Origin of the sequence: Bradyrhizobium sp. cf659, from assembly GCF_900113725.1 — a bacterium.
GTDB lineage: Bacteria > Pseudomonadota > Alphaproteobacteria > Rhizobiales > Xanthobacteraceae > Bradyrhizobium.
This window is the reverse complement of sequence record NZ_FOQJ01000001.1, coordinates 1-54,312: the sequence shown is the minus strand read 5'-3', so window position 1 is coordinate 54,312 and position 54,312 is coordinate 1. Positions and strand designations below refer to the sequence as shown.

Annotated in this window: 61 protein-coding genes and 1 tRNA gene (1 of these 62 only partly in view); 22 read left to right on the top strand and 40 right to left on the bottom strand. The window is 63.0% G+C overall.

Translation table 11 applies throughout. The features are described 5' to 3' along the window. Positions 1-387, bottom strand: partial view of a hypothetical protein gene (locus tag BM118_RS00300; RefSeq protein ID WP_143099391.1) — the 5' portion only. It extends 42 nt beyond the left edge of the window; only the first 387 of its 429 coding nucleotides appear in the window; it begins with the start codon at positions 385-387; its stop codon lies beyond the left edge, outside the window. A 161-nt stretch (positions 388-548) separates the two neighbouring features. Between BM118_RS00300 and BM118_RS00295 the strand changes: the two genes are divergently transcribed. Together BM118_RS00295 and BM118_RS00290 are read left to right on the top strand one after the other, a co-directional pair. Next, entirely contained in the window at positions 549-866 is a 318-nt protein-coding gene (locus BM118_RS00295; protein WP_092180689.1) for a hypothetical protein, read from the top strand. Then, entirely contained in the window at positions 863-1,219 is a 357-nt protein-coding gene (locus BM118_RS00290) for a hypothetical protein (protein WP_092180685.1), read from the top strand. The genes BM118_RS00295 and BM118_RS00290 overlap by 4 nt, the downstream gene beginning before the upstream one ends. Positions 1,220-1,404: 185 nt before the next feature. Here BM118_RS00290 and BM118_RS00285 read toward each other — a convergent pair whose 3' ends face one another. Next, on the bottom strand, positions 1,405-2,769 hold the full coding sequence (locus BM118_RS00285; protein ID WP_143099390.1) for a PIN-like domain-containing protein: 1,365 nt from the start codon (positions 2,767-2,769) through the stop codon (positions 1,405-1,407). A gap of 450 nt (positions 2,770-3,219) precedes the next feature. Between BM118_RS00285 and BM118_RS00280 the strand changes: the two genes are divergently transcribed. The 6 genes from BM118_RS00280 to BM118_RS00255 all read left to right on the top strand — a co-directional run bounded on the left by BM118_RS00280 (position 3,220) and on the right by BM118_RS00255 (position 8,518). Beyond that, the gene (locus tag BM118_RS00280) at positions 3,220-4,062 is read left to right on the top strand and encodes a hypothetical protein (protein WP_143099389.1); all 843 of its coding nucleotides are present in this window, start codon (positions 3,220-3,222) and stop codon (positions 4,060-4,062) included. 262 nt (positions 4,063-4,324) lie between these two features. Next, positions 4,325-4,969 carry a hypothetical protein gene (locus BM118_RS00275; protein ID WP_092180674.1) on the top strand — a complete coding sequence of 215 codons (645 nt, stop codon included), beginning with the start codon at positions 4,325-4,327 and terminating at the stop codon, positions 4,967-4,969. A 23-nt stretch (positions 4,970-4,992) separates the two neighbouring features. Beyond that, the gene (locus BM118_RS00270; protein ID WP_092180671.1) at positions 4,993-5,613 is read left to right on the top strand and encodes an SAM-dependent methyltransferase; all 621 of its coding nucleotides are present in this window, start codon (positions 4,993-4,995) and stop codon (positions 5,611-5,613) included. Positions 5,614-5,699: 86 nt separating this feature from the next. Then, positions 5,700-6,038, top strand: coding sequence for a hypothetical protein (locus BM118_RS00265; protein WP_092180668.1), 339 nt, complete (start codon positions 5,700-5,702; stop codon positions 6,036-6,038). Positions 6,039-6,976: 938 nt separating this feature from the next. Further along, positions 6,977-7,933, top strand: a complete 957-nt coding sequence (locus BM118_RS00260) for a hypothetical protein (protein ID WP_244550023.1) — start codon at positions 6,977-6,979, stop codon at positions 7,931-7,933. A 126-nt stretch (positions 7,934-8,059) separates the two neighbouring features. After that, positions 8,060-8,518 carry an ASCH domain-containing protein gene (locus tag BM118_RS00255; protein WP_143099388.1) on the top strand — a complete coding sequence of 153 codons (459 nt, stop codon included), beginning with the start codon at positions 8,060-8,062 and terminating at the stop codon, positions 8,516-8,518. 33 nt (positions 8,519-8,551) lie between these two features. Here BM118_RS00255 and BM118_RS00250 read toward each other — a convergent pair whose 3' ends face one another. Beyond that, positions 8,552-9,277, bottom strand: a complete 726-nt coding sequence (locus BM118_RS00250; RefSeq protein ID WP_092180665.1) for a hypothetical protein — start codon at positions 9,275-9,277, stop codon at positions 8,552-8,554. A gap of 214 nt (positions 9,278-9,491) precedes the next feature. Here BM118_RS00250 and BM118_RS00245 point away from each other — a divergent pair, with 214 nt between their 5' ends. Beyond that, positions 9,492-9,881 (top strand): hypothetical protein, encoded by a 390-nt coding sequence (locus tag BM118_RS00245; protein WP_092180662.1) that lies wholly within the window; start codon positions 9,492-9,494, stop codon positions 9,879-9,881. Between the two features lie 123 nt (positions 9,882-10,004). Further along, positions 10,005-10,310 carry a hypothetical protein gene (locus BM118_RS00240; RefSeq protein WP_210189026.1) on the top strand — a complete coding sequence of 102 codons (306 nt, stop codon included), beginning with the start codon at positions 10,005-10,007 and terminating at the stop codon, positions 10,308-10,310. 115 nt (positions 10,311-10,425) lie between these two features. On the opposite strand, the gene BM118_RS00235 is transcribed toward BM118_RS00240, so the two are convergent. The 3 genes from BM118_RS00235 to BM118_RS00225 are packed head-to-tail and all read right to left on the bottom strand — an operon-like array spanning position 10,426 to position 11,567. Next, on the bottom strand, positions 10,426-10,896 hold the full coding sequence (locus BM118_RS00235) for a hypothetical protein (RefSeq protein WP_092180657.1): 471 nt from the start codon (positions 10,894-10,896) through the stop codon (positions 10,426-10,428). A gap of 8 nt (positions 10,897-10,904) precedes the next feature. After that, entirely contained in the window at positions 10,905-11,132 is a 228-nt protein-coding gene (locus BM118_RS00230) for a hypothetical protein (RefSeq protein ID WP_092180653.1), read from the bottom strand. Positions 11,133-11,144: 12 nt separating this feature from the next. Beyond that, on the bottom strand, positions 11,145-11,567 hold the full coding sequence (locus tag BM118_RS00225; RefSeq protein WP_143099386.1) for a hypothetical protein: 423 nt from the start codon (positions 11,565-11,567) through the stop codon (positions 11,145-11,147). A 333-nt stretch (positions 11,568-11,900) separates the two neighbouring features. Between BM118_RS00225 and BM118_RS39850 the strand changes: the two genes are divergently transcribed. Further along, positions 11,901-12,359 carry a GIY-YIG nuclease family protein gene (locus BM118_RS39850; protein WP_143099385.1) on the top strand — a complete coding sequence of 153 codons (459 nt, stop codon included), beginning with the start codon at positions 11,901-11,903 and terminating at the stop codon, positions 12,357-12,359. Positions 12,360-12,402: 43 nt separating this feature from the next. On the opposite strand, the gene BM118_RS39845 is transcribed toward BM118_RS39850, so the two are convergent. The 13 genes from BM118_RS39845 to BM118_RS00165 all read right to left on the bottom strand — a co-directional run bounded on the left by BM118_RS39845 (position 12,403) and on the right by BM118_RS00165 (position 23,562). Further along, entirely contained in the window at positions 12,403-12,855 is a 453-nt protein-coding gene (locus BM118_RS39845; protein ID WP_143099384.1) for a hypothetical protein, read from the bottom strand. Positions 12,856-12,914: 59 nt separating this feature from the next. After that, positions 12,915-13,772: a GIY-YIG nuclease family protein gene (locus BM118_RS00220; RefSeq protein ID WP_092180647.1), complete on the bottom strand. Its 858-nt coding sequence runs from the start codon at positions 13,770-13,772 to the stop codon at positions 12,915-12,917. Between the two features lie 38 nt (positions 13,773-13,810). Continuing rightward, positions 13,811-16,651, bottom strand: coding sequence for a class I SAM-dependent DNA methyltransferase (locus BM118_RS00215; protein ID WP_092180644.1), 2,841 nt, complete (start codon positions 16,649-16,651; stop codon positions 13,811-13,813). Positions 16,652-16,935: 284 nt separating this feature from the next. After that, positions 16,936-17,484: a hypothetical protein gene (locus tag BM118_RS00210; protein WP_092180641.1), complete on the bottom strand. Its 549-nt coding sequence runs from the start codon at positions 17,482-17,484 to the stop codon at positions 16,936-16,938. Then, on the bottom strand, positions 17,471-17,833 hold the full coding sequence (locus BM118_RS00205; RefSeq protein ID WP_092180638.1) for an STAS-like domain-containing protein: 363 nt from the start codon (positions 17,831-17,833) through the stop codon (positions 17,471-17,473). Before BM118_RS00205 ends, BM118_RS00210 begins: the two co-directional genes overlap by 14 nt. After that, on the bottom strand, positions 17,833-18,717 hold the full coding sequence (locus BM118_RS00200) for an STAS domain-containing protein (RefSeq protein ID WP_092180635.1): 885 nt from the start codon (positions 18,715-18,717) through the stop codon (positions 17,833-17,835). Before BM118_RS00200 ends, BM118_RS00205 begins: the two co-directional genes overlap by 1 nt. Before the next feature lie 104 nt (positions 18,718-18,821). Further along, positions 18,822-18,899, bottom strand: a tRNA-Pro gene (locus BM118_RS00195). Positions 18,900-19,023: 124 nt separating this feature from the next. Then, positions 19,024-19,605 carry a MerR family transcriptional regulator gene (locus BM118_RS00190; protein ID WP_092180632.1) on the bottom strand — a complete coding sequence of 194 codons (582 nt, stop codon included), beginning with the start codon at positions 19,603-19,605 and terminating at the stop codon, positions 19,024-19,026. A 26-nt stretch (positions 19,606-19,631) separates the two neighbouring features. Further along, positions 19,632-19,973 (bottom strand): integration host factor subunit alpha, encoded by a 342-nt coding sequence (locus BM118_RS00185; protein ID WP_018456841.1) that lies wholly within the window; start codon positions 19,971-19,973, stop codon positions 19,632-19,634. 134 nt (positions 19,974-20,107) lie between these two features. Next, positions 20,108-21,088 (bottom strand): beta-ketoacyl-ACP synthase III, encoded by a 981-nt coding sequence (locus tag BM118_RS00180; RefSeq protein WP_092180629.1) that lies wholly within the window; start codon positions 21,086-21,088, stop codon positions 20,108-20,110. Next, positions 21,085-22,146, bottom strand: a complete 1,062-nt coding sequence (gene plsX, locus BM118_RS00175; RefSeq protein WP_092180626.1) for a phosphate acyltransferase PlsX — start codon at positions 22,144-22,146, stop codon at positions 21,085-21,087. The genes BM118_RS00180 and plsX overlap by 4 nt, the downstream gene beginning before the upstream one ends. Positions 22,147-22,444: 298 nt before the next feature. Next, positions 22,445-23,014, bottom strand: coding sequence for a YceD family protein (locus BM118_RS00170; protein WP_092180624.1), 570 nt, complete (start codon positions 23,012-23,014; stop codon positions 22,445-22,447). After that, complete coding sequence (locus BM118_RS00165) at positions 23,011-23,562, bottom strand: ubiquinol-cytochrome C chaperone family protein (protein ID WP_092180621.1); 552 nt, start codon at positions 23,560-23,562, stop codon at positions 23,011-23,013. Before BM118_RS00165 ends, BM118_RS00170 begins: the two co-directional genes overlap by 4 nt. Positions 23,563-23,660: 98 nt before the next feature. Between BM118_RS00165 and BM118_RS00160 the strand changes: the two genes are divergently transcribed. After that, positions 23,661-24,146, top strand: coding sequence for an outer membrane protein assembly factor BamE (locus BM118_RS00160; RefSeq protein WP_177233895.1), 486 nt, complete (start codon positions 23,661-23,663; stop codon positions 24,144-24,146). A 117-nt stretch (positions 24,147-24,263) separates the two neighbouring features. Then, positions 24,264-25,265 carry a Bug family tripartite tricarboxylate transporter substrate binding protein gene (locus BM118_RS00155; RefSeq protein ID WP_092180618.1) on the top strand — a complete coding sequence of 334 codons (1,002 nt, stop codon included), beginning with the start codon at positions 24,264-24,266 and terminating at the stop codon, positions 25,263-25,265. A 276-nt stretch (positions 25,266-25,541) separates the two neighbouring features. Here the strand turns inward: BM118_RS00155 and BM118_RS00150 are convergent, their stop codons facing one another. From BM118_RS00150 to BM118_RS00095, 12 genes are all read right to left on the bottom strand, one after another. Then, a complete protein-coding gene (locus BM118_RS00150) occupies positions 25,542-27,662 on the bottom strand; it encodes a sodium-translocating pyrophosphatase (protein ID WP_092180616.1) in 2,121 nt (706 codons plus the stop codon). A gap of 280 nt (positions 27,663-27,942) precedes the next feature. Continuing rightward, positions 27,943-28,941: a thiamine-phosphate kinase gene (gene thiL, locus BM118_RS00145; RefSeq protein WP_092180612.1), complete on the bottom strand. Its 999-nt coding sequence runs from the start codon at positions 28,939-28,941 to the stop codon at positions 27,943-27,945. A 223-nt stretch (positions 28,942-29,164) separates the two neighbouring features. Beyond that, positions 29,165-29,662: a transcription antitermination factor NusB gene (gene nusB, locus BM118_RS00140; RefSeq protein ID WP_027548253.1), complete on the bottom strand. Its 498-nt coding sequence runs from the start codon at positions 29,660-29,662 to the stop codon at positions 29,165-29,167. 3 nt (positions 29,663-29,665) lie between these two features. Beyond that, positions 29,666-30,157, bottom strand: coding sequence for a 6,7-dimethyl-8-ribityllumazine synthase (gene ribH, locus BM118_RS00135; RefSeq protein WP_027548254.1), 492 nt, complete (start codon positions 30,155-30,157; stop codon positions 29,666-29,668). 112 nt (positions 30,158-30,269) lie between these two features. Then, positions 30,270-30,878, bottom strand: coding sequence for a riboflavin synthase (locus BM118_RS00130; RefSeq protein ID WP_092180609.1), 609 nt, complete (start codon positions 30,876-30,878; stop codon positions 30,270-30,272). 1 nt (position 30,879) lies between these two features. Then, the gene (gene ribD / locus BM118_RS00125) at positions 30,880-32,028 is read right to left on the bottom strand and encodes a bifunctional diaminohydroxyphosphoribosylaminopyrimidine deaminase/5-amino-6-(5-phosphoribosylamino)uracil reductase RibD (RefSeq protein ID WP_092180606.1); all 1,149 of its coding nucleotides are present in this window, start codon (positions 32,026-32,028) and stop codon (positions 30,880-30,882) included. Continuing rightward, positions 32,025-32,507 carry a transcriptional regulator NrdR gene (nrdR, locus tag BM118_RS00120; protein ID WP_011087793.1) on the bottom strand — a complete coding sequence of 161 codons (483 nt, stop codon included), beginning with the start codon at positions 32,505-32,507 and terminating at the stop codon, positions 32,025-32,027. Before nrdR ends, ribD begins: the two co-directional genes overlap by 4 nt. Positions 32,508-32,522: 15 nt before the next feature. After that, a complete protein-coding gene (gene glyA / locus BM118_RS00115) occupies positions 32,523-33,821 on the bottom strand; it encodes a serine hydroxymethyltransferase (protein ID WP_092180603.1) in 1,299 nt (432 codons plus the stop codon). A gap of 265 nt (positions 33,822-34,086) precedes the next feature. Beyond that, positions 34,087-34,308 carry a hypothetical protein gene (locus tag BM118_RS00110; RefSeq protein WP_091893260.1) on the bottom strand — a complete coding sequence of 74 codons (222 nt, stop codon included), beginning with the start codon at positions 34,306-34,308 and terminating at the stop codon, positions 34,087-34,089. A 37-nt stretch (positions 34,309-34,345) separates the two neighbouring features. Then, positions 34,346-34,582 carry a hypothetical protein gene (locus tag BM118_RS00105; protein ID WP_092180600.1) on the bottom strand — a complete coding sequence of 79 codons (237 nt, stop codon included), beginning with the start codon at positions 34,580-34,582 and terminating at the stop codon, positions 34,346-34,348. 198 nt (positions 34,583-34,780) lie between these two features. Beyond that, the gene (ldtR, locus tag BM118_RS00100; protein ID WP_011087797.1) at positions 34,781-35,299 is read right to left on the bottom strand and encodes a transcriptional regulator LdtR; all 519 of its coding nucleotides are present in this window, start codon (positions 35,297-35,299) and stop codon (positions 34,781-34,783) included. Positions 35,300-35,809: 510 nt separating this feature from the next. Continuing rightward, a complete protein-coding gene (locus BM118_RS00095) occupies positions 35,810-36,313 on the bottom strand; it encodes a DUF6163 family protein (RefSeq protein WP_092180597.1) in 504 nt (167 codons plus the stop codon). Between the two features lie 123 nt (positions 36,314-36,436). Between BM118_RS00095 and hemB the strand changes: the two genes are divergently transcribed. The 3 genes from hemB to BM118_RS00080 all read left to right on the top strand — a co-directional run bounded on the left by hemB (position 36,437) and on the right by BM118_RS00080 (position 39,280). Beyond that, positions 36,437-37,498 (top strand): porphobilinogen synthase, encoded by a 1,062-nt coding sequence (gene hemB / locus BM118_RS00090; RefSeq protein WP_177233894.1) that lies wholly within the window; start codon positions 36,437-36,439, stop codon positions 37,496-37,498. Positions 37,499-37,826: 328 nt separating this feature from the next. Continuing rightward, the gene (locus BM118_RS00085) at positions 37,827-38,384 is read left to right on the top strand and encodes an RDD family protein (RefSeq protein ID WP_177233893.1); all 558 of its coding nucleotides are present in this window, start codon (positions 37,827-37,829) and stop codon (positions 38,382-38,384) included. Positions 38,385-38,503: 119 nt separating this feature from the next. Next, positions 38,504-39,280, top strand: a complete 777-nt coding sequence (locus BM118_RS00080; protein WP_092180594.1) for an arginyltransferase — start codon at positions 38,504-38,506, stop codon at positions 39,278-39,280. Between the two features lie 179 nt (positions 39,281-39,459). Here the strand turns inward: BM118_RS00080 and BM118_RS00075 are convergent, their stop codons facing one another. Continuing rightward, a complete protein-coding gene (locus tag BM118_RS00075) occupies positions 39,460-40,812 on the bottom strand; it encodes an Nramp family divalent metal transporter (RefSeq protein ID WP_092180591.1) in 1,353 nt (450 codons plus the stop codon). Positions 40,813-40,981: 169 nt separating this feature from the next. Here BM118_RS00075 and BM118_RS00070 point away from each other — a divergent pair, with 169 nt between their 5' ends. After that, a complete protein-coding gene (locus BM118_RS00070) occupies positions 40,982-42,226 on the top strand; it encodes an MFS transporter (RefSeq protein WP_092180588.1) in 1,245 nt (414 codons plus the stop codon). 188 nt (positions 42,227-42,414) lie between these two features. On the opposite strand, the gene BM118_RS00065 is transcribed toward BM118_RS00070, so the two are convergent. Further along, on the bottom strand, positions 42,415-43,674 hold the full coding sequence (locus BM118_RS00065) for an adenylate/guanylate cyclase domain-containing protein (protein ID WP_092180586.1): 1,260 nt from the start codon (positions 43,672-43,674) through the stop codon (positions 42,415-42,417). Between the two features lie 177 nt (positions 43,675-43,851). On the opposite strand from BM118_RS00065, the gene BM118_RS00060 reads away from it, so the two are divergent. Both BM118_RS00060 and BM118_RS00055 read left to right on the top strand, forming a co-directional pair. Continuing rightward, the gene (locus tag BM118_RS00060) at positions 43,852-45,009 is read left to right on the top strand and encodes an MFS transporter (RefSeq protein ID WP_092184131.1); all 1,158 of its coding nucleotides are present in this window, start codon (positions 43,852-43,854) and stop codon (positions 45,007-45,009) included. A gap of 31 nt (positions 45,010-45,040) precedes the next feature. Then, a complete protein-coding gene (locus tag BM118_RS00055) occupies positions 45,041-45,232 on the top strand; it encodes a hypothetical protein (protein WP_092180583.1) in 192 nt (63 codons plus the stop codon). Here BM118_RS00055 and BM118_RS00050 read toward each other — a convergent pair. The 3 genes from BM118_RS00050 to dmeF form a co-directional block, all read right to left on the bottom strand. Further along, positions 45,229-46,104, bottom strand: a complete 876-nt coding sequence (locus tag BM118_RS00050; protein WP_092180580.1) for a DMT family transporter — start codon at positions 46,102-46,104, stop codon at positions 45,229-45,231. The two genes, BM118_RS00055 and BM118_RS00050, sit on opposite strands and share 4 nt — an antisense overlap. Before the next feature lie 82 nt (positions 46,105-46,186). Beyond that, a complete protein-coding gene (locus tag BM118_RS00045; protein WP_092180577.1) occupies positions 46,187-47,017 on the bottom strand; it encodes an N-acyl homoserine lactonase family protein in 831 nt (276 codons plus the stop codon). 88 nt (positions 47,018-47,105) lie between these two features. After that, positions 47,106-48,068: a CDF family Co(II)/Ni(II) efflux transporter DmeF gene (gene dmeF, locus BM118_RS00040; protein ID WP_092180574.1), complete on the bottom strand. Its 963-nt coding sequence runs from the start codon at positions 48,066-48,068 to the stop codon at positions 47,106-47,108. Between the two features lie 205 nt (positions 48,069-48,273). Between dmeF and BM118_RS00035 the strand changes: the two genes are divergently transcribed. Further along, the gene (locus BM118_RS00035) at positions 48,274-49,092 is read left to right on the top strand and encodes a chromate resistance protein ChrB domain-containing protein (RefSeq protein ID WP_143099383.1); all 819 of its coding nucleotides are present in this window, start codon (positions 48,274-48,276) and stop codon (positions 49,090-49,092) included. Beyond that, positions 49,092-50,477, top strand: a complete 1,386-nt coding sequence (gene chrA, locus BM118_RS00030) for a chromate efflux transporter (protein ID WP_092180568.1) — start codon at positions 49,092-49,094, stop codon at positions 50,475-50,477. Before BM118_RS00035 ends, chrA begins: the two co-directional genes overlap by 1 nt. A 111-nt stretch (positions 50,478-50,588) precedes the next feature. On the opposite strand, the gene BM118_RS41035 is transcribed toward chrA, so the two are convergent. The 3 genes from BM118_RS41035 to BM118_RS00020 form a co-directional block, all read right to left on the bottom strand. After that, positions 50,589-50,738, bottom strand: a complete 150-nt coding sequence (locus tag BM118_RS41035; RefSeq protein ID WP_177233892.1) for a hypothetical protein — start codon at positions 50,736-50,738, stop codon at positions 50,589-50,591. A 384-nt stretch (positions 50,739-51,122) separates the two neighbouring features. After that, positions 51,123-51,809 carry an L-2-amino-thiazoline-4-carboxylic acid hydrolase gene (locus BM118_RS00025; RefSeq protein ID WP_092180565.1) on the bottom strand — a complete coding sequence of 229 codons (687 nt, stop codon included), beginning with the start codon at positions 51,807-51,809 and terminating at the stop codon, positions 51,123-51,125. A gap of 48 nt (positions 51,810-51,857) precedes the next feature. Beyond that, positions 51,858-52,250, bottom strand: coding sequence for a RidA family protein (locus tag BM118_RS00020; protein ID WP_092180562.1), 393 nt, complete (start codon positions 52,248-52,250; stop codon positions 51,858-51,860). A gap of 128 nt (positions 52,251-52,378) precedes the next feature. Between BM118_RS00020 and BM118_RS00015 the strand changes: the two genes are divergently transcribed. Beyond that, the gene (locus BM118_RS00015) at positions 52,379-53,008 is read left to right on the top strand and encodes a LysR family transcriptional regulator (RefSeq protein ID WP_092180559.1); all 630 of its coding nucleotides are present in this window, start codon (positions 52,379-52,381) and stop codon (positions 53,006-53,008) included. 1,036 nt (positions 53,009-54,044) lie between these two features. Here the strand turns inward: BM118_RS00015 and BM118_RS00005 are convergent. Then, positions 54,045-54,312, bottom strand: a 268-nt coding sequence (locus BM118_RS00005) for a transposase (RefSeq protein ID WP_143099382.1), incomplete at its 5' end; no start/stop codon positions are given.

The following is a 54,312-nucleotide window of genomic DNA, read 5'->3' as shown; positions in this document are numbered from 1 at the left end:
CTGCCGGGCTGCACCGCTTTCGAGATCGTGCGCATGGGCCGGTCGGCTGATCGCCGCCGGCCCTCTAAACAGATCAGCGAGGCCGGCGCGCTCCAGCGCGTCCGGCCGTCGACCTCTCGATATAATGACCGAGGTGATCGTGCATCCCGTCCGCGCCGCCAATCCGCTGCCTACCACCAGAAGCACGACGAGCAAAAAGAGCTGGAAGCGGGCGCGAGCGAGCACGCGCGCGGCACTGACGGGCTGGCTGGGGCGTCCGGTCGCTGGGACGCGGATCAGCGGGCCCGCCATCAGCACCGCTCTAATCAGCGCCCCCGCCCCTCCTGTGCCGCGCTCTGGCGGCTCCAAATCCAGCGCCGCTGTTTCCGACGCCCAGGTCCAGAACATGCACCGGTGAGCGCGCCAGCCGCGCTGCGCCCACGAAAACCGCCCGTTTGCGGTAAGTATCTTTCACCGCGCCGCCGCCATGCGAGCGCGACGGGCGCGGTAAATAAGCGTATCTGGGGTTTCAAAAATCCCAGTTTCGTTTCGCGGTTGGGGAGCCAGTAATGTCAGCGCTTTCCGTCAATTTCGGTACCGCTTCTCGCCCGAACCGACGCTTGCCCAGGCGCATCCTCGCCATTCTCGCTGAGCACGACGGAATGAGCGCTGCGGAGCTGGCTGCTAGCGTCTACGACGCGCGGCTCGTGACGCGTCGAGGCTGGCACCGGACCGCCCCGCCGTCGCGGCTGTGGGCCACCCGACGAGCCCTGCGGCGGCTCGTCAGGAGCGGCCGTGTCACCGTCATTGGCAGCTATCGGCGGCGCAGGCTCTTCGCGCTAACCGATCCCGCGCTCCCACGGCTCGATTTGGAGGCGACGGAATGAGTTTCGAGGCGTCCGACGAGACGCTGATCACCAAACTAGAGGTAGTTCTTGGCCTGCTTCGTGCACGCCAGCAGGCCTCGCCCGGGGAGCTGCATACCTTGGAGCTAAAGGAGGCCGCGCATGTCGCGGGCGTATCCGAAAGCCAAATGCGCAGGCTCTGCCAAGCGCACGTCTTTGGGCTTCACCCAAATGGCTACGGCCGAAAAAAGAAGAGCAACGCAGACCACTGGGAGGTCGTTGCTCTGCCATTCCTGATGAGCGTGCCTATACGCAATCTTGCTCGTTTCCGCGAGGTGATACCACCGAAGGGAAACACCGGCGGCGTTGGCCGAGAAGCGCAAGACCGTGTCTGACGCTCACGTGAAGCTAGGAATTTTGATGGAAACGTTGCGACAGGTAGGAGCATTACCGGTCGTGACCATCAGCGAAGCAGCAGCGCACCTGGTCACGTGAGCTAAGCGAACGATAGCAGAAGAGATTTGCCAGGTTGAGCTCTTCGCGTCTGACCCGAAGCGGACCATGGTCGTGTAGGGCCGTGTTAATACGCCCCTCTTCTCTCGAGCCTTGGCAAGTTACTGAGCTGCAGTTGAAGGTCCGAGATAGCTCTGCGCAATGAACTTTCTTTGCTCCTCAGTGGTTGTGCAGCCCTATTCCATGGCAAAGTTAAGCTGGCATTCAATTCATCTTGCGTGAGTTGAGCAATAGCGCCACGGACCTGGCGTAGCTCTTCCTCCAAAATTTGCAATCGCAGTATCAACTCCGCTTCTTCCGGACTGGTGGCTTCGTTGTCTCCGACAAAGTCGTTACGTTGATAACCAGCTTGAGGGTATTCGAACTTGCCCTGACTGTCGGACACGGTGGTATGCGCCGAGCGCACAAAGGCGTCGAGGCCCGCAGCCTGGATCGCGCTGTTGGCGGTAGCTTCGGCAACCTGGACGTCAGTAACCAGGGTATTTGGAGCGGACATCTCCTTCAACAAGTCATGCAGGCTCGACAGGCGCAGCGACCGTCCGCCGGAAGCATGTCGGTACGCTTCCACAAGTTCGGGTCTTGGGTACACCGCCCGGTTTCCTGAGCGCACAAACCAGTCGGCCTTCTGTTCGCCCGTGACGAAGATGAGATCCTTCCCCGTTGTCTCGCCCAAGTGAAGCAAGGACATCCAGATAAGTACGTCCCCGATGCCCCGATCATCCTTGCTGCTGTCTTTATAGCCAGGCGGTACCTTGTTCCGCAGTCCGTAATCGAGCTCCTCAATAATTTTTTCGGGCGTTTGGCCCGGTCCGATCATTCGTTCCTTTGTGAACAGTTGCGCGTAGAAAGTTGTGACAGGGTCGTTCCCGCGCCAGCTCCTCAGGTGCGCCGATAGCTGGCGTAGCAGTTTCAGGTACTGCTTCGTTGCCACATCTAGGCTCTCGGCAGATGTCACAAGCGCATCGCGCTTAGAGAAGCCGTCTAGGAGCAATGGTGTGACCTTGGCATCCCAATCCGCCATCCGGGAAATCCGGTCATCGATGGCTTGCGCCATCTCCGCGAGCTTACGGTCGCGGTTCTTGATGAACTCCCGTGCCACCCGCTCTGGCAGGAATAGCCTGCCCTCCTGGGCGAACTGGGAATAGACCGTCGCGAGGGCAGAGAGATCACCCGTTCCCAAAGAATAGGGGAGGAGCAGCGCATTGGTGTCCAGCGCTACCAGCACGGCGTTCGACTTCGGGGCAAGCTCCTCCGTCGGCTGAAACACTCGGTGGGCTTCTGGGTAGATTTTCTCCAGGAGGAACAGGTCGGGTCCGGCTGGGGGCTTCGCCTCAGACCTATTGCGATCAGTTACGCCGGCGTTGACTTTCGCCTTTTCTACCTGCGGAGCCTTCGGCTGTGCCGCGCCCGGCGCCACCTCGTTCTCACCCAAACTCGCCTCCGTTCGCTGCTCGTCCGTTGATACGACCTCAGGACAACGCTGACTAGAGGCTTCCGCGATAACGGAACCCGCAGTCTCTTGCGAGACCACGCCGACCCAGAGCAGACGAATTTTGAGTTGGCGTGGTCTCGGCTTGTGCCCCTAATCGGAGCGGCCCTGAAGCCCGTTATTGAACCGGGTTCAGGAGCCTAACGGACGTACCATCTCTGGTGACGATGTTGCGAGTAGAGAGCGGCGCGCATTTCCGCGCGACGACGACCTTGCCGCGAGCATCGCAAATCTGATCACCTCCGTGCCTGAGCGCGATCGAAGCACAGTCCGCCTCGAAGCAATGATCGCAGCTCGCCCGACTGTCATGGCCTCGCAGTCGAGTGCGCCGCCGGGTTGCTTGGGGTATCCGGCGGCGCCGACTTCCCCTTCCTCCAACGCTGGGTGTCCAGGATGCTTGATAACTTGACCGATCGGCGGGCGCTCCTCGAGCGAGCGCGCACCGAGTTGACCGAGAATGAGAACAGCCTCGCTACGCTTGCAGAAGCCAAGGGCGAAGCCAGTAAAACAGGCCGCGAGGCCTTCGCTCGATGGAAGGATGACTTCGACTGGCGGACCATTGAAAAGGATCGCCTGACGGTGCTCATCGAGGAGCTGAGCCGCGAAGTGGCGAACGAGGACGCTGCTGAAGCGAGCGCCAGACTTCGCGAGACTTACAAGCGAAGGCGGGCAGCAAACGGTGAGTTAGCCAACCGGATCGTCAACGAGCTTTCACGGATCAATAGTGAAGTCCTCGCGTTGCTCCGTGAGATAGCGACTGCAGCTATCGAGGACGTCACAATCAATGCAGGCTTGCCAGATGATCTTGAACCGCTGGTCTCAGCTCACTTGCTCGCACGCGCTCATCCAGGACGAGCACGTGAGGAGTTGAGCTCCAAACGCCTCAGTTTGTGGGTACGGTCCGACAACGGTGCGGTTGTCGGCGATCCGGATGCGGTCGAAGATATCGGCAATGGGCGCGGGGTCATCAGGCGCATGGCGCCGCTTCCAAACATCCGGTGTCACAAAGCCTCATTCGAGCAGATTTCCTTCCATCCTGCCGAGGCTCCGATACGTCCCATCGCGCTTTGGAAAATGCGATTAGCAGATGCCAAGGGTCCGGGCTTCATCTTCGATGGAAGCGAGCTCACTCATCCAAGCCAAGTCCTGGCGGCGCTCGATTGTGCTGCTCAGAGCGACAAACCACGTGATCGACCGATCGAGACGGAAATCCGGCCTGTTAGGGCTGAGAGCTGAGTAGACGTGTGCGGCACGACCGAGGCTCGTCGTCGGCGCAGGACAACGCTGGCGTCTTTGACGAGATTACCGATAAGCTTCAGGGTATAGTATAGAGGACAACACGAAGGCGCTCGACAGCACCAACGCCAAGTCCACGGGCCGACGAGCGGTTAGCATACAGCCTCAGGATGGCGCGTTAACCATTTCTTTATGTGTTGGCGGCGGCCGGCGGCGCAAAATGCAAGATTGCAGGACCTTTTCAGAACCTGCGATCTTTTCCATGAGCTATCTTGACCGGGTTAAGCCCATAGTCGATCAGACGATCTCAACGCTAGCGTCTGCCAACTTCGAGACCGATCCGATTGCCGGTGAAAAATATTCGCGGCAGACCAGCATCATCAGCTCAGCTTACAAGCGCCACGGCACGATCCTTGAGCGTGCGATGCTCGAAAGCCTTCGTGAAAGCAACCGGCACAAAGTCTGGAGGGAAGATGCCTTTCGCGTCTCTCATGCAGCAGACCAGCTTATAGGTCACCATGCGGACTTGGCGCTGTTGCCGTACGGTGAGAGCATGCGCACCTTACAGATTGACATGATGGTTTTCGATAGTGCTGATCAGACCCTTAGGGCTTACGAGGTCAAACGCGGTTTCGGGAAGTTCGACGCCGGTAAAATCCGCTCGATCAGACGGGATCTATTGGTCACGCAGATGCTGCTTAAGAGCTACGGCGAACTTACAGGATGTAAGGCTGAGAAGGCGGAAACCAGGATTATTTTCTACTACGGCCGGCGCTCGATCCCGAAGCCGTATTCCTTGGTCGGGCCAGAGCTTAACGATCACTTCGGCTTTCCGGTGTACGATCTCGTCGAAGAAGCCAATGCCTATTTCAAGCAGGAGCTGTATGCTCTCCTAGATCGAATCTAGCCGAGGGCACGGGGGACGAGTGGATGCAGAACCGATCGCACGCCGTCATGGCGCAGCGTACCGAGGCGGCGGACAGCCCCGACGACTTTCCGACGCCTCCATGGGCCACGCGCGGCTTTATGGAGCACGTCCTGGCCGAGTTCGGTCCGTTCAAGAACCGGAGCTGCCTTGAGCCCGCGTGCGGCGCCGGACACATGGCCAAGGTTTTGAACGAATACTTCGGCGAGGTGCGCGCTTCCGACGCTTACAAGTACGGCTATGGGTCAGTCAGGAACTATCTCGACGTTCCCTATGAGGCGAACGCCGTCGATTGGGTGATCACCAATCCGCCCTTCCGGTTGGCCGAGGACTTCGTACAACGTTCACTCACTGTCGCCAGACAGGGTGTCGCCGTCCTAGTTCGCACCGTCTTCATTGAGAGCGTTGGGCGCTATCGCAATTTGTTTGAGAAAACGCCGCCGGCGATCTGTGCTCAATACACAGAGCGTGTTCCGATGGTGAAAGGGCGGCTGGACCGGAAGGCATCCACTGCGACGGGCTACGCCTGGCTGGTGTGGAAGAAATCCGGAGCTCGATCGACACAATTGACGTGGATACCGCCTTGCCGGAAGGCTTTCGAGCTGGACAGCGATTACCCGAGGTAGGCGGCCGGGCCGCTTCCCCTAACATCTGAGCTTGTCGGCGAGGTTGACACCGCGCCTCCAATCAGGCTTTGGCTCTGCCCACGGGCATGGGCGCACATCGAGACGATATCCTCGCAGAATACTATCTTCGAGCGGCCGGCGTCGCCGCGGGCCTGATCGGCGCCGAGGATACCGCGCGTTTGAGCCTCGATCCGGAACGCGTCGTCTATTCCTGCCCGCGCGGCTCCAACTTCGTGCTCGCCTACCGTCTCCAGATATGGAAGCAGGAGCACGATCACGTCGCCGCGCCCAGCCAGGCGGCGCTGGGTGTCCAGCTCGAGCAGCTCGCCGACCAGGGCGGCGTCGGCATCACACCCCATTCTATCGCGATCGGCCGCGCTCCCGCGCGGCGGTCGCGGAAATTAATGCTCGGCTGGCAGCTATGAAGCTTAAGGGCCAGCTGCGGGAGCTGAACCAATCGTTCAAAGCCGCGCGGGCGATCGACCCCTCGCTCCGGTATGCAGATTTCTTTCAGGCAAAGAAAGCAGCACTCCTTGAGGCACTAGCGCGGAAGTAAAGCCTGAGCAGCGTATGGGCGGGACACCGTTCCTCATTCTCCAGCTCACGATACCGCGCCGCAACATTCAAATCGGTTGCTCTTAAGATGTAAAGTTGATGTTCTTCCCGCGGGCTGTGGGAGGTGCGACGGCAATATGGCTGACGTTGGAGAATGGCTCGATGTTCCAGACCGCATCAGCCGGTCTGGCTTCGTCTTCTTGCAAAATTGGATGCCTGAGCTATCCACAGACCAAGCTTTGAGCGAGCATAGAGCGCTTAGATTTGAGGCAGCTTCACGTATTCACACCATCCAGCCCAGCGCCGAGGGTACCCCCAATACCTACAGCGGACGATATGGTCTTGCGGCCTTCCCGGCCCACACTGACCTAGCGCATTGGCCTGAGCCGCCCCGATATCTCTGGTTACGCTGCCTTAGAGGCTACGACGAGGTTCCTACTATTCTCTTCGATGGTAATCGTCTCATAGAGCAATGCGGCGCAAACTTGTTGTCACGATCGCTGGTCCGTGCGCGCCGGCCATTAGCAGGTCGCCTTCATTTGATGCCCCTCTATCTCCCCTCACGTAACTCCGCGCCTGCGCGCCTTCGATGGGATGAAACTTATATCGTTCCCGCGTCCGACGTCGGGGTCGAGGGCTTTACGAAAATGAAGGCCGTGATCCGCGAGCAGAGAGAAATCCTTTGTCCGCTATCAGCGCCAGGCGACACGCTCATCATCGACAATTGGCGGATGCTTCACGCGAGATCAGTTGTGCCGCGGCATTGTGGCGATCGGCTGATCGAACGTGCATACCTGAGGAGTCTACATTGAAAGACGAACCCAAAGAGGCTCCGCTTGCCTCAGACATTTGGTCGCCAAACCAGTTGCTGGCTAAGGCGCAGAGATATGCCGAAACGATGCTTAAGGCGGATCGGAATGACTGGCATTTCGCGCTCTGGTCAAGCCTGGTGCTTGAGTATCTCCTCCGGGGAGCCCTAGCCGACTATAGCCCTGCATTTTTGGCAGACAAAGCTGACTGGAATAACCTCGCGAGTGCGCTTGGGTACCAACCAAAAGTGAAGAAGTTCACTCCGAAATCGATCCCGACTAGCGAGGTGATCACCCGCCTGAGCGCCCTCGATGGGAGCTTCGATGGCGAGCTCGCTGGCTTCTGCAAGGCGCATACTTCGCTGAGAAATGCGGAGCTGCACTCTGGCGAGGTCGCATTCGATGGTCAGAGCCACGCGCCTTGGCTCGCACGCTTTTACAAGACAGCAAAGGTCCTGCTGGAGTCGGTGGAACGAGATCTCGCCTTTGTATTTGGAGAGGCGGAGGCGAAAGTCGCCGAAGCACTTATTCTCGCTTATGCCGATGAGGCCGCGAAAGCTGTTCAAGGCATCATCCACGCTCATTCAGAGGCTTGGAAAGCCAAGAGCGACGACGAACGCGCGAAGTTGGTAAGTCTTGCGAGCTACTGGGCGAGCCCCCGCATAGGCCATCGCGTAACTTGCCCAGCTTGCAAATCCGTTGCCATCGTCGTCGGAAGCTCAATCTCGCCTCCGCAGAAGACAATTGAGAACGATCTAATAACGGAGAGGCAACGGCACCTTCCAAATCGGTTCGAGTGCGTTGCTTGCGGCATGAAGATCGCCGGACTTTCTCAGCTTCTAGCTGCGGGCCTCGGCGATACCTACGTGCAAACCTCTTCGTATGACGCTTCGGAATACTATGCACCTGCAGATGAAGCGGATAGTTGGGAGCCCGACAACAATGAGCCCTTCTGACAGGTCCCCAATTTATCCTGAGCAACGCGATTGCTTCGATGATGATGCACGCAAAAATAGCAGGTTTCGTCGTTCGTGAGGCGGCTTTTCACTTGGATTTGCCGTGCCAGCCGATAGTCTCTCGTAATGAGGATTATCAGCATCAGACAACCTTGGGCTTCCTTGATCGTCGCCGGGGGCAAGAACATCCTTACCGGAGCATTTGAGCGCAAAGACGTCGAGAACAGAACTTGGGCGACTGCTTACCGTGGTCTTGTGCTCATCCACTCATCCCAGCGTCCGGACGACATCACCACAGCCGAGATCGAGAGGCGATTTGGCGTGCGGCTCACGGGCGAGCAGCCGCGCGGCGGCGTCATCGGCATGGTCGAGATCGTTGATTGCGTCCGGCCGCACCCGAGCAAGTGGTACACGCCGAACCATTGGGCCTTCGTGTTGGCGAACTCGCGGCCGCTTCCCTTCGTGAAGTGGAAAGGCGCGCTGTCATTGCGTGGGGCGTCGCAAGAGCTGTTCCACCTCTGCGGTCTGGCTGCAAACCTTACTGTGTCCAGTTCGGAGCAGGCTGCGGGCGCGACGCGCGGCTAAGCGCCACAAAGCGGAAGACGGAATTGCCGCTCTCTAGGCGCCCTCTGAGGGACGCTTGCGCATGTAGCCCTCCACAAGCTCTGTCCCTACTTCCTGGAAGAAATGCACGAGCTGCGGATCTGCATTGGGGAATTGGTTGGCATACATAACGGCCGTAGGACCGAGCCGCAGCACCATTTCCTCCAACCACGCGATCAGAAACTTTCCATCGACGAACGGTCCAAGTTCCGCGAATTGGCCTCGGCTCGTTAATCGAAAGCCGCCGTAATTTGCGTGAGACGCCAATTCAGACAGCTTGTTGTACTCCTCCGCTCGCTTCTTCGTCGTGTCGCCGTCTCGCGCATCGAGAGCAATCCTGATTTTCACAGGATCGAATTTCTCCCTACGCTCTTTCCTGTCTGCTTTCATCCACACGCTCCTCTGGGCCGGTGACGTGCGGAAATAGTCCATGAGGTAGCCGACCTCTAGGATGTCACGCGCCTGATGAAACGCCGTCTGGTAGTAGCCGGAGAGAGCAAGCTTGATACCGGATGAGGCCGCATTGAATAGCCGCACGCCCAGCATCTGCATTGTATTTTCGTCTTCGGACTGAGATTTGTGGTCGATCGTGTAGACAAAAATCAACGACATGAGCTTTTGTATCATTTCCAGTCGTCGGGCCATTTCTGGGGCAGCGCGCACCAAGGCCATGCTCTCCTCGCGCAGTTTTTCCTCGTGGCCGTGCGTCGTCTCAATGTCCTCGAATTGTCCCTTCGTCATCCGCTTTCTCCAAAATAGCGACACTAACAATCGCCGGCCGCGCCGGAGCCGACCCTGCTACGATGTGTAGTAGGAAGTTACGATCCGTGCGCCTCTACAAAGTGTCGCGCAAAATACTACAACTTGTAGCGGGCTTTTCTATTGGGGCACTACATTCCCGCCTTTAACTTTCTTCTCGTGATCAACAGCGCACCAGCGCGAGAGGAGAAACGATATGCAAGAGAACTGTCCGGTGCTTACCCTCGCTCAAAAGTATGAGTTGCTCGCGAAGCAGTGGTTCGACCTCGACCGTGGGCACTGCTCCACGCGGCAAGACGCGATCCAAGACAAGCTCGTCTACTTGGCGCTCTGCGCCGATCATCTTCGGCCGCAAAGCATCACGGGAGTGAGGTTTCAAATCGAGTGCGCTCTGTCCGAGATGGACGTTGTTGTTCGGGGCGGCGATGCACCTCAAATCCGACTGGCGTCAGAACGGCGCGTGATGAAGCTGCTCAGGCAAGTGCTCATCTTCCTAGATGAGCGCAGCGCCGATCTCCCGCATGCGTGGAAGTTTGTCGTTCCAGCCGGTGACGGACAGCTCAAGCGGAAGTACGGCTCGAACTGAGACGAGAGACGAAAAGGAGATCAAGCGAACCGGAGCGGCGGCGCAGCGCCGCCGCTTCTCGCCCGAGAGAGCCATCAAATGAGAGAGGGCCATCAAATGAGAGCGACCGAGCGCCAAGCCAGATTGAAGCGAGCGAAAGAGCTCGCGCGGCTGGCGTTCGATGTGCTGAGGTTCGAGGAGCTCGTCGGCAACGTAACCGTGGAAGGCGAGCAGAAGCAGCTTCGCGAATTCGCGCAGCGAGGGCTGTCCGGTTCGCTCCTCATCCCATTTAGACCGACGCGGCTCGATGAGTTCTCGCGACTACAAATCAGGCATCTCGGCCGCAGGGTCCTCGAAATTCGATGGTCGAAGGCGGGCGACGTCAAGCTGGTCGCCTACGAGCCCGACGAGTGGGAAGAATTGCTCAACCAGCTTGCCAATGTGTTCTGATCTTCGTGCATCGTAGACACGCGAGCCAGTCGAGCTTTTCGCAAGCGAATTACAGCTGCCGTGCACTCAAAGGGCAGACTCTTTTCGTCGGTTCGTATCACCCTGCTTCTTCCCTTCATCGCTTCCGAGGGCTCACAACGGCTAAATCGTCTGCCGAAGGAACCGGGAGCTGAAGTCCAGCCGCGTGAAACCACTCGGCCCTGTCATAGAACTCAGCAAAATCGGCGGAGCCGATCGACGTGAGTATGTCAATTCCTTCGTCGGGGGTGATCTCTCGCGGTTCGCCGTCGTCTCCAAGATACCAAGCGGCCGCGTCCGGAAACTTGATCTGGACAGCAGGACGCAATGGAAGCGGAAGGGCGAAGCTCGAGGCCGAGTGCGAAGGGTGCTCTGTCGCCCACGCGACAAGCGCAAGATCAAGCACCGGACGGTTCAAGTGCGAGATATCGACCCACAGGTCGAGATCTTTTGTGGATGCGCCGTAGTGAGCAGCGCGCCCTTGCCCGCCAATGATCAGAAAGCGCACGCCGCGGCTGGTGAAGAGCCGCAGAAATTGACGCTGATATTCGTTGAGGCAGATGGTCACGCGCTCTGTCAGTCTCCGCGCGAGACGATTGCAAATCCTTCTTTGAGAGCCTCTTCGAATACCGGTTTGAGATGCTTGTCATTGAGGATTGCGTCACCTGGCTTGAAGCCAGCTACTGCACGCCACTCGAAGCCGGCGGTCGCGGACGGAAGCTGGGCAGGATCGAGCGCGTAGGCGATGCGGCCCGGTCCCTCACCGAAAGCGCCGCGCTCTTCAAACTTTTGAAGCCGGCTCATTCCTCCGATCTCCTAAACGTTGTCCAAGTTTTCGAGAAGCCATGGCTTGAACGCGTCCATCTTCGGCGTCCAAGCGTCCAACTTCGTCATCGCGCGCGCGATCATGAAGACGGCCGTTGCACAATCGATCTCCATCGTCTCTTCGCCGCTATGTTTCAGCCAGTAGTATTCACGATTGAGAACGTCGATCCATTTCTTCTTGCTCTGAAAGTGCTCCGCGGCTTTCGGGTGATCCCTCAGCCACGCGAACATGTGCGGGCCGTCGCGCTTGATCATGCCCTCCGCGGCGCCGGCGAGCGTCAGGGCGACGTCGAAGTCGCCACGCTGCAAAGCGTCAATAGCGGCGTCGATCTGGCGGCTCGCCGCCTCAGCAATTGTAAGATTGAGCGGAGCCGCGGGCAGCTGCGGGCCTCTCCATGTTGGCTGTTCCGTCATCGCGCCTGTTTATCCCATAAGCACTGAAATCTTTCGTTCGGCCCGCGGTAGCACCGAAGCAGCGGCGGATACCTTATCGAACCAATTGGAAGAGCGCACCAACGCCATTCCACCGTTGCGGGCAACAGTTTTGGTCGCAATGTCGGCCAATGGATAGCGGGCCGGTGAAAGGCCGGGCCCAATTCTCCGCGCGTCGAGGCACCGTTTCGCAACACCAATGCGGCCCTCATTGTGCTCGGCCGCCGGCGTAAATACCTCGTCTTGGGCTTCCTATGAAAGGCAGCAAGTCGCTACAAATACGTTCTGTGATCCAGGCAACATGAGGAGCAATCATTGAACGAGACGTTCCGCAATGCAACAGCGGCAACTCCCGAATTATTCCACAGGCTGATGACCTCGGAGCCGTTCCGGAGCAAGGGAATAGCGGCCCAAAGAGGCAAGTCTGGCGTCTACGCGTTCTTCGAGAACGCCGTACCGGTGCACGTCGGTCGAACCCGTAACTTGGGCGGGCGCTTGCGAGGACATGTCACAAAGAGCCCCTTTTCCGCATCGTTCGCCTTTAAGCGCACACGTCGGGAGAGGAACGTCGCTGCCACCTACGTTACGGTCGGCTCACGGGCTGAACTCGTAAAGGAAGCTGCGTTCGAAGCTGAGTTCGTTCGTCAAATCGAGCTGGTAAAATTGATGGATGTTCGATTTGTAGAAATTGCGGATCCGATTGCCCAATATTTGCTCGAGCTATATGCACACCTTGAACTCGGACTGGCCCTAGACGAGTTCAACACCCATTGAACGACGAGTTTCGATTGTGCCAGTGCCGGAAGCGGCGTTAGCCTCACCTTTTTAGGTGAGGTATCGCAACATCGATGACTACACCACCTCCATCGCGGGTGAACGCCTGGCATTCGACCGCGGCACCTTGAAGCTCAGCACGCGCTAATTCAGTCTTGTCTCGGAGCGCGATGCGGTGACATCGATGCGCAGCAGCCTCCAATGTCCTAACGTCAGCGCCAGTAACCGCATTTCCCGCCTTCGCGACGAGCCCGAACCATTTGTTTGGAGGGAAGCCGCTCGCATCCCAGTTCACGGAAACATAGGTCACGAACTTGGGGTCGCAGATCAGGACCATATCGGGTCGTTTGAAGAAGACACTGCCGCCGGAAGGAGAGAAGTGATCGAAATGTGTATTCGTCCGCTCAAGGATCCGGGCCGCTATCTCCTTGCATTCGGGCGTCTCGGCTGAATGCTCGCCGGCGGCTGTCGTTCGGACCGCCCCCAAAAACAGCACGATTAACGCTCCACACGCGGCGCACCAATGTCCGACGCTTGCTTCTTCGAAGAATCTCCTCATCGCCCGCCGGGACCTACCACGACGTTGTCTCTGGCTCGCTTATATTCTAGCAACTGCGACACCGCATCGTAAGAATGGTATCGCGCATAGACGCTCTTTGCGTTCCTCTCGCGCAGATCGGCTAGAGCGTCGGCCCAGTAGGCGACCATGGCGCGGCGAACTCCTTCGCGAGCAAAGAAACGTTCGGCTGTTGGGAAATCTTCGTCGAAGCTTACGCTCACGGCCCGTTCAGCGGCCTTATAATCAGCGTCTAGAACATCCCCACCACATTGGCCAAGCCACATGATCGTTTTTGGGTACTCCAAGATTAGGCGGTCGAGCACAAGGTAGTGCGAGAATTTTCCGTCTACTTGCGTTCGCGTGCTAAATGCAACTTCGTGGGGCCCTATGTTAAGGGTAAACCAACGCCCTCCGTTCGTTTGCGGGAGAACACTAAGTGTCCACGCACCCTGGATGTCGAGATTGCCGTACAACCCCGAGAGCTGAAACAAGCGAAAAAGAAACAAACGAACGTCAGGATTGCCGAAGAGTTGGTCCGTTCTAATGTGATCGACGCGGAGCGGTCCGCTAATCGAACGCAGGTGCTCTCTCGCCTCGCGCGCGGGCACGCTGAACAGCTCTTGGGTCCCCTCCACCTTCACGTTCCGATCACGAAAATGACGATGAGCCGCCATCTCGACTATTGCACAGTCAGTCACGTGGACGAAGTCCGACAACTCCCATGGACCGTGAGGAGCGTACGCCTCGCCACCGTTTATCCCGCGAAGCCTTTCGCCGATCGGCCGCTCAGTGCGACCGATCTTTATGAAATCGCTATTCGGTGAAATTAGAATGTAGACGAACCCCTGCCCCACTTCTTCGCTCTCGCCTTAGTGTCCGGTGTTGCTTCAGCTCACGCGCGCTGTTTGTTAAGCTCGAAGAGGCGTTCGAGCGCCTCCTCTTCTGAAATGTCAGCAGGCCAGCCGTAGGCGGCGGCGACTGCAGCATCGAGTTCGGCGTGTGCATTCGAAAGCCATGTAGGACGATCGTTGTAGAGGTTGGTGAGGGTGCGCTTCCTGACAATCTTCGCCGCATCCTCGTTGAGGGGAAGAACACGATCTGGAAACCCTGGAACAACCTCCGGCTCGCGACGGACCATGTCGGGAGGGTTCAGCCAAATCTCGCGCAATTCGTTCAACCGCTTGGCGGCCTTCGCAATCGCGCCTGCTCGATGGTCATTGGAGTAGCTCGCGGCCGGAATATTGGGCGTCAGCCCAACCGGAAACGGATAGGTCTCGAAGCAAGTTCCGATTGTATAGCGGGGATCATTGCCGACGCCGTGCCAGGATCCAACAGCGGTGGCCCATGCTTGATGAAAGCGGCTTTGGAGAACCCCCATGGTGACATCATCATCACGAGCAATGACCTGCAGCTTGTGATCTGGAACCACTGGCGACGATAACCAAGCAAAAATGCGATGTTTTGCTACCTCGGGAGTTACGATAAATCGCGAAAGGTTCTGCAGGGCCTTCCACATCCCAGGCCGCGGCTCCACATGCCGCCACCAGTTTTTGCGGTAAGCTTCTCGATTATTCTTTTCTCGTTCCGGCTTCACGTTAGCTAGCACATGGCCGAAAGGTGCCTCAAACAATGCAGCATCGGTCTCGGACATCGTCCATCCGAAATCGATTATCCACTTACCGGACGAGCGGCGCGTCACATCCATGCCGTTCATCCACGGTCGAAGCACGTCTGCATTCGAGCGCCCGTTCGGGTTTGCGGGCAGCTTTAACCATTGGCGCGCGAGGCTGCCTTCGACATCGAATGCACCCCCCTTGGTGTCACCCATAAAGGCAACATTGCGGTTCTCGGGAAGCCGTTTTGCTTTCGTCAGGTCTAGAGACGTACCGGTTAGATCCGAGTTGACCTGAGGAACCTCCTTGCCATTGAGCCTTACTAGTGCGCGATCGCTCAGAGAGCCGAAGCAAATGATAGAGACGCGCACGGCCGCCCCGTCAACTACCCACGCTTCATCGTCCCAAGCCTCAAAAATAAGCCCCTTTCCAGCGATCGGTTCTAAAACCCGTCGATTGGCGCCCCCACGCATGGAATTCGTCGTGACCAACCCTGCACGCTTCAGATCGCCACGCTGGACAAGCTCCCAAGCCTTGGCGACCCAGTAAGCAACCAAATCTGCTTCGGCCGGAACGCGCCCCTCGTAAGCAGCGAAAAGAGGTTCGACGTATTTGCCGCCAAGCACGGTTCTAAGAAGTTTGCCACCTAAGAATGGGGGATTTCCAACCACAACATCAGCCTTGGGCCAGGCCGCATCTCCATTGCTGTCCGTCAATATTGCATCCCGGCATTCAATCGTGTCGAGAGGCTTCAAGATCGGGCGATCAGACACGCCGAACCCGTTCCGACGCATCCACTGGATTTCACCGATCCACACCGACACGCGCGCCAGCTCCGCAGCGTACGGATTGATCTCAACCCCTTTAACTGCGGCGGGACCGACCTGCGAGAACTCACGCTGCAAACCGATCGCCTCCGCTTCGATGCTAACGCGATGTTCGATGTCCTTGAGCGCAAGAAGTGCGAGATACAGGAAGTTGCCCGAACCGCATGCAGGGTCAAGAACTCGAAATGCGCGAAGCTCGTTCAGAAAGAGACGATAGTCAGCTACTGCCTGGTCATGAGCTTTGGTCCGCGCACTAGCGGATTTCGCAGAATGTGATTTTTCGATCGCCCCGACGATTTTTGCTTTTGCTGCCTCCCAATGAGCGAGCCACGGCTCCACGATGACAGGGGTGACGATCATCATGATCTTTTCGCGATCGGTATAGTGTGCCCCCAACTGCGACCGCTTGTCCGGATCTAGCCCGCGCTCAAAGAGGGTACCGAGGATGGAAGGATCGATCTCCGCCCAATCCAATCTCGCAGCACTGAGCGCGATCTTGAGGTCGTCCGCATCAAGCGGCAATGCGAGATCATCATTGAACAGACCACCGTTAAACCAAGCCACTTGCTCGAAGCCGACCCGACCGCCCGACTTCATTGCCCGAAACAAGTCGCTTGCCAGTTCCTGAAAGCGATCCGGTGAGGTTGCAGCGTGTTCGAGCATCCGCTTGAACATGCCGTTTGGAAGAAGATCGACGTCCTCGGCGAACATGCAGAACACGAGGCGGTTGATGAAATGGGCTACCACCTCCGCGTTGTGGCCACGGTCGCGAAGCCGCTGTGCGAGCTTCGCGAATTCCGCGGCCGCTTCCTCCGTCAGCGTTTGCCGGGTCTTACCCGGCTTGAGCTGCTCGGGATCGGTGAAAACCCATTTGAGCTTCTCGCGGACCTTCGCATCACGAAGGTCTTCAAGGGCGAACTCATGCGTTTGAGACACCGTGTTGGTCCAGTTCGTATAGACACGGAACTGGTTCATATCGGAGACAACGAGCAGCGGTGGGTTCTCCAACGCGAGCGCGTACTGCTGCAGCTGCGCGAAAGCGGCGTTTAGGTCCTTGCGCTTGCCCTTGTACTCCCAACCGAAATGCGCGCGCTTCCAAACGTCTGCCCATCCCTCGCCACCGGTCGTTTTCGTTGCACCTCTCTCGAATGCATACCACTCGCCCTTCGGATCTACGTCGCTGGGCGTCGGCTCGCCGAGAAGGCGGCACAGATCGATAAAGTGAGACTGCGCGGCGGCGCGCTCAGTGAGTTCGGCGTTTCGCCACTTCCCTATGAACTGGTCCGGTGTCAATTAGTCTGTCCCCTGCTGGATCCCACCTTATCGTGCTACATCTGGTAGTAGCAACCCGTGCGGTTGGAGAGGGGCAATCTAGCGATACTGTTGGGTCGGCGCACCGAAACGAATTCTCAAGATTTCGGATTGGGACGCAGGTCCTCGATCGAGCTGCGGCGGCCGAGGGCGAGACTTCCAGTTGGTCGCGTATGAGGGGAGCGCATGGGAAGAGCTGCTGAAGTGAGTTTGGCCGGATCGAGCGTCAAATAGCGTTCTCCCCGAGGCGATCGGTCAGGCACGGACTAAGTTAGCATTCGATTGTTTGCAGTGATTATCTTCAAACCGGAATTCACGTAATCGAAGTCGTCCGTCATAACGTAAAGTTGTTCGACGGCGCAAAATGCGATCAAAACACGATCCGAGAAGTCCGCGCATCGATCGAAGCAAGCGTTCACGATGTCTGCGATTTGATAATGTCCACCGCCGACAGGCACAAACTCGCAATCGCTCACTATATTTAGACAGGTATCTCTCACACTTTCGAGCGTGGACCTAAAATCATCTGAAGCTCGATACTTCTTGAAGTAAGGGATCGAAGGATCAGCCTGCTTTGCTACGTCATACTCCATTTTGCAGCATCGGTTGAAAACTTCACCGATAACGTAGTCGTTCACGATGATTGTATTATCTGCGTCCAGCAGCTGCTTATATGCTGCGCTATAAGCATCGGCCCGCCTCTTCGCTGCTTCCGGATAAAATCCATTCACCAAAATCCAGACGTTAGCGTCGAACAGTACACGCTGGCCAGCCAGCTCCACCGCTGAGGCGGCGATGATGTTATTCTTCTTCATCTAGTCCGGTCGCCTTGAGGAATGCTGATCGAGCTGTTTCGGGATCGCGGAAAAATACTTTCGCTCGTTCGACCACCAATTTCAGACGGCTGAGGTGCCAAGGCTCGGCATGGACCGGCGGGGCCAGCATCGCCTTTAGCTGATCCTCTGTGAATTCCCCGTACAGCTGACCGACCGCAGCATTTAGAAATGCGGTCGTCATTCGAGAAACGTTTTGAAACGAGAGCGCGACGCGGTCGCCAGACCTCAAGGCGGCCAAAATTTCGTCGTGCACCTTGTTTCCGTCCGATGCAGCAACACAAATGCCGCCGCCAACGGTTTTCGCTATTTGAATAGTCTTAAGCGCCATTACCAAATTTCTTCCGCCTTGGGTCCGCCAACGAGATCATACAGGTTCTTGTCAGACGTATTAATCTCTAGAACCACGCTCGTTCCGGGAAAGGGGTGGGTAAGTCTGCCCTGGGTGACGCCTTTTCCGGTCTGCATCCAAAGTCCCGCGCCTGATACAATGGTGATCTTTCCACCGTTTACTCCGATGAAGTCCCTGAGCACCTTTGAGCCGAGGCCACCCGGGATGTCACCGCGTCGCGTAGTATTTCCGGGAGCCATTGCCCAATCGATGGCAGCGGCGTCGGACGACCGCACTATACCAGCTTCGCGCAGGGACCCGGGAATGGTGCGTCCTCCGTCCACTATACAAAAGTCCAAAAGTTTGGTCCGAGGATAGAACTGCCCGCAAACCACCACCGGGATAGGCGCTTTCGAGTGCAGTGCCGAATTTGCAAACAACTCGTCGATACCCTCGTAAAATTTGTTTTCAAGAGCTGGGCTCATCTGAGGCAGCTCACGTCGCCCTAAGTGCTGGCGGGCGTATTGGGAGAACTCTACAGCCGCGTCGAGCGCAAACTGTCGGACCGGCATAGTTGTCTTGGTGCGATCCTCGATACGATTTCGAAACAGTCCATTGCGCTGCAAGACGTTCTTTACCGCGGGTCGAGTGTTCATGCAGCGGACAACGTTGCCGAATATGCTTGCCCGGCGGGCTAGAATTAAAAAAGCCGACGCAAGGTGGCCGTCCATCCATTCGACGCCGGACATGTCGACGCGGATTTCCTTGTCCGCGAGCTTCTCAATGCGGCTGTGCAGTTGTGCCAACTGGGAAAATCCCGACACATCGGACCGGAGCCGCGGCGCATTGAGCGCAACCACGATCGCTTCAAGTTCACCGGGCATATCGATAATTCGGGAAAGGTGCTGACAAGGTGCCTACATGGACTGGAGCCGTGAACGCACCAATGCCGCCTCCTCCGCTATCCTATTGATCTTGTTGTTAAAAATGGTCGGAGCGAGAGGATTTGAACCTCCGACCCCTAGTCTCCCAGACTAGTGCGCTAACCGGGCTGCGCCACGCTCCGAACGTCGTTCCATTAGCTAGGATCGCCGCTTTGCGCAAGGCGAGGTCACACCATTTTGGTGTCCGGTTTGGTGCCTCTGCCCAAGGCCGCCGGAACTGGCCGCAAAGCCGGCGGAATGCGGCCCCTAGCCGTCCTTCAGCGCCAGGTCCAGCATCTCCCGGCAGGCGACGAGGTCGGCGAGCGCCCGTCCGAGCCGCTCCCGGTCCAGCGCGCTGGGGCCGGCGGGCGCGGCGGGGGTGCCGCCCTTGCGGAAGGTGGTGAGGATTTCCTCGTCGTCGACCTCCGTGAAGCGGAAGTCGATGCCTTCCTCTTCGTCGCCCTGGTAGTCGTCATCGTCGGCATCGGCGACGCCCTTGATCGGCGCCTCCTCGTCGTCCGGCTCCATCAGGCTCGCGCCGATGGCGTCCTCGATGGCCCCGAACGAGACCGCGGCCGCGCCGTCGGCGAGGCCCTGCACCGATTTGACGCCGTGCTCCTTCAGGATCCGCTGCACCCCGCGGATGGTGTAGCCCTCCCCGTAGAGGAGCCGGCGGATGCCCTTGAGCAGGTCGACGTCGTCGGGGCGGTAATAGCGGCGGCCGCCGCTGCGCTTCATCGGCTTGATCTGGGAGAACCGGGTCTCCCAGAACCGCAGCACGTGCTGCGGAATGTCGAGTTCCTGCGCTACTTCGCTGATGGTTCGGAACGCATCCGGCGCCTTGTCCAAATGCCAAATCCTTATCCGAAAGGCGATTAGGCCTCAGGTTGAGCCTTGCTGGCATCGCCGTTGGTGCGGTGCTGGGCGTTGATCCGCTGCTTCAGGATCGCCGACGGCTTGAACACCATGACGCGGCGCGGCGAGATCGGCACCTCGGTGCCGGTCTTCGGGTTGCGGCCGATGCGCTGGCCCTTCTTGCGGACCATGAAGGAGCCGAACGAGGACAGCTTCACCGTCTCGCCCTTCTCGAGGCAGTCGGTGATCTCCTTCAGCACGAGTTCCACGAACGCAGACGATTCCGTCCGCGACAGGCCCACCTTCTGGTAGACGGCTTCGCAGAGATCAACACGCGTTACGGTTTTACTTTGATCGGTCATCGCCCTGCCCCACATCACGGCGAACAATTGTTGTCTGAAATTATGAGGTTACGATACGGCGGTCAACAGCGCTCATCAATGCATACGCATCGATAATCCGCGCTGATTCCGGCAAAATTTTATCGACTGTGGCTCTACCAGCGCACCAGCGCCGAGCCCCAGGTGAAGCCGCCGCCCATGGCCTCAAGCAGAATCAGGTCGCCGCGCTTGATGCGGCCGTCCTTGCGCGCCACCGCCAGCGCCAGCGGGATCGAGGCCGCCGAGGTGTTGCCGTGACGGTCCACCGTCAGCACCACCTTCTCCGGCGCGATATGCAGCTTGTGCGCGGAAGCGTCGATGATTCGCTTGTTGGCCTGGTGCGGCACGAACCAGTCGATGCTGTCGGCATTGAGCCCGGTCGCCTCGAAGGCGTCGACGATCACGTCGGTGATCATGCCGACCGCGTGCTTGAAGACCTCGCGGCCCTCCATGCGCAGATGGCCGACGGTCTGGGTCGAGGACGGTCCGCCGTCGACGAACAGTTTTGCCTTGTGGCGGCCGTCGGACCGCAAATGCGTGGTGACGACGCCGCGGTCGGTCGCGGCGCTGCCCGGCTGCTCCAGCGCCTCTAGCACGACCGCGCCGGCGCCGTCGCCGAACAGCACGCAGGTGCCGCGGTCGTTCCAGTCGAGGATGCGCGAGAAGGTCTCGGCGCCGATCACCAGCGCGCGCTTGAAGGCGCCGGTGCGCAGGAAATTGTCGGCGGTGGCGAGCGCGAACACGAAGCCCGAGCACACCGCCTGCAGGTCGAAGGCCGCGCCGTGGTTGATGCCGAGCCCGTGCTGCACGGCGACAGCCGTCGCAGGGAAGGTGTTGTCAGGCGTCGAGGTCGCCAGCACGATCAGATCGATCGACTGCGCGTCCACGCCGGCATCGGTGAGCGCGGCCTGCGCCGCCTTGATCGCCAGGTGCGAGGTGAACTCGCCCTCGGCCGCAATGTGCCGCTCGCGGATGCCGGTGCGCTGGACGATCCACTCGTCGGACGTGTCGATACGCGCCGCCAATTGGGCGTTGGTCACCACCTGCTCCGGCAGGTAGGAGCCGCAGCCGAGCACGACCGAACGAATTTGAGTCACGAAACATCCTCCGGCGCGGGCTGCACGGAACTGAGTGCACCACCCTCGCGGTTGAGCATCTGATTGATCTTGTTCAGGAGATCGTAGTGAGCCATCTCATAGCCAACATCGATCGCATAGGCAAAGCCTTCGGCGCTGGTTCCGCCGTGGCTTTTAACCACCAGTCCGTTGAGCCCCAGAAACACGCCGCCATTGGACTTGTTGGGGTCCATCTTGTCCCGCAGGGCCTGGAAGGCGCTGCGCGCAAAGAGATAGCCGAGCTTGGACAGCCAGCTCCGTTGCATCTCGTTCCGGAGTAATTCCGCCATCTGCCGCGCGGTTCCCTCGGCGGCCTTGAGCGCGATATTGCCGCTGAAACCTTCGGCGACGATGACGTCGGCCAGCCCCTTGCCGATGCCGTCGCCCTCGACGAAGCCGATATAGTCGAGCTCCGGCAGGTTCCTCGCCCGCAGGATTTCACTGGCTTCGCGGATCTCCTCGTGCCCCTTGATCTCCTCGGCCCCGATGTTGAGCAGGCCGACCGTGGGGCGCGGCTTGTTGAACAAGACGCTTGCCATCGCCGCCCCCATGACGGCCAGCGACACCAGATGGTGCGCATCGCCGCCGATGGTGGCGCCGAGGTCGAGCACGACGGACTCGCCGCGCTTGGTCGGCCATATCCCCGTGATCGCCGGGCGGTCTATGCCCGGCAGCGTGCGCAGGTGGAAGCGCGACATCGCCATCAGCGCGCCGGTATTGCCGGCGGAGACCGCGACCTCCGCCTCGCCCTTCTTCACCGCATCGATGGCAAGCCACATCGAGGAGGTCCTGCGGCCGCGGCGCAGCGCCTGGCTCGGCTTGTCCTCCATGCTGACGGCGACGTCGGTATGAACGATCCTGGAAGCGGCCTTGAGCGCGGGGTGCTTCTCGAGCTCGGGCTCGATCCTGGCGCGGTCGCCGACCAGCAGGAATTCGGTCTCGCGATGCCTCTGAAGCGAGATGGCGGCGCCTGGAATGACCACGGCGGGGCCGACATCGCCTCCCATGGCGTCAAGCGCGATGCGAACCTTGCTTAGCATAAAAGTCCTGGAAACCTGGTCTGGTGCGGTCTTCAACGAGCGGGGGCCGCGAAATGGGTTCGCCACGGACATGGCGACGGCCAGGCGCCACGCCGCGCCCGGACCGGGGCGCGACAATAGCGTTTTGTTATCCCGAAACAACCTCTTGCCCCCAGCCTTTTGCATTCGGGGCGACCCGGCGGAAAACGCCAAAATTCGGAAAGAAATATATAGAAATCAAATAGATGAAACAGGCTTTCAAACCACTCAAGCAAAGACCTCGCGCGGTCTGGCAAGCGGTCTTACGGGGAATCGGCAGCTACTGGCCTTTCTTCTTGTCCTGAAGCGCCTTCAGCGCTGCGAAGGGATGGTCCTCCGGGTCGAGGGCAACGACCTCCGTCTCGAACACGGCCCCCGGCTTGCGCGGATAGGGGTCGATCGCCAGGAACAAGGCATCGGTGGCGAGCCGGCCGAGGTCGATGATGCCGTTGATGATGGCCTCCGGCGGGTCGATGACCTGCGGCGGCGCCTCGTCGTCCTGCCCCTCCTCGATCAGGTCGGACAGGCGGCGCGCCTCGGCCTCGGGGGCGAACGTCAGGTCCACCTCCTCCTCGATCTCGCTCTCGATCGGATCGAGCGTGACCACGCAGGTCTGGCCGACCCGGGCGCGGACGTGGCCCGTGACCTGGACCCGGCCGCCGCTTCTCGGCACGACGTCGAAGCTGGCGTTGGCGGACAGGACCTCCCGCACGCCCGCGACCTCCGCCATCACCTTCCGTTCGGCGGCCGAGGCCTCGATCTCGCGGTGCAGGCCGCTGTCGGGAATCTGCGCAACGATGACGGGGACCCGCCAGGGATCGGGCTCGGATCCAGTATTCGGTCGGCTCATGGCGTGACATCCTCGGAAAGCGCCGGGGGAAAGTCGAAGGACGCGCGCAGCAGCGCGGCCTCGTCGGTCCGGCCGAGATCGGCATCCGTGGCCCGCGCGTAGGCCGCGAGCCGCTTCGCCTGGTCGAGGCCAGCCCCATTCAAGATATTCTTGCAGATCGCCGCCGCCAGCGCCTCACCGCCACCTTCGATCGCCTGGTCGTAGGCCTGCACCCGGCCGTAAAAAGCCTCGCCGAAGGCCCGCATCCGCTTCGGCACGGTCTGGTCGCCCACCCCCATCTCCCGCAGATTGTCGTCCATGTCTTCGCAGAAACGGTCGAACAGCGCCTGCGACAGCTCCGTGGCGCCCTGAACCGTGCGCAGGCGGCGCAGCAGCAGCCAGAGATGGAGCAGCAACAGATCGAAACGCCCGTTAACCGTATCCGGTACGCCCAAGTCGCGGTAAAATATGGGTTCTCGCGCCTGCGTCACGATCATGCCATAGATGGCTTCAATGGTGCCCGCCGGGGCTAGCCGGGGTTTCCTGAAGTGATTGAACGGCCAAAGCATTGTGGTTTCCGCAAGCGGGCGCGCGTGTGTTGCATTCAGAGCCTCCGCCCGGTACTTCAGCGCCTCGCGCGACGCAAGGGGACGGAATCAGTTCCGCTATGACGATAACGAACCAGACCAGCCCGCGCGCAGACAAGCGGCGCGGCCTTCATGCACGCTGGCGCGGCCTGCGCATGGCCGCCGCTGCGGCCTTGGTCGGCGTGGCGCTAGCGGGCTGCACCGGCGAGCAGTTCCAGAAGGGCTACATCCTGCCGCCCGGCGCGCTCGAGCAGATTCCGATCGGCGCGAGCCAGGACCAGGTGCTGATCGTGATGGGCACGCCCTCCACGGTCGCGACCCTCGACGGCGAGGTCTTCTACTACATCTCGCAGCGCTCCGAGCGCAAAGTCGCGTTCATGAATCAGCAGGTGGTCGATCAGCGCGTGATCGCGATCTATTTCGACAAGAACCGGCGCGTGCGCCGGCTGGCGAATTACGGCCTCCAGGACGGCAAGATCTTCGACTTCATCAGCCGCACCACGCCGACGTCGGGCCAGGAGATGAGCTACCTCACGCCGCTGTTCAAGCTGCTCAGCTTTAACTGAGCCTTCAGCCTGCGGCGTCGTGCCGCCCTTCGCGCGGCCCTAACCGTCGCGTGCGACTTGCCGTTGCGCGCCGGGTTCCATACGCTCCCCGCAAAACAAGAAGCAGGGAGTGGATTCGTGCCTAAAACGTTGTTGTCCCGCCGCCGTGTGCTCACCGGCGCTGCCGGCCTGTCGGCCGCAGCGATCCTGCCGCGATCGAGCCTGGCGGACTGGAAGCCCACCGAAAACGTGCGCCTGGTCGTGCCGGCTGCGGCCGGCGGTTCGACCGACGTCATGGGTCGGCTGCTGGCCGCCCATCTGCAAACCGCCTGGGGCCAGTCGGCCGTCGTGGAAAACCGCTCCGGCGGCGGCGGCACGATCGGCACCGCCGAGGTGGTTCGCGCCAAGCCGGATGGCCACACCATCCTGGTCGGCAACCCCGGGCCGAACGCGATCGCCTACAGCATCTTCAAGAACCTCACCTACAAGCCCGACCAGCTCCAGCCGGTCTCCAACATGATCCGGATCCCGAACATCGTCTCGGCGCATCCGAAGACCGGCATCAAGTCGGTCGCCGAGCTGATCGCCTATCTCAAGGCCAATCCGGACAAGCTCAGCTATGCCTCCTCCGGCGTCGGCCAGAGCCCTCACCTGACCGGCGCCTGGTTCCTCCAGCTCACCGGACTGAAGATGACGCACATCCCGTTCCGCGGCGCAGGTCCCGCGCTCCAGGCCGCGCTCGCCGGCGACATCCAGATCCTGTTCGACAACCTCTATCCGAGCCTGCCGCAGGTCCAGAACGGCACGCTCACCGGTCTCTGCGTGACCACCCCCGAGCGCAGCGACCTCGCACCGAACCTGCCGACCATGCGCGAGAGCGCGCCGGAGCTGGCCAATTTCGACGTCTCGTCCTGGTTCGCGGTGTTCCTGCCGAAAGGCGTCCCTGCCCCGGTCCTCGAAGCGCTCAACCTTCAAGTGAAGGCGATGCTGGAGCGCGACGACATCAAGAAGAACATCGCCGCCATGGGCGCCCGCGCCGACTACGGCACGCCGCAGCAGTTCGCCGATTTCGTGGACGCCGAGACGAAGAAGTTCGCCGGCATCATCCAGAAGGAAGGTTTGCAGATGGACGTGCAGTAGGCGGGCTCGCTTGCGGCGCCGGAGATTTGAGCCAGTTGAAGGCGATGAGGACGGCCGCCGCCAGCGCGACCGCCAGCATTGTACGAGCACCGGATTGCCGGCCACCGGTTTGCACCTTGCCGCAAGTCGGACAGACCGTGTCGGCCATCAGCATGTCGCAGCCGCACCGGATACACTTGGTCGTCTCGAACTTCATGGCGACGGTCCCCCGTAAGGCGCACAACAAAAAACCCGCGGTTTGCACCGCGGGTTTGTCGTTTGTAGAGCCCTGCAAGTTCAGTGCGCCAGGACCGCCAGCAGCAAGAGCGCCACGATGTTGGTGATCTTGATCATCGGGTTCACCGCGGGGCCGGCCGTGTCCTTGTAGGGATCGCCGACGGTGTCGCCGGTGACGGCGGATTTGTGGGCATCACTACCCTTGCCGCCGTAATGGCCGTCCTCGATGTACTTCTTGGCGTTGTCCCAGGCGCCGCCGCCCGAGGTCATGGAGATCGCGACGAACAGGCCCGTCACGATCACGCCGAGCAGCATCGCACCGACCGCCGAGAACGCTGCAGACTTGCCGACCGCACCGCCTCCGGCGATCGCGTAGATCAGGAAGTAGACGACGATCGGCGACAACACCGGCAGCAGCGAGGGGATGATCATCTCCTTGATCGCCGCCTTGGTCAGCAGGTCGACCGCCTTGCCGTAGTCCGGCTTGTCGGTGCCCTGCATGATGCCCGGCTTCTCGCGGAACTGACGCCGCACCTCCTCGACGATCGCGCTCGCGGCACGGCCCACCGCCGTCATGCCCATCGCGCCGAACAGATACGGCAGCAGACCACCGAACAGGAGGCCCACCACCACATAGGGATTGTTCAGCGAGAAGTCGGGATTGACGCCGGCGAAGTAGGTGTGATGCGCGGAGTCCGCAACGAAGAACTTGAGGTCCTGGTTGTAGGCCGCGAACAGCACGAGCGCGCCGAGACCGGCCGAGCCGATCGCGTAACCCTTGGTGACCGCCTTGGTGGTGTTGCCGACGGCGTCGAGCGCGTCGGTCGACTTGCGCACCTCCTTCGGCAGGCCCGCCATCTCGGCGATGCCGCCGGCGTTGTCCGTCACCGGACCGAAGGCGTCGAGTGCGACGATCATGCCGGCCAGAGCCAGCATGGTGGCCGTCGCGATCGCGATGCCGAACAGGCCGGCGAGGCTGTAGGTGACGAGGATGCCGGCGATGATGACGATCGCGGGCAGCGCGGTCGCCTCCATCGAGATCGCAAGGCCCTGGATCACGTTGGTGCCGTGGCCGGTCACCGACGCAGCCGCAATAGACTTCACCGGACGATAGTCGGTGCCGGTGTAGTATTCGGTGATCCAGATGATCAGCGCGGTGACGATCAGGCCGACGACGCCGCACTCGAACAGCGACATGCCGGTATAATCGACACCGTCGAGCTTGCCGAAGCCGATCAGCGTGTAGATCACCACGGCAATGCCGATCAGCGACAGCACGCCGGTTGCGATCAGGCCCTTGTAGAGCGCGCCCATGATCGACTGGCTCGGCCCGAGCTTGACGAAGAAGGTGCCGATGATCGAGGTGATGATGCAGATGCCGCCAATGGCGAGCGGCAGCGTCATCATGCTCATGAGGATCGGCGTCTTGGCGAAGAAGATCGCCGCGAGCACCATGGTGGCGACCGCAGTCACCGCATAGGTCTCGAACAGGTCGGCGGCCATGCCGGCGCAGTCGCCCACGTTGTCGCCGACGTTGTCGGCGATGGTCGCGGGATTACGCGGATCGTCCTCGGGGATGCCGGCCTCGACCTTGCCGACGAGATCGCCGCCGACGTCCGCACCCTTGGTGAAGATGCCGCCGCCGAGACGGGCGAAGATCGAGATCAGCGAGGCGCCGAAGCCGAGCGCCACCATGGCGTCGACGACGACGCGGCTGTCAGGCGCCAGCTTCAGCGAATAGACTAGGAAGCCGAAATAGAGGGTCACGCCGAGCAGCGCGAGACCCGCCACCAGCATGCCGGTGATCGCGCCCGCCTTGAAGGCGAGCTCGAGGCCGCCGGCGAGCGACGTCGTCGCGGCCTGGGCGGTGCGCACGTTGGCGCGAACCGAGACGTTCATGCCGATGAAGCCGGCCGCCCCCGACAGGATGGCGCCGATGGCAAAGCCGATCGCGACATAAAGCCCGAGGAAATAGACAAGCAGCACGAAGATGACGATGCCGACGATACCGATCGTGGTGTACTGACGCCGCAGATAGGCCTGTGCGCCTTCGCGCACCGCAGCTGCGATCTCCTGCATGCGCGGCGACCCCGCATCCGCGCTCAACACCGAAGACGTCGCCCAAATCGCGTAGACGACGGAAAGCACTCCGCAGAGCACTATCAACCATAATGCTGTCATGTGATTTTTTGCCTCAGATCCTTGATGTACCCCCGGCGCCTTTTATTGTCCGTCGTGCGGTGCGGCGCCTTGATTTCGAACAAGGCCGCCCCTTTCCCGAAGAGGCGGCCTCAGTCGGTCGCGAGCTTGCCAAAATCAACTTGATGGTGCAACGCCGGAAGCGGCCGAAAAAGCCGATCTCGGCAAGTATTTAGGCCAAGTCCTGCGCAAGTCCTGAGCTTCAAGTCCTGAGCTTCAAGTCCTGAGCCCTGAGCCTGGACGCCGCGATTTGGAGCAATTCCTAGAAGTGGCTGTAGGACAGCCGCTTCAAAGCCAGTTCCTGGCCCTGCCCGTCCAGGAAGCGCGGCCGCGCGCCGCCCGCGACGATCGTGCCGATCGCGGTGACCGCAACGCCGACGGCCCGCCCCGCGGCAATCAGCGCATCGCTTTGCGCCGGCGCAACGGTGCACAGCACCTCGTAATCGTCGCCCCCGGCAAGCAGCGTCTCGACGCAAACCGCGTTGCGGGCAATCAAGTCCGCCGCCGCGGCCGAGAGCGGCACGTTCGCCACGTCCACGGAGGCCGAGACGCCCGACGCCGCGCAGAGTTTTGTCAGGTCGCCGGCGAGCCCGTCGGAGACATCCATCGCGGCCGACGCATGGTCGCGCACGGCCCGCGCCAGCACGTTGCGCGGCTGTGGGATGCGATAGCGCGAGACCAGAGATTCCCTTGCAGCGGGATCGGACGCGAGCGCCGCGGCCACCACGCCGCCCGTGAGCACGTCGAGGCCGAGCGCGGCATCGCCGATCGTGCCCGTCACCATGATGCGGTCGCCCGGCCTTGCGCCGGTGCGACCAACCATCTGTCCCTGCGGCACGCGGCCGAAGGCGGTGATCGAGATCATCTGCGGTCCCGGCGTCGACACCGTGTCGCCGCCGAGCAGCGGGCACGCGAAGGTTGTCGCATCCTCGCCCAGCGCATCCGCAAACGGCCTGAGCCAGGCATCTTCCTTGCTCCGCAGCGCCAGCGTCAGGACGAAGCCGGCGGGCACAGCGCCCTTGGCCGCGAGATCGGACAGGTTCACCCGCAACGCCTTGCGCGCGATGGTGTCGGGCGGGTCGCCGGCAAGATAGTGCACGCCCTCGACCACGGCATCGGTGGTGACGACAATGTCGTCGCCGGAGGAGGACAGGACCGCGGCATCATCGACCAGGCCGAACGCACCGGGATCGGTCGCCAGCGGCTTGAAATAGCGCGCGATCAGGGCGTCTTCGGCGGAGGTTTCCGGTGCGTTCGTCATCGGCACTAGCCCCAAACTCCACTGTCATCGCCCGGCTTGCCGGCTTCGCTGAAGCTTCGCCGGCCGAGCACCCTTGTGGGCCCGGCGTAGCCTAGCGGAGCCGGGACCGGGCGATCCAGTACGCCGAGACGCCTGATATAGACAACCGCTGCCGCGGCGTACTGGATCACCCGCCCCAGTGCGCAACTGCGCACAAGGCGGGTGATGACAGCGGAATGTGTAACTACCCCCGCCCGAACTCGTCGCCGCGAAACTGGCGGCCGATCTGGTCGAGCACCGCGTTCACCATGCCGGTCTCCTCGCGGTCGACGAAGGCATTCGCAACGTCGACATATTCGGAGACGACGACACGGCCCGGCACGTCCTTGCGATGCTGGAGCTCATAGGCCCCTGCCCGCAGCACGGCGCGCAGGATCGCCTCGATCCGCTTCAAGGGCCAGCCCTTCGACAGCGCCTCGTCGATCAGGGGGTCGAGCTTCTTCTGGTCACGCACGACGCCGGAGACGACGTCGCGGAAGAACGCGGCTTCGGCCGGCAGATAGGTGTCGCCCTCGACCTCGTTGCCGAGCCAGTGGCTCTCGAACTCGGCGAAGATGTCGTTGATGCCGGCGCCGGCGATGTCCATCTGGTACAGCGCCTGGACGGCCGCGAGCCGCGCCGCACCGCGCCGGTTCGCCTTCTTCTCCGGAGCGCCTGCCGGCTTCTTGTTGTTGTCAGCCATGGCTCAGGCCCGCGCCAGACGGCGCTTGATGCGCAGCATCGCCAGCGCCGCGCGCGCGGCATCGCCGCCCTTGTCGAGCTCGCTGGCGCGCGCCCGCGCCCAGGCCTGCGCCTCGGTGTTGACGGTGAGGATGCCGTTGCCGAGCGGCAGCTTGCGCGAAACCGCAAGGTCCATCAGCGCGCGGGAGGATTCCTGCGAGACGATCTCGAAATGGATGGTGTCGCCGCGGATCACGCAGCCGAGCGCGATCACCGCGTCATAGGGCTTGCCGTTGGCCGCTGCGGCATCCACCGCAATGGCCACCGCCGCCGGGATCTCCAATGCACCGGGAACCGTGATGACGTCATGCGTCAGGCCGGCGGCCTTCAACTCGGCCACCGCACCGTCCAGTAGCGCGTCCTGGAGATCGTCATAGAACCGTGCCTCGACAATCAGCGCACGTGCGCCGGAAATGTCGGTCTGGTCCTTCAGGGGTGCGCGCCGCGCGTCTGCCATGGTCAACCTATTCTGTCATTGCTGGGCTTGCCCCGGCAATCCGTCGGGCAAGCCCCTCTTAAGAGGATGGATGCGCGGGTCAAGCCCGCGCATGACGAACTTTATCCGCCGGTCACTTCATTTCCGTCAGCCGCGCCGCGTAGCGGGCCATCAGGTCGACCTCGATATTGACCTCGGCCCCTGCCTTCCAGCCGCCGATCGTCGTGACCGTCAGCGTGTGCGGGATGATCAGCACCGAAAAGGTCACGTCCGCAACCGTATTGATCGTCAGCGAGACGCCGTCGAGCGTGATCGATCCCTTGGTGGCGACGAACCGCGCCAGTTCGCGCGTCGTGGAGAGCACGAACCGCGCCATGTCGGGCAGGTCCTCGCGGCTGACGATGGTCGCGATCCCGTCGGCATGTCCTGCGACGATATGGCCGCCGAGCTCGTCGCCGATCTTGAGCGCGCGTTCGAGATTGAGCCTGGTGCCGACCTTCCAGTGCTTTGCCGTCGTCAGCGCCAGCGTCTCGGCGGCCGCATCGACGTCGAACCAGGTTTTGCCGCCCTCGACACCTGAAGCGACGACCGTGAGACAGACGCCGTTGCAGGCGATCGAGGCACCATCGGCAATGGTGGTCTGATCATAGCGGCAGGCGATGCGCAGCCGGTGCAACTGGCCCTGCGCCGTTGGCGTGAAGCTGACGATCTCGCCGAGATCGGTGACAATGCCGGTGAACATGTTAGGCGCGCTCGTAGATGGTGAGAGTATCCTTGTCGAATGTTTCGCTAGCATGAACCTTGTAGGCCTGCGACTGCGTGATTTTCGACAGGGGCAATGCATCGAGCGCATCGACGCCGCCACTGCCCACCTCTTCCGCGCCGCGGAACAGCCAGATCTCGTCGACGAGATCGGCCGCCACGAACGAAGCCGCAACGCGGCTGCCGCCCTCCACCATCAAGCGCGAGATGCCCTTCCCGGCCAGCGCATGCAGCACGGCCGGCAGATCGAGCCCGGAGGCGTTTCCCGCCGGTACGCGGATGATCTGCGCGCCGGCTGCTCCAAGCCGCGTGGCGGCTGCAGCCTCGGCGAGTTCGGAGCCCACCACCCACAGCGGCGTCTCACGTGCGGAGCGCACGAGCTGGCTCGATGCGGGGATGCGCAGGCTCTGGTCGAGCACCACGCGCACCGGCGAGCGCGCCGCCATGCCCGGCAGGCGGCAGGTGAGAAGCGGATCATCCGCCAGCGCCGTGCCGATGCCGACCAGGATGGCATCGCTCTGCGCGCGAAGCAGATGCACGCGGTTGCGCACAGCTTCGCCGGTGATCGCAACCGGCTTGCCGCCGGCGGCGCCGATCTTGCCGTCGGGCGAGACCGCGAGCTTCAGGATCACATGTGGGCGCTTGCCACGAATGCGGCGGAAATGCCCGGCGTGGTCGAAGGCGGCCTCCGCCGCGCACAGACCGACGTCCACATTGATGCCGGCGGCGCGCAGGCGCGCATGGCCCTGGCCCGCGACTTCAGGATTGGGATCCTCGATCGCCGCCACCACGCGCGTGATGCCGGCGGCGATCACCGCGTCCGCACAAGGCGGCGACTTGCCGAAATGCGAGCAGGGCTCGAGCGTGACGTAGAGCGTGGCCCCGCGCGCCGCCTCACCCGCCCGCCGCAGCGCCTCGGGCTCGCCATGCGGACGCCCGCCGGGTTGCGTCCAGCCGCGGCCGACGATGACGCCGTCCTTCACGATGACGGCGCCGACAGCCGGATTGGGCCAGGTCCGCCCCTGCCCGCGCCGGCCGAGCGCCAGCGCAAGCAGCATGAAGCGGCGATCGGCGTCCTTGGATTCGCGGATTTTCTGCGCGAACTGATCCTCCAGGATGCGGAAGATCATTTGCGGATCGCGGCGAGCCGCGCTTCCTCCTCGCCGGAGAGCTCGCCGAGCACGTCGGCGAAATCCTTGGCCTCGCGGAAATTGCGGTAGACCGAGGCGAAGCGCACATAGGCGACGTCGTCGAGCGTGCGCAGATGCTCCATCACGGTCTCGCCGATCACCTCGGAGGAGATCTCGGCTTCGCCCCCGGTCTCGAGCTCGCGCACGATGGTGGAGACCATCTTCTCCACCCGCTCCGGCTCGACCTGGCGCTTGCGCAAGCTGATCTGCACCGAGCGCATCAGCTTGTCGCGGTCGAACGGCACACGGCGGCCGTTACGCTTGATCACCGTGAGCTCGCGCAGCTGCACGCGCTCGAAGGTGGTGAAGCGGAAATTGCAGGCGACGCACACGCGCCGCCTGCGGATCACGGACGAGTCCTCGGTCGGACGCGAGTCCTTTACCTGCGTATCGAGACTGTTGCAGTTCGGGCAGCGCATCCGCTTGGCCTAGCCTTACTGATAGATCGGGAACCGGTCGGTGAGCGCCTTGACCCGTTCCTTGATCGCGGCTTCCACCAGCGGCGCCTTGCCGTCGGAGGACTGCGCGATCGCGTTCAGGACCTCGGCGATCATGCCGCCGACCTGCTGGAATTCGGCAACGCCGAATCCGCGCGTGGTCGCGGCCGGCGTGCCCAGCCGCAGACCCGAGGTCACGAAGGGCTTTTCGGGATCGAAGGGAATGCCGTTCTTGTTGCAGGTGATGGCCGCGCGAACCAGCGCCTTCTCCGAGACGTTGCCCTTCAGGCCCTTCGGCCTGAGGTCGACGAGCATCAGATGGTTATCCGTGCCGCCCGAGACAATATCGAAGCCGTGGCTCTTCATCGCCTCGGCCAGCGCCTTGGCGTTCTCGACGACGTTCTTGGCATAGACCTTGAAATCCGGACGCAGCGCCTCGCCGAAGGCAACCGCCTTCGCCGCGATCACATGCATCAGGGGGCCGCCCTGGAGGCCCGGGAAAATCGCCCCGTTGAACTTCTTGGTCAGCGTCTCGTCATTCCACAGCATCAGGCCGCCGCGCGGACCGCGCAGCGACTTGTGCGTCGTGGTGGTGGTGATGTGGGCATACGGCACGGGCGAAGCATGCACGCCACCGGCGACGAGGCCGGCGAAGTGCGCCATGTCGACCAGCAGGTACGCGCCGACGCTGTCCGCGATCTCACGGAAACGCTTGAAGTCCCAGGCCCGCGAATAGGCCGAGCCGCCGGCGACGATCAGCTTCGGCTTGATCTCTTCGGCCTGCTTCTGGACCGCATCCATGTCGATGATCTGGTCCTCGCGGCGCACGGTGTAGTGCGCAGCCTTGAACCACTTGCCGCTCATGTTGACGGGCGAGCCGTGGGTGAGATGGCCGCCGGCGGCGAGGTCGAGGCCCATGAAGGTGTCGCCGGGCTGGAGCAGCGCCAGGAACACCGCCTGGTTCATCTGGCTGCCGGAGTTCGGCTGCACATTGGCGAAGCCCGCGCCGAACAGCTTCTTGGCGCGGTCGATCGCGAGGTTCTCGGCGACGTCGACCCACTCACAACCGCCGTAGTAGCGCGCGCCCGGATAACCTTCCGCGTATTTGTTTGTCATCACCGAACCCTGCGCTTCCAGCACGGCACGGCTGACGATGTTCTCGGAGGCGATCAGCTCGACCTCATGGCGCTGCCGGCCGAGCTCGCCCTTGATGGCGGCAGCGATTTCCGGGTCGGCCTGGTCGAGTGAGGCGGTGAAAAACGAATCGGGCGCGGAGGCGGTTTTGGCTGAGGTCATCTTGCGAATATCTCCACCGCCGCAGCCTTTTGGCGGGCTACGGGCGGGTCTGGTGTGGCGATCGGAAGCGGCGAGCGCGATTTACCACATCGGCCGCCCCCGGCCAAGTAGTTGCGGGTCGAGCCTGATATTTATGCAAGATATGGTGGGGATTGAAGGATCTGGACGCTGGTGCGGTTCTCTGGAACCGCCCCGTTCCGATTCCCTGAAGGGGCCGTTTCGGACCTTAAGGCCCTGCCGGCCGATGAGGGCCGGCCCTTACCCCTTAGAGCCCGGTATACCCCGCCTTTACCGGGTCCACGCTGCCGTCGAGCTGGCGCAAATAGGTCAGGCCGCAGACCGTCAACCTGTGGGTGTCCTTCTCGCCGGCTTCCATCAACGTGTTGAGGTAGTTCGTGACCTTGGCCCGTGCCTCCTCGCTGGCCGCGGCGGTGCGGTTGGCGAGCAGGTCATAGGTCTGCATGATGCGGTCGATGGCAGCTTCCATGGCACCCTCTGGTTCGCTGGAATATCGGGAGTTTTGATCAGGCAACCGCGCGGGCCTCGGACTGCGTCTCGAACCGGCCGATCGCCTTGTTGGCGAGCCTGATCTTGTTGAATTCGCCGTGCTGGAGCAGCTTGATGATGATCTCCAGCAGGTGTTCGTTGGTGACGAGCGTGTCCGGAATTGCGCCGGAGCGGCGGAGGTAATTCGCGGCGATGGCATAGGCATCGCTCACGAGTTCGACGTTCGTTGCCTGCAACCCGCGCCCGACCTGCATCGCATCCTCCGATCCAGAGGACCAACGGCGATGCCGGGACTTGGTTCCACCCGAACGGCGAATTTTCTCGCAGTTGCGAAACGACAAAACGCACCGGTCCGGAGAGACGCCGGGCCGGTGCGCTTGGGGAAGTCAGGCACGTTCGGGAGGCTTGCCGGTCTTGTTGCGGGCCGGCTTGGCCATGATCCCTTTTAGAACTCAGAGCCGATACAGGATCTGGTCGGTCCAGAACCGCTCGAGACGGTGCAGCGACTTGTTGAGGGTCGAGAATTCCTCGCCCGAGATGCCGCCGACCTGCTCGACCGTCTTGACGTGCTTCTGATAGAGCGAGTCGACGATGCGGCGGACTTCCTGGCCCTGCGGCGTCAGGCGGATGCGCACCGAGCGGCGATCGACGCGCGAGCGCTGATGATCGAGGAAGCCGAGCTCGACGAGCTTCTTCAGATTGTAGGAGACGTTGGAGCCGAGATAGTAGCCGCGCGTGCGCAGCTCGCCCGCGGTCAGCTCCTTGTCGCCGATGTTGTAGAGCAGCAGTGCCTGCACCGAGTTGATGTCGGCGCGACCGCGGCGATCGAACTCGTCCTTGATGACGTCGAGGAGCCGGCGATGCAGCCGCTCCACCAGAGTCAAAGCTTCCAGATAGAGCGACTGCACCGAACCCTGCTGGCCGGAGACGCGCTCTGCGGTATCGGCCGCAGTTGCGACGGCTTTCATCATGACACTTCCCCTGTTGTCGTTTTTATCGACACTTATTCGACGAAACTTGTGTCCCGTCTGATAGGTGCAACTTAAGGGGCTCGTTTGAAGATCGGCTTAAATAAGAGAATAAAGAGATCATGAATTTAAGACAGTGAATTGCGGATTAAGCCTGTGCCACAAGGGCTTTTCGCAACCGTCTGTTGACCTTCGCAAGGTCCTGTTCACCCTCCGTCCGCCCCGATTGTCGCATTCCAGAACAGCCCCGCCCCGTTTCGAAACGCGCGCGTAAGAGCTGTGGCGGAATGCACGGAGTCAACGAAAAGTTACCTCGAATTTTACGCAACCAACGGTCAACCAAGCGCAACATTCTCATGTGCCGGACAAGCGCAGCGCAGAGCCGGAACCCAGACAGCCAGAGCGTAGATCGCGGAGAAGTGGGCCCCGGCTCTGCAACCCATCACGCCGCAAGTGCGGCGCGCCGCATTGCGTCCGGGGCACGAGCGCAGTTTGCAGTGTCGACGTCGCGGCCTATGGCGGCCGTTCGCGCGCGGCCATCCAGGCGAGCGCCAGATAAGCGGCGAGCATGAAGACCTCGACGCCGACCACGACCAGGCTGCCGCCGTAGATTCCCGGGAACATCAGCTCGATCACCGCCATCGACACCACGGTCGTCAGCCAGACCACCGCGCCCCAGGGCGTTGCGAGCCACAGCCCGACGGCGGCGACGAGCTCGATCACGGCGAAGTAGACGGTCGCGGCCTGCCAGGCCATCGACTGGTTCTCGAACGCCTCGTCCTCGCCGCCGACGAAGCCGGTCACCTGCGCCCAGTGATAGAGGCCCTTGAGGATCGAGAGCAGCGCCATCACCCGCAGGAACAGCACGAGCCGGCGCGTCCAGACATTGTCGTCGGACTCCGCGCGCTCCGACGAGATCGCCGCCACCGACATGGCATTGTCTCTGGCATTGTCTCTGCCGGCGTCCCTGGCGTTGGCGCTGTCGCGGGCCGCATCGCGGGTGGAGATCTCGGACATGGCCCCCTTCTGGCTGTTTCGCCCCGCAAAATCAATCGGCTGCCATCCCTTGCGGCAGGTCAAGCCGCGGTGACGGGAACCATGCGAGCTGGTATAAGAATAATTCCAGCCGGAGGAAGAGTGATGGCAATCAAATACGGGCGTCCGATCGAATTGCGCGAGGTTTCGCGCCGGGATGGCGGTTTGGCCTCCCCTGCCCTCGATCTGACCGTCCGCCCGCGCCGCAACCGCAAGGCCGAGTGGGCCCGGCGGATGGTGCGCGAGAACGTGCTCACCACCGACGATTTGATCTGGCCGCTGTTCCTGATCGACGGCAACAACAAGCGCGAGCAGATCGCCTCGATGCCGGGCGTCGACCGCCTCAGCGTCGACCAGGCCGTGCGCGAGGCCGAGCGCGCCATGAAGCTCACGATCCCCTGCATCGCCCTGTTTCCCTACACCGATCCGTCCCTGCGCGACGAGGAAGGCTCGGAGGCCTGCAACCCGAACAACCTGGTCTGCCAGGCGGTACGCGCGATCAAGAAGGAATTCCCTGAGATCGGCATCCTCTGCGACGTTGCGCTCGATCCCTTCACCAGCCACGGCCATGACGGCCTGATCTCCGACGGCAAGATCCTCAACGACGAGACGGTTGCCGTGCTGGTGCGCCAGGCGCTGGTGCAGGCTGAAGCCGGCTGCGACATCATCGCGCCCTCCGACATGATGGACGGCCGCGTCGCCGCGATCCGCGAGGGGCTGGACCGCTCGGGCCTGCTCGATGTTCAGATCATGGCCTATGCGGCCAAATACGCCTCCGCCTTCTACGGCCCGTTCCGCGACGCCATCGGCTCGGCCAAGACACTGACCGGCGACAAGCGCACCTACCAGATGGACAGCGCGAACACCGACGAGGCGCTGCGCGAGGTCGAACTCGACATCTCCGAGGGCGCCGACATGGTGATGGTGAAGCCCGGCATGCCCTATCTCGACGTGGTCCGCCGCGTGAAGGACACCTTTGCGATGCCGACCTTCGCCTACCAGGTGTCGGGTGAGTACGCGATGATCGCAGCGGCTGCGGGCAACGGCTGGCTCGACGGCGACCGCGCGATGATGGAGAGCCTGCTCGCCTTCAAGCGCGCCGGCGCCGACGGCGTGCTGAGCTACTTTGCGCCGAAGGCGGCGGAGAAGCTGCGGGCGCAGGGGTAAGTCCCGCGCGGCTTCCTCACGATCGCTTTGCGGGGTTAGGCTCTCTGGCTCCACGAGCGTCGTCCTGGCGAAAGCCAGGACCCATACCGCATGATCTATCGGCGGCGCTCGGTATCGGTACCGGGCGACTGTCAATTCTCGCCAAACTTCTCCCTGGGGGAATTGGTCCTGGCTTTCGCCAGGACGACGGTGGAAGCGCGCCGCCTCTCACAGCCCCACCGCCCCCGAATCGCCGGAATATTTCGGCTTGTTAATCCCGACGCCCTTGGCACGCGGACGGCCTGTTCCCATCTCCTGCCACGGGAGTTTCCCTTCGGGAGGATGGACCATGTCGTATTCGGACTCGGGCAATTCAGGCCCCCAGGCGGGCGCCTGGCGTAATGACGGCGGGGTGCAACCGCACGCTTACGATCCCTATCTGCACCCGGAACTGTTCCGCGGCGTCGCAACGCGGCGAGTGTTCGCCTTCCTGATCGACATGGTCGTGATCTCGGTGCCGGTCATCCTCGGCTACCTCTTCATCGCCTTGTTCGGCGTGGTCACGCTCGGCATCGGCTGGGCGCTGTTCTGGCTGGCCTGGCCGGCCTCCGTGATCTGGGCCATCGTCTATTACGGCGCCTGCATCGGCGGTCCGTCATCGGCGACGATCGGCATGCGGGTGATGGATCTGGAGCTGCGCACCTGGTACGGCGCGCCGGGCTATTTCGTGCTCGGCGCCACCCATGCCGTGCTGTTCTGGGTGACGGTCTCGTTCCTGTCGCCCTTCGTGGTGCTGGTCGGCCTGTTCAACGGCCGCCGGCGGCTGTTGCATGACTTCGTGCTCGGAACGGTCGTGATCAACAACTCGGTCCGCGCACCCGTGCCCCAGGGCGCCAGAACCTACTGATCAAGGACCTATCAACCAGGACCGACTAAGCTGTCTGATCAGACCTGCCGAGCAGACCAATTGACCGAAGGCTTCCGTAGCGCGATGCTGATACTCACTTCGGAGGCCCACGACGTCCCTTGACCCAACACTCGCGCGACACCCCCCAATTTTACCTCACGGCGCCTTCTCCGTGCCCGTATCTGCCGGGCCGGCATGAGCGCAAGGTGTTCACGCACCTCGTGGGTGACCGCGCGGGCGATCTCAACGACCTCCTGACCCATGGCGGCTTCCGCCGCAGCCAGTCGATCGCCTACCGGCCCGCCTGCGACCAGTGCCGCGCCTGCGTGTCGGTCCGGGTCGTCGCCAACGAGTTCCGCCCGTCCCGCAACTTCCGCAAGGTGATGGCGCGCAACGCCGACATCATCGGCGAGCAGCGCAGCGCGGTGCCGACCTCCGAGCAATATTCGGTGTTCCGCGCCTATCTCGACGCCCGCCACCGCCATGGCGGCATGGCCGACATGACCGTGCTCGACTACGCCATGATGGTCGAGGACAGCCATGTCGAGACCCGCATCATCGAGTACCGCAAGCGCGGTCCGGACAGCGGCATCACCGGCCGCGGCGAGGAGCTGATCGCGGTTGCGCTCACCGACGTGCTCAGCGACGGCTTGTCGATGGTCTATTCCTTCTTCGAGCCGAGCCAGGTCAGCCGCTCGATGGGCACCTTCATGATCCTCGACCACATCGCCCGCGCCCGCCGGCAAGGGTTGCCCTATGTCTATCTCGGCTACTGGATCGAAGGCTCCAAGAAGATGGACTACAAGGCCCGCTTCCTGCCGCAGCAGCGGCTGGCGCCGTCCGGCTGGCTGCGCATCGACGCGCAAGGGGATTCGGCGTCAGAGCCGCAGGATTAGCTGAGCTAACGCGCACCCACTCGCGGTCATGCCTCGCCACCGGGTCTCGCCTTCGGCGAGCCCGATGACAGGCTCCGGCGGGGCATCCAGTACGCCGCGGCTTGTCGGTTCGATCGCAGCCGTTACGGAGTACTGGATCGCCCGCCTTCGCGGGCGATGACAGCAACGCCGTAGCGCCCTCACCCGAACAGCGTGTCGGCCAGCAGCTTCAGATTCAAGACCACGATGACGCCCGCGACGATCCACGCGGTCGCGGCAACGTATGGCGGAATCGCGAACTGCCCCATCTTGCGGCGGTCGGAGACGAAGCGAACCAGCGGGATCACGGCGAAAGGCAATTGCATCGACAGCACGACCTGGCTGAACACCAGCAGATCGGCCGTGCCGCGCTCGCCATAGATCGCAGTGACGACGATGACGGGAACGATCGCGATGCCGCGTGTGAGCAAGCGGCGCGCCCAGCTCGGCAGGTGCAGATCGAGAAAACCCTCCATCACGATCTGACCGGCGAGCGTCGCCGTCACCGTCGAGTTGAGGCCCGAGGCCAGCAGCGCAATCGCAAACAGCGTCGAGGCGATGCCGAGGCCGAGCAGCGGTGACAGGAGCTCGAAAGCCTGGCCGATCTCGGCGACGTCGGAATGGCCGCTCTTGTGGAAGGTTGCCGCGGCGACCACGAGGATCGCGGCGTTGATGAACAGCGCCAGCATCAGGGCGATGGTCGAGTCCGTCGTCGCCCATTTGATCGCTTCGCGCCGGCCCTTCTCGTTGCGCTCATAGGCGCGCGTCTGCACGATCGAGGAGTGCAGATAGAGATTATGCGGCATCACGGTCGCGCCGATGATGCCGATCGCGATGTAGAGCATTTCCGGATTGGTGAAGATCTCGGTCTTCGGCACGAAACCGTGCAGCACCTCCGCGACCGGCGGCGCCGCGGCCACGATCTGGACCGCGAAGCAGACCGCGATCACCGCGAGTAGCGCGATGACAAAGGCTTCCAGGAAACGGAAGCCGCGGTTCATCAGAAGCAGCAGCAGGAAGGCATCGAGCGCCGCAAGCAGCGCGCCGCCGATCAGGGGAATGCCGAACAGGAGCTTGAGCGCGATCGCCGTGCCGATGACCTCGGCGAGATCGCAGGCGATGATCGCCGCTTCGCAGGCGAGCCAGAGCAGGAAGTTCACCGCCGGCGAATAGGTCGCGCGGCAGGCCTGCGCGAGGTCGCGGTCGGTGACGATGCCGAGCCGCGCTGCCAGCGACTGGAGCAGGATCGCCATCAGGTTCGAGAGCAGGATAACCGAGAGCAGCGTGTAGCCGAACTTCGAGCCGCCGGCGAGGTCGGTCGCCCAGTTGCCGGGGTCCATGTAGCCGACCGAGACCAGATAGCCTGGACCGACGAAGGCGAGCAGCCGCCGCCACCAGCGGCCTGCCGCTGGAACGGCGACTGTGGAATTTACCTCGGCGAGGCTTTTGGTGGCCGGCGCGTCGGTGCGCCAGCCGGCGGCGTCGGGGGTGAGATCGGGCGAACGAGCATCCATAGGGGCAGAATACCGAAGTCGAATCTTATTGCAACTCATTTGCAACTGCATCTAGCCGCATCGGTTCCCGGCGCGCCCCTGTTTTGCCCCGCCCTGTCGGAAAGCGGGTGGGTTTGGCCGGTCTCGGGGACTGATACTGGCGCCAATCCGACTTTGCAGGAAATGAGCCATGTCAAATCCCCCGCGCCTCCCCGACACCTTCAGCCGCCTCGCCTGGTCCAATCTCGCGGCGCAGTCGGCGGAGCAGATCGCGCTGGCCGCAGCGCCCATCGTCGCGGTGCTGACGCTCGGGGTTGCCGAAGGCCAGACCGGCGTCCTGCAAACCGCGTTGACGCTCCCCTTCGTGCTGTTCGCCATTCCAGCCGGCCTGCTCGCCGACCGCATCTCGCGGCGTTCGCTGATGGCGGGCGCCGAGGCGCTGCGGGCGGCAGCCCTCGTGGCCATCGTGCTGCTGCTCGCGCTCGGCGCCCTCAATCTGCCGCTGCTCGCGCTGCTCGGCTTCGCTGCCGTGTGCGGCACCGTCGTCTACAGCGTGGCCGCCCCGGCCCTGGTGCCCTCGCTGGTGAGCTCGGACCTGTTGCCAGCCGCCAATGCCCGGATCGAGCTTGCGCGCACCATCGCCTTTGCCAGCGGGCCTGCGCTCGGCGGTGCGCTGGTCGGTTGGTGGGGCGCGAGCCTGGCTTTCGGCTTTGCCGCGGCGCTCTCGGCCATTGCCGTGGTGCTGCTCTCCGGCATCTACGAGCCCGCCCGCACGCCGGCGCCGCGGCGCCATCCGTTCCAGGACATCCGCGAAGGCGCGGCCTTCGTGTTTCACCATCCGCTGCTGCGGCCGGTCTTCATCACCCAGTTCATCTTCAACACCGGCTGGTTCCTGCAGATCGCGGTGTTCGTGCCTTACGCCGTGCGCCATCTCGGCCTGACCGCCGCCGGCGTCGGCACGGTGCTGACGATGTACGGCGTCGGCATGGTGATCGGCGCGCTGTTCGCGACGCGGGTGATGCAGCGCGTCGCCTTCGGCACGGTTGTCGGCCTCGGCCCGGTCACCGGCTTTGTCGCCTCCCTGGTGATGGCGCTGACGGTGCTGGTCCCCTCGCCCTGGCTCGCGGGCCTGAGCTTCTTCCTGCTCGGCGTCGGGCCGATCCTGTGGGTGATCTCGACCACGACCTTGCGCCAGTCCGTGACGCCACCGCGCCTGCTCGGCCGCGTCTCCGCCATCAACATCATGAGCTACGGCGCCCGCCCGCTCGGCTCGGCGCTGGGCGCGATCGTCGGCGGCTTCTGGAGCGCGGAGGCGTGCCTTTATCTCGCGGCGGCCGTGTTCGGCATGCAAGCGCTGGTGATCCTGGTGTCACCGGCGGTGGCGCTACATCGGCAGCCGGACATGGTGGAGGACGGCGCAGCGGTGCGGTGTTAGCCCGCTGTGATTGGGAGCGAAGCGAAGCAACAATCTCGACTGTCGTCCCGGCGCAGGCCGGGACCCATAACCACAGGGAGAAGTTTGGCGGAGGCTAGGAGTTGCAAGATCTCTGTTGGTACTAACACCGCCAGCCACCGATACATCACGCGGTATGGGTCCCGGCCTTCGCCGGGACGACATTGGAGCTACCCCGCCAGATACCGCTCGTAGCTTCCCGTCACCGGCTCGCTTGCTTCGACTTCCGGATCGAGCGTGTAGAGATCCTGCGCACGGCCGATGCCGCGCAGCGCGTAGCGGCCGGTGGAGACGAGATAGCGGCGGCCGGCGGCGTCCAGGCCCTTATAGAACTCGGCTGACGCCAGCAGTTCGCGGTCGACCGAGCGGCTCATCGAGGCGATGCGGCTGACCTCGTTCACCGTCGGCCCCACCACCGTGAAATCCAGCCGGTCCTCGCTGCCGATATTGCCGTAGAAGACCTCGCCGACATGCAGGCCGATATAGGCGGATGTGGTGGGGCGGCCGTCGGCCGCCCGGCGCGCGTTCAGCGCCGCGACGTTCTTGCGGAACAGATGCTCGGCGCGCAGGGCAGCACGCCGCGCATCCGCCATGTCCTCACCCCAGAACATCGCGAGCACGCCGTCGCCGATCAGCTTCAGCACGTCGCCGCCGGCCTCGTGGATCGGATCGATCACGGCCTGCGCGTAGTCGTTGAGGAACGGAATGATCTCGTCGGGACCGATGCTCTCGCTGATCCCGGTCGAGCCGCGCAAATCCGAATACCAGAGCACGGCGTTGATGCGCTCGGTGACGCCACGCGAGATGCGCCCGCGCAGCACCTGCTCGGAGGCATCGCGGCCGAGATAGACGCGGCCGAGCGTGCGGGCGATGTCGACCTGCTGCGCCGACTTGATCGCGAGCCCCAGCACCGGCACGAGATCGCGCAGCGCTTCCAGCTCCGCCCCGGAGAAGCCGCTGTCGCGGCGCGTGGTCCAGCAGGAATAGAGGCAGTCCATCAGACCGAGCGCGCCGTTCTCGCCGAAGCGGTGCACGAAGGCGAGATAGTGCTTGTGACCCTTCTCGGCGAGCTCGCCGATCTGCGAGAAATCCAGCGACGGCGCGTCGGCGAGATCGATCACCATCTCGTCGTGGCCATTCTCGAGCATGTGGAAGAACACCGAGCGGCGCCAGCTCTTGGCGGCGTCGCCGTCGGCGGTCGAGCCGTATTCGAACGCATCGCTCTCGTTGCTGGGACGGTCGCTCCAGCGGAAACCACGGCCCTCATAGATCGGATGCAGCGTGTCGATGACGACGAGCCCGCGCGAGAGTTCCAGCCCCTCGGCGCGGCAGCGCTCGCAGAAGCCGCGGAGCAGTTCGGGTTCGGGCAGGCCGGTGAGCCCCTGGCCGGCCAGCCAGTTCATCAGCGCAAGGCGCGAGGTCAATTGCATGCGCCATTATGCCGTGCATTCGTGACGAGCGAAAGGCGCAAGCCTCGCGCGGGCCGTGCGCAAGGCTCCCGTCCCTTGCAGGTCGAATATGCCGCGATCGCGGTTGACGCACTTGCTGCGCGGGCGGCAAATGCCGGCGATGATGACTTCGTCGGCCAGAATCGGAAGCACGCGCGGATGAGCCAGCGCCAGCTCCCGATCATCCTGGCGCTCGGCACCACGCAGACCCTGGCCTGGGCTTCCAGTTACTACCTGCCGGCCCTGCTCGCCGATCCCATGGCGCACGACCTCGGCGTCTCCTCCAACTGGATCTTTGGCGCGTTCTCGGCCTCGCTGGTGATCTCCGCGATGCTCGGCCCGCGGATCGGACGGCAGATCGATCTGGTCGGCGGACGGCAGGTGCTGTCGGCTTCCAACCTGACCATTGCCGCCGGCCTCGTCCTCCTTGGGTTGTCGCAATCCGTTCTGGTGATGGCGATCGCCTGGCTCGTGCTCGGCATCGGCATGGCGATGGGGCTCTATGACGCCGCCTTCGCCGCGCTCGGCCGCATCTACGGCACCGAGGCGCGCAGGCCCATCACCGGCATCACGCTGATGGCGGGCTTCGCCTCCACCGTCGGCTGGCCGCTCACCGCCTGGGGCCTCGCCCATATCGGCTGGCGCGACACCTGCTTTGCCTGGGCGGCCGCCAACATCCTGATCGGCCTGCCCCTCAATTTCTTCATGCTGCCGGTGATCAAGGGCGCGAAGCAGGCGGCGGCGACGGCCGAGAAGCCGCATGTGCCGCTCGACCGCACCATGATCCTGCTCGCCTTCGTCTTCGCCGCGGCCTGGACGGTCACCGGCGCGATGGCGGTGCATTTCCCGCGCATCGTGGAGGCAACCGGCGCGACACATGTCGAGGCGATCGCGGCCGGCGCGCTGATCGGTCCGGCGCAAGTGCTGGCGCGCATCCTCGAGGCGAGCGTTCTGAGCCGCTTTCATCCGCTGTGGTCGACGCGGCTCGCCTGCGTGACCCATCCGATCGGAGCGGCCGTCGTCGCCATCTTCGGCGGCGCCGCGGCGAGCGCGTTTGCGTTGCTCCACGGCTCGGGCAACGGCATCCTGACGATCGCCCGCGGCACGCTGCCGCTGTCGATCTTCGGGCCGAAGGATTTTGGCTACCGGCTCGGCATCATCGGCGCGCCGGCGCGGATGGCACAGGCGGTGGCGCCGCTGGCGTTCGGCCTGCTCATCGACGTCATGGGCGCCAAGGTGCTGATGGTCTCCTCCGCGCTGAGCCTCTCGGCGCTGGCGGCGCTATTCCTGATCCGCGCCGAGCGCCGGCCCGATTGACCGCCCGGCCGCTTTCGCGCACAAGCGGGCCATGACCGAAGACAACAGCCCGCCCCGCACATTCAAGGGCCTCCTGCGCTGGGCGACCACGCCGCCGCAGGCCTGGGTCGTCTATCTCCTTGCCGTGATGCTGGTGTGGCTGCTGTCGTTCTATGCCGGCACGCTGAAGCCGAAGAAGACGCCGGAGGCGAGCCCTCCCGCAGCGAGCGCGCCGAAGAGCTAGGCCGGCTTCGCCTCGCTGGTCGCGATCCAGATGCCGGCGAACACGGCGAGCAGCCCGACCAGAAGATTGGGCGTGATCGGCTCGCCGATCAGCAGCGCCGCCAGCAAGGTGGCGGCAATCGGATTGACCGTCATCGTATTGGCGACCCGGGTCGGCGTTGCCCGCGCCAGCGCCATGACCCAGAGGATGAAGGCGAGCGCGCCGCCGGCACCGAGATAGATTCCGGCGATCCACTGCGCCGTCGTGAAGTGATCGAGCGCAGCAAAGCTGCCTTTCACGAGCCCCGCCAGCACCAGCACCACGGCGCCCGCGCCCATGCCGACCGTGAGAAAGCCGAGCGCGCTCGAGCGCTGCATCAGCGGGCGCGACAAGACGTTGTAGAACGCCATGCAGAACACGGCGCCGGTCATGATCAGCTCGCCGCGCCACGCCCCTGGCGGCCTCTGCGCGAGGCCCGCGGCGAGCGCCGCCGCCACGCCGAGCACGGCGATGCCAACGCCAATGATCTTGCGCGCCGTCAGCCGCTCCACGCCGAGGATCGCGCCGACCACCATGGTGTGGAGCGGCAGCGTCGCCAGCGCGAGGCTGGCGCGCGCCGCGGTCGTGTAGGACACCGCGATATTGTAGAGGATGAAGAACAGGCCGAAGAAGCAGATGCCGAGCAGCGCCACGGCCGGCCAGTCGGGCCGCTGCGGCCAGCGCACGCCGAGCAGGAGCGCACACGGCAACAGGCACAGAAAACCGATCCCCCAGCGCAGGATCGCCAGCAAGACCGGATCGGCGCCGCCGACGAGATAGCGGGTGATCGCCGCCGCGGTGCCTCCGAGGCTGCTGGACGCCAGCGCAATCGCAACCCCGGCCCATTCCCCCACGATCGCCTCCTGTCGCGGAGCTTCGGGGGCGGTTAACACAGCCCTGCTGCCACAAGTGTGGCAACAAGGGGGCTACGAGAAGCTAATCGTAGAACTCCGGAGCCATCTTCTGGCTGTCGCGCTGGGCCTTGTCGTGATTGATCCAGAGCTGCGCCTTCTCCCTGGCGAGAGTGTCGGCGATCTTCTGCATCGAGGCCGCGCTCTGGTCCTTGTTGACGTTCATGCTGGGCACGCGGCGGTTATCCCAATTATCCTTGAAGTGAACGACATCGCCGGACAGGATCACCGCACCGGTCTTCGGCAACTTCACCAGCAGCGACTGGTGTCCCGGCGTATGACCGGGTGTCGACAGGATGGTCACGCTGCCGTCGCCGAACACGTCCTTGTCGCCCGCGAGCTGCTCGACCGGATGCGAGGGCTTGAAGCGCGGCTCGTTGTTGGCGCCGGGCCAGTCATACTCGGCCTTCTGCACGTAGAGGACGGCCTGCGGGAACAGCTCGACATTGCCGGAATGGTCGGGATGGGTGTGGGAGACGGCCATCGCCTTGACGTCATCGGGCTTGACGCCGAGCTGCTCGAGCTGGGCCGCAAGCGTCTTCGGGCGCCGCCAGGTCACGGCCTTGGGATCGGCGGGCGTGAGGCCATTGGGCATCGCGGCGACGGAATCGGCGATGCCGGTGTCCCACAGGAACCAGCCCTTGGTGTGCTTGACGAGATAGCAGCTGTCAACGAAGTCCATCGTCTTGCCCTCGTTCAGGCCGGGCGTCCAGCGCGAGATGTCGCCGGCAGTGCCCTCGCCGCAATTGAGGACGTAGAGCTTTTCGACGCCGGTCTTTTCCGACTGCGCCATCGCCCCATGGCTGGACAGGGCGAGCGCGGCGGCGGCAAGAGCGAGCTTGATTTTGGGCATCATCCTTGGTCCCTTCTTGGCCGCGATTGGATAGGTCGCGACCGAGGATCAACCCCGGCGGCGCCGCAGAATTCCACCTTCACCGATCACGTCAGTGCGGGCAGGTCTCGACCTCGACCGTGACATGGCTGAGGCCCTTCAGCCCGGCGAGCCGCTTCTTGTAGACGGCCGGCTGCTTCGGCTTGTCCGACACCACCGACACCAGCACGGCGCAGTGGCCAGGGCCGACCTGCCAGAGATGCAGGTCGGTGACGCGATCCTCGCCGACCTCCATGCGTGCCCGGATTACCCGCTCAAGCTTCTCGTCGGCGCGCACGTCAAGCAGCACCGCACCCGAGCTCTTGATCAGGCCGAACGCCCAGCTCGCGATCACGACGCTGCCGATCAGGCCGACGGCCGGATCGGCCCAGACCCATCCCGAATACATCGCCACCAGCAGCGCGCCGATCGCCAGCACCGAGGTCGCGGCATCCGCCATGACGTGGACATAGGCCGCACGAAGATTGTTGTCGTGATGATGGTGGTGATGATCATGATCGTCGTGATCATGATGCGCATGGCCGTGGCCGTGATCATGGCCGTGATGGTGATGATCATGGCTGTCGCGCAAGAGCCAGGCACTGGCGAGGTTGACGCAAAGGCCGAGCGCCGCCACCGCGATCGCCTCGCCATAGACGATCGGCACCGGCGTGAAGAGCCGCAGCACGCTCTCATAGGCGATCTCGACCGCGATCAGGCCGAGGATGATGGCGCTGGAGTAGGCGGCGAGATCGCCGAACTTGCCGGTGCCGAAGGTGAAATGCGCATTCCCCAGGTGCCGGCGCGCAAAGCGGTAGGCGAAGGCGGCAATGCCGAGCGCCGCGGCATGCGTGCCCATGTGCCAGCCGTCCGCCAGCAGCGCCATCGAGCCGAACAGCGAACCGGCGACGATCTCGCCGACCATCATGACCAGCGTCAGGACCACCACGAGCCAGGTGCGCCGCTCGTTCTCGTCGTGCCTGTCGCCGAGGAAGGCGTGGTCGTGGGTCCATTGCTCGATGGAATGGGAATGCATCGGCTCAACTCTCCGGAAAACAGAATCCGCGAAGGCCAATATAGGCCCCGGCAGCATATCTTTCTAACGTCAAATGCCGCCGAAACCGGCGGTTGACAGCTTGGCGCGGTTTCGTTGTAATGCGGCTCATGGGGATTTGAGCGATCTCCCCACGAGGCGACATGCCCAAGTATCGCGTCCCGTTCGGTTTATGCGAGGACGCATCATGTCTACATTCACGACCATATCATCCGACAAATTGGCACGGCTGATCGGCACGGCCAACGCCCCTGCCCTGATCGACGTGCGCACGGAGGGGGATTTTGCCGCCGACCGGCGGCTGATCCCGGGCTCCATCAAGCTCAGCCACGACAAGGTCCAGGACTGGGGCGGCGAGTTCGCCGGCCGCCGGGCCATCGTCTCTTGCCTGCGCGGTGAAAAGCTCGCGCAGGGCACCGCGGCCTGGCTCCGCCAGTTCGGCGCGCAGGCCGAGACGCTGGAGGGCGGCTTCGAGGGCTGGAAGGCGGCCAAGCTGCCGCTGCTCGATACCCGCAAGCTGCCGCCGCGCGACGCCAAGGGACGCACCGTCTGGGTGACGCGGGCGCGGCCGAAGGTCGACCGCATCGCCTGCCCCTGGCTGATCCGCCGCTTCGTCGACCCCAACGCGGTGTTCCTGTATGTGGCGCCGTCCGAGGTCGTCGCGGTCGGCGAGCGGTTTGGCGCGGCGCCCTTCGACATCGAGAACGTGTTCTGGAGCCATCGCGGCGAGCTCTGCACCTTCGACGTCATGATCGAGGAGTTCGGGATCGCGACGCCAGCCCTGCTCCGGCTGGCAACGCTGGTGCGCGGCGCCGACACCGCGCGGCCTGATCTGGCGCCGGAGGCCCCGGGCCTGCTCGCGGCCTCGCTCGGGCTGTCGCGGATGTGTGACGACGACCTCGAACAGCTCGAGGCCGGCATGCTGCTCTACGACGCCTTCTATCGCTGGTGCCGCGACGCCACGGCTGAGACCCACAACTGGCCGACCAACAAAGTGAAGGCGTAATGGATACCCGTAACGTTCAAGCAGGAGCTGATGCCGGTCACGGCATCAGCTTCAATGAAGCCTTCCGCGTCTGGCTGCGCGTCGCCTGCTTAAGCTTCGGCGGGCCCGCGGGCCAGATCGCGGTGATGCACCGCATCCTGGTCGAGGAGAAGAAATGGATCTCCGAGGGCCGTTTCCTGCATGCGCTGAACTACTGCATGTTGTTGCCGGGACCGGAGGCGCAGCAGCTTGCGACCTATGTCGGCTGGCTGATGCACCGCACCGCCGGCGGGCTGATGGCGGGCGGGCTGTTCATCCTGCCCGGCATCATCGCCATCATGGCCTTGAGCTACGTTTACGCCGCCTTCGGCAATGTCAGCTTCGTCGAGGCGCTGTTCTTCGGCCTGAAGGCGGCCGTGCTCGCCATCGTCGTCGAGGCGGTGGTGCGCGTCGGCAAGCGCGCGCTGAAGAACCGCATCATGATCGCGCTCGCTGCGATCGCCTTCGTCGCCATTTTCTTCTTCGCTGTCCCCTTCCCGATCATCATCATTGCCGCCGGCGTGATCGGATATATCGGCGCAAGAAGCGGCCGCCCGGAGTTTGCACCGGCGGGTCACGGTCCTGGCGGCAGCGGCGCGGTGATCGACAGCATGCTCGGCGACGCCGTACCCGATCACGTCAAGCCCGATACCGCGCGCGCGATCCGGGTCGGCGCGCTCTGGCTTGCGCTGTGGCTGGTGCCGGTGATCGCGCTGCTTCTGGCCCTCGGCCAGGCCAACGTGTTCAGCCAGATCGCCCTGTTCTTCTCGAAGATGGCGCTGGTCACCTTCGGCGGCGCCTATGCGGTGCTGGCCTATGTCGCCCAGCAGGCGGTCGAGCATTATCACTGGCTGAAGCCGCACGAGATGCTCGACGGCCTCGGCATGGCCGAGACCACGCCGGGCCCGCTGATCATGGTGCTCCAGTTCGTGGGCTTCATGGCGGCCTATCGCGATCCAGGCGGCCTGTCGCCAATGCTGGCGGCGACGTTCGGCGGACTGCTCGCGACCTGGGTCACCTTCACGCCCTGCTTCCTCTGGATCTTCGTCGGCGCGCCCTATATCGAGCGCCTGCGCGGCAATACGGGCCTTGCCGGCGCGCTCAGCGCGATCACCGCCGCCGTCGTCGGCGTGATCCTCAACCTCTCGATCTGGTTCGCGCTGCACACGCTGTTTCGCGAGACCGTGCCGGTGCACGCGTTTCCGTTCGCTTTCGACAGGCCGGTGCTGACCAGCGTCGATGTCCCCGCGCTCTTGCTGTCGATCGCAGCCGCCACCGCGATCTTCCGCTTCAAGCTCGGGATGCTGACGGTGCTTGCGGGAAGTTGCGCGGCCGGTGTTGGGCTGCGGCTAGCGGGAATCATCTAGGAAGAGGAGTGCACCCGTTACCTGGCGCCAGGGCATGTAGCGGTGCGGTCTCAGGTCTTGGCCTTCGGACGTCCGTATCACGGACTGACGTGGCCGCTGCTGGCTCCCGCCCTACCGGGCTTGATCGTAGGCCTGCAGGATCCGGACAAAATCAGCCATGCTGGATCGATCTCCGTTTTCAGCCATAGCCGCGACCTGAGCATTGGACGCGGGTTGGTTTCGCTGCCAGACCCGCATCAGGAAATCGGTGATGTTCCGCATGGGCGTACCCTCTGCACCAACCATGGCTGTAAGCCTCAGTTGAGCGGCAAAGCGCCGCTGGATCGGGAGAAGAGCCGGCGGGCACTACGCCGCCGGCCTTGTCCCGCAACTGCCGGCTCGCAGGACCGGTTCCGTTGCTCTTCACTCTGGATGTATCGGTAGCACCAAGCACTGGGTCGGCGCTATTGCGCGGAGGTATGAAGTGACCATACCTAGGTAGACTTGGGCCGCTGCGTCGGGATCAGTCGACCAAGTGCCGGTTTGATCGCTGATAGCTTGGCCACTTCCGTTGATGGCCCGTAGCTGACTTATTCCTCGCCTTCGAACGAACTCGCCTCAAAGGGTGAGACCATTGGAACAGTCTCGCGGAACGTCCATGGGGCATCACCTCGGGAGACGTGAGAACCGGAAATTGCAATGGCTTGCGCCGCCAGCCAATGTTTGCGTCCTGTCCAGACGGATGCCGCGCGTTGCATAGGCGTCGAAATCAAGCCCGCAGATGTTCGGCAGGATGTCCTTGTCTCCATGGCGAGCGGCGAATTTGCAGAAGCCGCAAGCCTTGTAGTTGATGCCGAACTCAAAGGTATCACCCGGGCCGGGCTCGACGAAATCGTAGACGAAGTCTTCCGGAAACGCGTTCTGATGGCTGCTTGTGATGCTTTGCGCAGCCTGCTCGCGCAGCAGGGCCTGGTTCTCAGGCGACATGAACTGACGCCCCGAAGCGAGACGTTCCGCTTCCGGCACGGTGAGCAATTGCGCCTTGTAGGTTTCCCGCTCGATCTCGCCGATCACGGGCAGCAGCACGCCGCGCCGCCGGAGCACACGGCTGATCGCCATGAAGCCCATGAGACGCATGAAGAAATCGCTCATGCGACTTGCCGCGCCGCCGACATAGGGCATTTGGGTGAGCACGATCTCGAATTCGTCCATCACCTCCTGCCTGATCCCGTCGATATCGGACAGATGCGCGCGCTCGCGCAGCATCGCTTCGGCCAGATCGAGGCGCTGGCGCATGGCGGCCTCCATTGCACCGCGATGCGCCTCGTAAAAGGGATGGGGGATCTCAGCCATTGGGCACCTGACATGATTGGCCTGTTGCAAGGTCGACGAGAGCCGGGTTCATTCCGCAGCAATCGCCTCGATCTCCAGCAGCCATTTGCTGTCGACGGTCTCGACGATCACGACCGTCAGCGCAGGCCGGTGTTCGCCGAGCACCGTGCGGCGAATGGTGCGGTTGGGCACGACCTGCTTCCGGTCGGTCAGGAACGTCGTGACCTTGACCAGATTCCCGACGCCAAGGCCGGCGGCGGCAAGCACCTCGATGACGTTGCGCCAGGCTTGCTCGCATTGCGCCTCGAATCCTTCAGGCACGGCGCCGTCGGATGCCTCGGGCACCTGGCCGCTGATGAACAGCATGCGGCGATGCTGCTTCAATTCAAGTCCCATGCTGTAACCGCCGGCGGGAGCGTGGACCGTTGCAGGATTGTGGCTGACGATGTGAGCTGGGGGCATGGGATTCTCCGGATTGCGGGCTGACCGTATCCGGCAACATCGCCGCGGCGCAAAGCATCATTCCTGCGGTTCAGCGCAAGAAAATCTATTGCAAGGCCGCGGGTGATCAGTGTCAAACTTGCCGTGCGATGACCTACACCCTTCCGCCACTCAACGCGCTCCGTGCCTTCGAAGCCGCCGCACGGCATCTCAGCTTCAAGCTGGCCGCGCACGAGCTGCACGTGACGCCCGCCGCCGTGGGGCAGCAGGTGAAAGCGCTGGAGGCACGCCTCGGCGTGCGCCTGTTCGATCGGCTGCACAAGCAGCTGATCCTCACCACCGCCGGTCAGGCCTATCTGCCCGGGGTCTCGGAAGGGTTTCGCCACATTGCGGATGCGACCTCGCAATTGAAACCGGCAGGTGCGGTGCTGCTCCAACTGGGGGTCCATGGCAGCTTCGATTTGCGCCGCCTCGCCCTGGCGGCGTTTCGCGGCGCGCACGCGGATATCGGTTTGCGGGTGCTGCAACCCGCCGGCCTGCACGAGTTGGTCGAAGGCAAGGTCGACCTGCTGATTGCCCGCGGTCTTGGCCACCATCCGGGCTATCGCTGCGACCGGATCAATGAGGGATCCGGATTGGGCGATTGGCTGATTGCGCCCGAGGGCACCGCGGATTGTTCTGAAATCGTCAGCTTTCGCGCATGGCTGCGCGCGCTGGCAGCCGAGACTTCGCCCGCAAACCGCAACCGCCCTCGCTTGGTCGGCACCGTCGGACGTTGAGGCAACCAGCGAAGCCGAAAGAAATTGCCCGTCGGGCAAAACACCCCGCGGGCATCACCTCATGGCCTGTCAATCCTCCGCCGCAAATATATTCCACTTTACCGAAATTCGGATTTATCGTACACACCAGACACCCTGGCCCGAGACAAGGGGCGGATCGCGATCGTCACGAACCGCGGGCCGGGCAGCGATGGACGCGACGGCGGCGGGCGCGATCGGCATTGCAGGGCGGGAAACCGTGAGCAACTGCCTTCGCGCGAACGACACGACGCCGACAGCGTCTTCGCATGGCCGCGACGGTGAGCACACGCCAGCCGTCGAGGATGCATGCGAAGACGTGCGCGGACGGAGAAGTCGTGTGGTCCCGACGCCCGGGGTCTGTGCGTCAAGCCTTGCGGTGATGATGCGATCCGACCGGACGCGCACATCAGCCATCCGTGAGGCGACGGGGGCAATAGTGCATCGCTCCCCGAGGAGAGCACGAAGGACACCGTTAAAACCATTCGCGCAGGGAAGGCCGGGCGACCGGCGTCACCTGTGGTCCACCCCGTGTGCACTTTTTGTAGCGCACGGACCTGCGGGTGCCAGCCGGCGCCCGGCCTTCCCTGCGCCCTTGTCTTTGCGAGGGCGACGCGAGAGATAAAACTCGGGCGACATGCGCCGCGAGAACGCGATGATGTGCCTGCTGTTTGAGATGTGAATTGGAGAGCGATGGCCTCGCCACTTGCTCCGTCATTGCGAGCGGAGCGAAGCAATCCAGACTGTCTCCGTGGAAAGTTTCTGGATTGCTTCGCTACGCTCGCAAAGACGATGGAGAAACGGCGAGCGCACTCCATCACCGTCACCCCCGCGCAACGGCGGAGCCGTTGTCGCTGGAGGTGCGAGCCTCTTCGGCGAGCCTCGAAGGGCGACGGCCCGGCTGTCGCTGCTAAGGTATCGAAGCATCGCGGCCGTTCATCCTTCGAGGCTCCCGATGGGGCGCTCCCGCGCCCCATCACTCGCTCCTCAGAGCCTGACTCAAAAAGCGTGGGCGTTTTCAGGGTCTGGCCAAGCGGCGAGTTAGGAGCCTCAGATGGGCGGCGAGCAACCAGGCTAGCTCGGTGGCGGCGGAGCCTTCGAAGTCTTTGGAGAGGCGACGACATCTGCCGAACCATGCAAAGGTACGCTCGACGACCCAGCGCCTGGGCAGGAGCTGGAAGCCTTTGACCCCGAGCGGTCGCTCGACGATCTCGATCGTCCATGGTCCGCAGTCGGAGAGTGCGTTGACGAGCTGTTTGCCGCGATAAATCCGATCGGCAAAGACA

Bases quoted from the DNA above. Each gene is read 5' to 3' on its own strand.
- BM118_RS00295 (WP_092180689.1), top strand. From the start codon at position 549: ATGTCAGCGCTTTCCGTCAATTTCGGTACCGCTTCTCGCCCGAACCGA.
- BM118_RS00290 (WP_092180685.1), top strand. From the start codon at position 863: ATGAGTTTCGAGGCGTCCGACGAGACGCTGATCACCAAACTAGAGGTA.
- BM118_RS00280 (WP_143099389.1), top strand. From the start codon at position 3,220: ATGCTTGATAACTTGACCGATCGGCGGGCGCTCCTCGAGCGAGCGCGC.
- BM118_RS00275 (WP_092180674.1), top strand. From the start codon at position 4,325: ATGAGCTATCTTGACCGGGTTAAGCCCATAGTCGATCAGACGATCTCA.
- BM118_RS00270 (WP_092180671.1), top strand. From the start codon at position 4,993: ATGCAGAACCGATCGCACGCCGTCATGGCGCAGCGTACCGAGGCGGCG.
- BM118_RS00265 (WP_092180668.1), top strand. From the start codon at position 5,700: ATGGGCGCACATCGAGACGATATCCTCGCAGAATACTATCTTCGAGCG.
- BM118_RS00255 (WP_143099388.1), top strand. From the start codon at position 8,060: ATGAGGATTATCAGCATCAGACAACCTTGGGCTTCCTTGATCGTCGCC.
- BM118_RS00250 (WP_092180665.1), bottom strand. From the start codon at position 9,277: ATGACGAAGGGACAATTCGAGGACATTGAGACGACGCACGGCCACGAG.
- BM118_RS00245 (WP_092180662.1), top strand. From the start codon at position 9,492: ATGCAAGAGAACTGTCCGGTGCTTACCCTCGCTCAAAAGTATGAGTTG.
- BM118_RS00230 (WP_092180653.1), bottom strand. From the start codon at position 11,132: ATGAGCCGGCTTCAAAAGTTTGAAGAGCGCGGCGCTTTCGGTGAGGGA.
- BM118_RS00225 (WP_143099386.1), bottom strand. From the start codon at position 11,567: ATGACGGAACAGCCAACATGGAGAGGCCCGCAGCTGCCCGCGGCTCCG.
- BM118_RS00210 (WP_092180641.1), bottom strand. From the start codon at position 17,484: ATGAAGAAGAATAACATCATCGCCGCCTCAGCGGTGGAGCTGGCTGGC.
- BM118_RS00205 (WP_092180638.1), bottom strand. From the start codon at position 17,833: ATGGCGCTTAAGACTATTCAAATAGCGAAAACCGTTGGCGGCGGCATT.
- BM118_RS00200 (WP_092180635.1), bottom strand. From the start codon at position 18,717: ATGCCCGGTGAACTTGAAGCGATCGTGGTTGCGCTCAATGCGCCGCGG.
- BM118_RS00185 (WP_018456841.1), bottom strand. From the start codon at position 19,973: ATGACCGATCAAAGTAAAACCGTAACGCGTGTTGATCTCTGCGAAGCC.
- plsX (WP_092180626.1), bottom strand. From the start codon at position 22,146: ATGCTAAGCAAGGTTCGCATCGCGCTTGACGCCATGGGAGGCGATGTC.
- BM118_RS00170 (WP_092180624.1), bottom strand. From the start codon at position 23,014: ATGAGCCGACCGAATACTGGATCCGAGCCCGATCCCTGGCGGGTCCCC.
- BM118_RS00165 (WP_092180621.1), bottom strand. From the start codon at position 23,562: ATGCTTTGGCCGTTCAATCACTTCAGGAAACCCCGGCTAGCCCCGGCG.
- BM118_RS00160 (WP_177233895.1), top strand. From the start codon at position 23,661: ATGACGATAACGAACCAGACCAGCCCGCGCGCAGACAAGCGGCGCGGC.
- BM118_RS00150 (WP_092180616.1), bottom strand. From the start codon at position 27,662: ATGACAGCATTATGGTTGATAGTGCTCTGCGGAGTGCTTTCCGTCGTC.
- thiL (WP_092180612.1), bottom strand. From the start codon at position 28,941: ATGACGAACGCACCGGAAACCTCCGCCGAAGACGCCCTGATCGCGCGC.
- nusB (WP_027548253.1), bottom strand. From the start codon at position 29,662: ATGGCTGACAACAACAAGAAGCCGGCAGGCGCTCCGGAGAAGAAGGCG.
- ribH (WP_027548254.1), bottom strand. From the start codon at position 30,157: ATGGCAGACGCGCGGCGCGCACCCCTGAAGGACCAGACCGACATTTCC.
- BM118_RS00130 (WP_092180609.1), bottom strand. From the start codon at position 30,878: ATGTTCACCGGCATTGTCACCGATCTCGGCGAGATCGTCAGCTTCACG.
- ribD (WP_092180606.1), bottom strand. From the start codon at position 32,028: ATGATCTTCCGCATCCTGGAGGATCAGTTCGCGCAGAAAATCCGCGAA.
- nrdR (WP_011087793.1), bottom strand. From the start codon at position 32,507: ATGCGCTGCCCGAACTGCAACAGTCTCGATACGCAGGTAAAGGACTCG.
- glyA (WP_092180603.1), bottom strand. From the start codon at position 33,821: ATGACCTCAGCCAAAACCGCCTCCGCGCCCGATTCGTTTTTCACCGCC.
- BM118_RS00110 (WP_091893260.1), bottom strand. From the start codon at position 34,308: ATGGAAGCTGCCATCGACCGCATCATGCAGACCTATGACCTGCTCGCC.
- BM118_RS00105 (WP_092180600.1), bottom strand. From the start codon at position 34,582: ATGCAGGTCGGGCGCGGGTTGCAGGCAACGAACGTCGAACTCGTGAGC.
- ldtR (WP_011087797.1), bottom strand. From the start codon at position 35,299: ATGATGAAAGCCGTCGCAACTGCGGCCGATACCGCAGAGCGCGTCTCC.
- BM118_RS00095 (WP_092180597.1), bottom strand. From the start codon at position 36,313: ATGTCCGAGATCTCCACCCGCGATGCGGCCCGCGACAGCGCCAACGCC.
- hemB (WP_177233894.1), top strand. From the start codon at position 36,437: ATGGCAATCAAATACGGGCGTCCGATCGAATTGCGCGAGGTTTCGCGC.
- BM118_RS00085 (WP_177233893.1), top strand. From the start codon at position 37,827: ATGTCGTATTCGGACTCGGGCAATTCAGGCCCCCAGGCGGGCGCCTGG.
- BM118_RS00075 (WP_092180591.1), bottom strand. From the start codon at position 40,812: ATGGATGCTCGTTCGCCCGATCTCACCCCCGACGCCGCCGGCTGGCGC.
- BM118_RS00070 (WP_092180588.1), top strand. From the start codon at position 40,982: ATGTCAAATCCCCCGCGCCTCCCCGACACCTTCAGCCGCCTCGCCTGG.
- BM118_RS00065 (WP_092180586.1), bottom strand. From the start codon at position 43,674: ATGCAATTGACCTCGCGCCTTGCGCTGATGAACTGGCTGGCCGGCCAG.
- BM118_RS00060 (WP_092184131.1), top strand. From the start codon at position 43,852: ATGAGCCAGCGCCAGCTCCCGATCATCCTGGCGCTCGGCACCACGCAG.
- BM118_RS00055 (WP_092180583.1), top strand. From the start codon at position 45,041: ATGACCGAAGACAACAGCCCGCCCCGCACATTCAAGGGCCTCCTGCGC.
- BM118_RS00045 (WP_092180577.1), bottom strand. From the start codon at position 47,017: ATGATGCCCAAAATCAAGCTCGCTCTTGCCGCCGCCGCGCTCGCCCTG.
- dmeF (WP_092180574.1), bottom strand. From the start codon at position 48,068: ATGCATTCCCATTCCATCGAGCAATGGACCCACGACCACGCCTTCCTC.
- BM118_RS00035 (WP_143099383.1), top strand. From the start codon at position 48,274: ATGTCTACATTCACGACCATATCATCCGACAAATTGGCACGGCTGATC.
- chrA (WP_092180568.1), top strand. From the start codon at position 49,092: ATGGATACCCGTAACGTTCAAGCAGGAGCTGATGCCGGTCACGGCATC.
- BM118_RS41035 (WP_177233892.1), bottom strand. From the start codon at position 50,738: ATGCGGAACATCACCGATTTCCTGATGCGGGTCTGGCAGCGAAACCAA.
- BM118_RS00025 (WP_092180565.1), bottom strand. From the start codon at position 51,809: ATGGCTGAGATCCCCCATCCCTTTTACGAGGCGCATCGCGGTGCAATG.
- BM118_RS00020 (WP_092180562.1), bottom strand. From the start codon at position 52,250: ATGCCCCCAGCTCACATCGTCAGCCACAATCCTGCAACGGTCCACGCT.
- BM118_RS00015 (WP_092180559.1), top strand. From the start codon at position 52,379: ATGACCTACACCCTTCCGCCACTCAACGCGCTCCGTGCCTTCGAAGCC.